30 protein-coding genes and 1 pseudogene are annotated in these 43,666 nt (G+C 55.2%); 11 read left to right on the top strand and 20 right to left on the bottom strand.

The annotated features are described in order from the left end of the window. The 7 genes from CGZ80_RS28725 to CGZ80_RS28720 form a co-directional block, all read right to left on the bottom strand. Positions 1-202 (bottom strand): hypothetical protein (locus tag CGZ80_RS28725; RefSeq protein WP_233148515.1); only part of this gene is annotated, 202 nt, incomplete at its 3' end. A gap of 28 nt (positions 203-230) precedes the next feature. Further along, positions 231-1,133 carry an ABC transporter permease subunit gene (locus CGZ80_RS18545; protein ID WP_094417200.1) on the bottom strand — a complete coding sequence of 301 codons (903 nt, stop codon included), beginning with the start codon at positions 1,131-1,133 and terminating at the stop codon, positions 231-233. Then, the gene (locus tag CGZ80_RS18540; protein WP_094417199.1) at positions 1,130-2,947 is read right to left on the bottom strand and encodes an ABC transporter substrate-binding protein; all 1,818 of its coding nucleotides are present in this window, start codon (positions 2,945-2,947) and stop codon (positions 1,130-1,132) included. Before CGZ80_RS18540 ends, CGZ80_RS18545 begins: the two co-directional genes overlap by 4 nt. Then, positions 2,944-4,137, bottom strand: coding sequence for a deiodinase family protein (locus tag CGZ80_RS27680; protein ID WP_103296291.1), 1,194 nt, complete (start codon positions 4,135-4,137; stop codon positions 2,944-2,946). The genes CGZ80_RS18540 and CGZ80_RS27680 overlap by 4 nt, the downstream gene beginning before the upstream one ends. A 422-nt stretch (positions 4,138-4,559) precedes the next feature. Next, a complete protein-coding gene (locus CGZ80_RS18530) occupies positions 4,560-4,958 on the bottom strand; it encodes a hypothetical protein (RefSeq protein WP_094417198.1) in 399 nt (132 codons plus the stop codon). A gap of 129 nt (positions 4,959-5,087) precedes the next feature. Continuing rightward, a complete protein-coding gene (locus CGZ80_RS18525; RefSeq protein WP_143544026.1) occupies positions 5,088-7,700 on the bottom strand; it encodes a hypothetical protein in 2,613 nt (870 codons plus the stop codon). A 240-nt stretch (positions 7,701-7,940) separates the two neighbouring features. Beyond that, positions 7,941-8,120 (bottom strand): hypothetical protein, encoded by a 180-nt coding sequence (locus CGZ80_RS28720; protein WP_233148514.1) that lies wholly within the window; start codon positions 8,118-8,120, stop codon positions 7,941-7,943. Between the two features lie 227 nt (positions 8,121-8,347). Between CGZ80_RS28720 and CGZ80_RS18510 the strand changes: the two genes are divergently transcribed. From CGZ80_RS18510 to CGZ80_RS18495, 4 genes are all read left to right on the top strand, one after another. Then, complete coding sequence (locus CGZ80_RS18510; protein ID WP_094417192.1) at positions 8,348-9,448, top strand: slipin family protein; 1,101 nt, start codon at positions 8,348-8,350, stop codon at positions 9,446-9,448. A gap of 236 nt (positions 9,449-9,684) precedes the next feature. Further along, the gene (locus CGZ80_RS18505) at positions 9,685-11,511 is read left to right on the top strand and encodes a Xaa-Pro dipeptidyl-peptidase (protein WP_094417190.1); all 1,827 of its coding nucleotides are present in this window, start codon (positions 9,685-9,687) and stop codon (positions 11,509-11,511) included. A 14-nt stretch (positions 11,512-11,525) separates the two neighbouring features. After that, a complete protein-coding gene (locus CGZ80_RS18500; RefSeq protein ID WP_094417188.1) occupies positions 11,526-12,548 on the top strand; it encodes an oxidoreductase family protein in 1,023 nt (340 codons plus the stop codon). Continuing rightward, positions 12,545-12,838: an MTH1187 family thiamine-binding protein gene (locus CGZ80_RS18495; protein ID WP_094417186.1), complete on the top strand. Its 294-nt coding sequence runs from the start codon at positions 12,545-12,547 to the stop codon at positions 12,836-12,838. Before CGZ80_RS18500 ends, CGZ80_RS18495 begins: the two co-directional genes overlap by 4 nt. Before the next feature lie 97 nt (positions 12,839-12,935). Here the strand turns inward: CGZ80_RS18495 and CGZ80_RS18490 are convergent, their stop codons facing one another. From CGZ80_RS18490 to ygiD, 5 genes are all read right to left on the bottom strand, one after another. After that, positions 12,936-16,229 carry a WD40 repeat domain-containing serine/threonine protein kinase gene (locus CGZ80_RS18490; protein ID WP_094417184.1) on the bottom strand — a complete coding sequence of 1,098 codons (3,294 nt, stop codon included), beginning with the start codon at positions 16,227-16,229 and terminating at the stop codon, positions 12,936-12,938. A 153-nt stretch (positions 16,230-16,382) separates the two neighbouring features. After that, on the bottom strand, positions 16,383-17,513 hold the full coding sequence (locus CGZ80_RS18485; protein WP_094417182.1) for a dienelactone hydrolase family protein: 1,131 nt from the start codon (positions 17,511-17,513) through the stop codon (positions 16,383-16,385). A gap of 621 nt (positions 17,514-18,134) precedes the next feature. Next, positions 18,135-19,283, bottom strand: coding sequence for a hypothetical protein (locus CGZ80_RS18475; protein ID WP_094417178.1), 1,149 nt, complete (start codon positions 19,281-19,283; stop codon positions 18,135-18,137). 332 nt (positions 19,284-19,615) lie between these two features. After that, positions 19,616-20,020 (bottom strand): MarR family winged helix-turn-helix transcriptional regulator, encoded by a 405-nt coding sequence (locus tag CGZ80_RS18465; protein ID WP_158222767.1) that lies wholly within the window; start codon positions 20,018-20,020, stop codon positions 19,616-19,618. Between the two features lie 162 nt (positions 20,021-20,182). Then, the gene (gene ygiD / locus CGZ80_RS18460; RefSeq protein WP_233148513.1) at positions 20,183-21,067 is read right to left on the bottom strand and encodes a 4,5-DOPA dioxygenase extradiol; all 885 of its coding nucleotides are present in this window, start codon (positions 21,065-21,067) and stop codon (positions 20,183-20,185) included. Positions 21,068-21,346: 279 nt separating this feature from the next. Between ygiD and CGZ80_RS18455 the strand changes: the two genes are divergently transcribed. Both CGZ80_RS18455 and CGZ80_RS18450 read left to right on the top strand, forming a co-directional pair. Further along, a complete protein-coding gene (locus CGZ80_RS18455) occupies positions 21,347-21,517 on the top strand; it encodes a ferredoxin family protein (protein ID WP_094417172.1) in 171 nt (56 codons plus the stop codon). Positions 21,518-21,769: 252 nt separating this feature from the next. Next, complete coding sequence (locus tag CGZ80_RS18450; RefSeq protein WP_094417170.1) at positions 21,770-22,390, top strand: YdeI/OmpD-associated family protein; 621 nt, start codon at positions 21,770-21,772, stop codon at positions 22,388-22,390. A gap of 200 nt (positions 22,391-22,590) precedes the next feature. Here the strand turns inward: CGZ80_RS18450 and CGZ80_RS18445 are convergent, their stop codons facing one another. Next, a complete protein-coding gene (locus tag CGZ80_RS18445) occupies positions 22,591-23,043 on the bottom strand; it encodes a DUF1569 domain-containing protein (protein ID WP_094417168.1) in 453 nt (150 codons plus the stop codon). Between the two features lie 330 nt (positions 23,044-23,373). On the opposite strand from CGZ80_RS18445, the gene CGZ80_RS18440 reads away from it, so the two are divergent. After that, on the top strand, positions 23,374-23,934 hold the full coding sequence (locus CGZ80_RS18440; protein ID WP_094417166.1) for a hypothetical protein: 561 nt from the start codon (positions 23,374-23,376) through the stop codon (positions 23,932-23,934). 138 nt (positions 23,935-24,072) lie between these two features. Here CGZ80_RS18440 and CGZ80_RS18435 read toward each other — a convergent pair whose 3' ends face one another. The 5 genes from CGZ80_RS18435 to CGZ80_RS18415 are packed head-to-tail and all read right to left on the bottom strand — an operon-like array spanning position 24,073 to position 36,870. Then, positions 24,073-25,908 (bottom strand): hypothetical protein, encoded by a 1,836-nt coding sequence (locus CGZ80_RS18435; protein WP_094417164.1) that lies wholly within the window; start codon positions 25,906-25,908, stop codon positions 24,073-24,075. Next, complete coding sequence (locus tag CGZ80_RS18430) at positions 25,905-29,609, bottom strand: DUF5682 family protein (protein WP_094417162.1); 3,705 nt, start codon at positions 29,607-29,609, stop codon at positions 25,905-25,907. The genes CGZ80_RS18435 and CGZ80_RS18430 overlap by 4 nt, the downstream gene beginning before the upstream one ends. Before the next feature lie 9 nt (positions 29,610-29,618). Further along, positions 29,619-30,812 carry an ATP-binding protein gene (locus CGZ80_RS18425; protein ID WP_094417160.1) on the bottom strand — a complete coding sequence of 398 codons (1,194 nt, stop codon included), beginning with the start codon at positions 30,810-30,812 and terminating at the stop codon, positions 29,619-29,621. 2 nt (positions 30,813-30,814) lie between these two features. Further along, complete coding sequence (locus CGZ80_RS18420; RefSeq protein WP_094417158.1) at positions 30,815-35,977, bottom strand: hypothetical protein; 5,163 nt, start codon at positions 35,975-35,977, stop codon at positions 30,815-30,817. Beyond that, entirely contained in the window at positions 35,974-36,870 is an 897-nt protein-coding gene (locus tag CGZ80_RS18415) for a DUF4132 domain-containing protein (RefSeq protein WP_094417156.1), read from the bottom strand. The genes CGZ80_RS18420 and CGZ80_RS18415 overlap by 4 nt, the downstream gene beginning before the upstream one ends. 184 nt (positions 36,871-37,054) lie before the next feature. On the opposite strand from CGZ80_RS18415, the gene CGZ80_RS28715 reads away from it, so the two are divergent. Beyond that, positions 37,055-37,540, top strand: a complete 486-nt coding sequence (locus CGZ80_RS28715) for a hypothetical protein (protein WP_233148512.1) — start codon at positions 37,055-37,057, stop codon at positions 37,538-37,540. A 393-nt stretch (positions 37,541-37,933) separates the two neighbouring features. Here CGZ80_RS28715 and CGZ80_RS18405 read toward each other — a convergent pair whose 3' ends face one another. Together CGZ80_RS18405 and CGZ80_RS18400 are read right to left on the bottom strand one after the other, a co-directional pair. Beyond that, positions 37,934-38,329 carry a hypothetical protein gene (locus tag CGZ80_RS18405; RefSeq protein WP_143544023.1) on the bottom strand — a complete coding sequence of 132 codons (396 nt, stop codon included), beginning with the start codon at positions 38,327-38,329 and terminating at the stop codon, positions 37,934-37,936. Then, positions 38,317-39,219 (bottom strand): metal-dependent hydrolase, encoded by a 903-nt coding sequence (locus CGZ80_RS18400; RefSeq protein ID WP_094417152.1) that lies wholly within the window; start codon positions 39,217-39,219, stop codon positions 38,317-38,319. The genes CGZ80_RS18405 and CGZ80_RS18400 overlap by 13 nt, the downstream gene beginning before the upstream one ends. Positions 39,220-39,508: 289 nt before the next feature. On the opposite strand from CGZ80_RS18400, the gene CGZ80_RS18395 reads away from it, so the two are divergent. The 3 genes and pseudogenes from CGZ80_RS18395 (at position 39,509) to CGZ80_RS18385 (ending at position 43,323) form a co-directional block, all read left to right on the top strand. Further along, entirely contained in the window at positions 39,509-40,471 is a 963-nt protein-coding gene (locus CGZ80_RS18395; protein WP_094417150.1) for a DNA polymerase beta superfamily protein, read from the top strand. A gap of 69 nt (positions 40,472-40,540) precedes the next feature. Beyond that, positions 40,541-41,298: pseudogene (locus CGZ80_RS18390) on the top strand (DNA polymerase beta superfamily protein). A gap of 300 nt (positions 41,299-41,598) precedes the next feature. Then, positions 41,599-43,323, top strand: coding sequence for a hypothetical protein (locus tag CGZ80_RS18385; protein ID WP_094417148.1), 1,725 nt, complete (start codon positions 41,599-41,601; stop codon positions 43,321-43,323). Positions 43,324-43,666: the final 343 nt, after the last annotated feature.

The following is a 43,666-nucleotide window of genomic DNA, read 5'->3' as shown; positions in this document are numbered from 1 at the left end:
CCCGAGTCGTGGCGCTGATCGCACGGCCAAGCACTGCCGCATACGATCGCCCTAAATAATCAGTTCCCAACACACATTCGTGCTGTACGGTCCGGTCATACCAAGACGGTGGTGCAAAGCTATTGGCTTCGCGCTTCGGCTGAGCGGTGAACGATGAGGGAACGACTACAACCAGGCCGGTGATCAACAACAACGCCCACACTGTATATCGCCCACACCTTTGTCGAACACTACCAGTTGGCATGGCTTTGTGCCCCATCTGGATCCAGATAAACAGTGATGCCTTCCGCGATCAACACACCTGCTGCCAACACCAAAAAATACAGCAGCGTTGCGAAAGCAGCCATCTCAGCCTGTCCGTGTGTCGCAGCCGCAATGAATGCTTCCGCGACACCACCCAAACGAAACACACCTTCGACAAAGGCCGAGCCGACGACCAATCCCGCAAGACTGAATACCGCCTGCGTGAGGACGCCGGACGACACCAGGACGTTGGGAAGAACATGGCGTCGCCAAACCGTGACCGATGAAATACCACGTGCTCGCGCAACACGCACGTACTCCTGTTGCAGCACTCGCTGAATCCCATTGAGCCACAGCGCCGTGGTGCTTGGCACCATCAACACAACCAAGCTGGCAATCCCAACGCCCGTTCGAAGTTGGCGACTTGGGTGTGGATCAAACTGAATCATCACCAGATAAAACAGAATCACGACAACCAGCGAGGGAACCGCATGGGCGATCGGATAGAGTCTCTGTTGATGAAACTGGGCCCAGGGCCGCCAGCGAGTCGTCAGCCCGACAGCTAGCCCCAATCCGCATGTCCACCCGAGCAGCCAGCTCGACATTCCTATCGTCGCCGTGATCGGCAATCGACTCGCGACGATGTTCTTTACCGGCCCTGTACGCGATTGGCCAAAATCACTGAAGCGTGAACTGACAACGGTCTTGATCCAACGTGCATAACGCTCGCTGAAGGCTTCCGGTGGCGGCGGCTTCACATCACTCATTTGCAACCGCTCTTCGGCAAGTTCGTCGGTTCTGCTGACGATATAAAACGCAAACGTAACACTCAGCGTCCCAAACGAAATCAGAATCAACAACGTGGTCGCCAATCGCTTCACCCCTCTCATGGCTCGTCCTTCTCATCGGACGTTGCAGGTGCGACCAGATGTCGGATGCGAATATTCTCGATCACCGTCCGTTCGAAAATCGGGTCGTCCGCTCGGGCCGTCAACGCCATGCCGTTGATTTCATAGTCGCGGCGCACGGCGACCAGTTTGCGATCGTTGACCAAATGGAATGCTGGCTGCGCCGAAGACCACACCTTTTGCAATTCCAACATCGCTTCATCACGTTCCGATGGATCCGGTGAAGTCGCGTAAACTTGAAACAATTCGTCGACCTTCTTTTCCCAGTCCGTCGCGGGTGATTCTTGATAGGGATTCACAAAATGCATCGGACCTGAACTTTCAAAGAAGTGCTTCAGTGTCGTCGCGTTGGGAGCCCCGCCAAGCAGCATGACGGCCGCTTCGTAGTCGTACGTCTTGTCCAAGCGGATCGCGATTTCGCCAAATCGTTCTTCGACGACCTTCACACGGATTCCGATTTGCTCAAGCTGCGACTTCAATTCCTCAGCCGTCTTCCGTCGCCGATCCTCCTCATCGATGGAGGTGCGAATTTCGATTTCCAACGGAATCCGTCCACCAGATTCCTCGTAGGTCAGCCAACGTTTTCCGTCGGCATCCGGTTCGCCCGGAACGACATCCAGCTTTGCCAGTTCACGTAATGCCGCATCCCGATCAAACGCGGGTGTGACGTCTTCGAGCACTTCACTTGGAGCAACCCAACCATAGACCGGCGATGCCGGACCATATAGCGGTTCGGCATATCCTTCGTACACGCTGCGAATGATCGCGTGCCGGTCGATCGCATGTGCGATCGCACGTCGAAAGGCCACATTTTGAAAGAGCTTCAATCGCTCTGGGTAGGTTTCTGCCCATGGAACACGTGGGTTCTGATTGACCCAGAAAAAAGTACACCAACCGCTAACACCCAAATCCAGGATTTCGAAATCCGTGTTCTGGGAAAGCTGCTTTGATTCCAGCGGACCGACCAAGCGATACACGTTTCGGTCGTCATGCAAGAAATCAATATTCGATGTCGTTCCATCCGTTCGCTTCGTCAGCGTGATTCTCGGCAGATGCGGTCTCGGCGCAAGATCATCACCCCGATTCCAAAAATGATCGTTTCGCGACAACCGGATTTCCTGCGTGTCTTGTGACTCCACAAAGTAAGGACCAAACCCTTTGACAAATTGTGGCTCGGGTTCTGGAACACCGACCGCCTGACGCAGTGACTGAGGTGTTTGACAAACCTCTTTGAACACTTCGCGAGGGACAATCGTGACACCAGATACCGACCAATCAAACGTGTGAAACGGTTGTGACAGTCCGAATTGAACCGTCATCGGATCAATCGCAGTCACCTTAACGGGCTCACCACCGACAATCAAATTCGTACGCTGTTTGCAGTCGAACCGCGTATCGAGATGCAAATTAAAAGAAAACACCACGTCGTCGGCGTGCAGCTTCGTTCCGTCAGGCGTTGCCGCATCTCGTAAATGAAAGGTCCACGTCAATCCGTCCGCCGACACCTCGTGCGTCTTCGCCAACCCCGCGACCAAGCGATCTTTGACTGGATCGTACTGCAACAAGCTGTCGTGAATGATCGAAATCAGACGCCGCTCATAGGACTTATTGGTTTCGACAAAGTTGAAACCGCTCGGCGCGAGATAGATTCGATGAAGGTTGTCGACTTCTTCCCAAACGCGTTGTTCGCTGGATGCCGGACGTGCCATCCACCTTCCCGCGACCACGCCAATCGCCAAACAAAGCAGACCCGCGAAAATCACTCGCCCCGGACCGCTATTCTGTTGCTGAATCATTTGCCCGCCCCACTTGTTTGCGTCGACGTGTACTGCTCAAGCAATGCCATCACGAGTGCTTGGGCCATCTGGCCGGTCTTGAATCCGAACGGACCACGTCCGCTTTTAAAGGCGACTTTGCCGTCACGGTCAATGACATACATCCGATCGGGCATCCCACTGTATGCGTGACCGGTGGGGTCATCGATCTCGTCGACCAACATTGGCATCGACGCATTGAGTAATTTCCGACAACGACAGGCGTGCTCGACGCGCTGGTCATACGTCTGTGGTTGCGTCACTTCAATGCCAACAGCATCGTTGGATCCCATTCGCCAGCCATCGACGGGATGAGCCTCACGAACGTAGACACCTACAAACTTGGCTTGCGAATCGAACTGCTTTGCGATCGCATCTGCCACGGTAAACATCGAACGAAACGGCCCACAGGTAAAGTTGCCAAACACCAGCACGACGGGGAGACTGCCAATCATCTCTGACAACCGAATCGTTTGACCGCCGTCATGTGTTTGCAGACAAAAATCTGGTGCTGTGTCGCCGACCTTTGGACCTTCAAACGGTGACCCTAATTCTGCCGCCAACAATCCATCGATCAGCATCTCTCGCGTTGGCATATCGGTGGGCATGGCCATCGCGGGCGAATTACCGAGCACGGAATCACGAAACGCTTCGAATCCAAACGATTCATCGCCTCCGGTCATTCGGTCAAAGAACGCAAGCCAGGCTTCGCGTGTGACTTTGCCAGAACCGGACTTGTCAATTCGCCGAAACAGTCGGTTCGCCTGATAAGTCTGTTGAACCCATAAACTGCTATCGGACCAATCCAAATCTTCGGCGGTGACCTTTCCGTCCCGATCGCGATCCAGAATCTCGAACCAGGACTCATCTCCTTGAAACGCAGCACGCTCAATCGCATCAGATTCTGAAAGACCGTGCAACGATGCCAACCACTGCCAAGAATAGCGTGATTCCTCTGGGCCAAACCAGCCGCCGTTTGGCCCCATTTGTGAACCACGCAAGATGGCAAGTGCCATCCGCACGATTTCGGGCATACGTTGATTTTCATAAGCCGATTCGATCTGCTCGGGCGAGCATTCCAGCAGCTTCGCGATATCACCAACCGTATTGATTGGCGGTATCCCAAGTGGGGTTAAATCGACTGCAGAGATCGGGGAAACGATTGATGACATGAGCGGTTTATTCGGGAAAAATCGAGGTCAGATTGGCTGGGGATGGATGGCAGGCTGTTAATTTTTGTGTGTCGCCTTTCGCTCCCCGGAGGCAGCGTTCTCTACCGCTGTTTTTGCGACGTAGAAGGCGACATTGGGACGGTACAAATTTAAAAATCAACAGGCCGATCGTTCCGGCGCAGCCATTGCCGAGCGGCATGCAGCGTTACAGCAGCCTGTGTCGCGGCGGAACACAATGAGTTTCGTAACGATGTGGTAAACGCAATCGCCAAATGACGACTAACGTTTCGCAGTACAATCGCGGAAGCAAAGTAGAAGCAGCACAGTGGACGTTGCCTCCACGGCGCAGCACTTAGCATGCAGCGAATCACAGGGTTACAGAGTGTGGCGCAACAGCATCTGCGCCATGGAAGAAGACTTGCTTAACCGCGTGGTGGGTGCTCGACCGCGATGGGATAGCCTGCCAATGCCATCGCGTTTTGCCATTCCATCAAACAGCGAGGCTCGGATTCAGGTGTCGCAAGCGATAAACCGGCGATGACGACGTCGGTCCTGAGCTTCCAAACATCGGTTGTCGCGGGAGCGGGCACCGGTTGTCGATCTTGGCTTCGACAAGTTGGCCCGTCACATCGTGGAATTGGTTCGATTGGCGATGCGATGTGAAAATCACCCGCGGGAACTTCGTTTGCTACAGAAGCAGAATGATCGACAGCAAGCCAATCACCACAACTTGCGAACGCATTTTGGGTCGACGCCATCGATACCAAACATGCGATCGCAACCGCATAGAGGTACCTTTTCGATGACGACTCCAAATTCATACTGGCACAAGATCGTGGAACAGAACCGACGGGACTGTGACATTGTCCCTCATTGCCATCCCCCAGTCAACTTAATGCGTCATCATCCTGCGGAATCATTTCCCGCCCGACAATTCAGCCTTCGTTGAATCACACCTGGAAGACGTTCTGTGATTCCAACGGCAACTGAAAACCGTCCGAAATCCGAGTCATATAGAGCCCCCGGCACAGCCACCAAAACAGCGACATCCACTGTTTCGGACCATAGTCGTCTTCCAGTTCTCGATAGTCAGCCGCTGTGATCTCCCATGGTGCCGAAGTCAGCTTCTTGGCAAAAGCGAACGCCCTTTGCTGGGATGGCGGAAACATCGACCAATCCGTGCCGGACAGCAAACGCGTCCGCTTTGCGATCGAATCTTGGTCCAATCCGGCAACGTCGAGCAACATCTCGCAATGGCCCATGCAGTAGTTGCACTCGACCGCGCGCGTCTGCACCCAAAACAAACTCTCCTCCAAAATTCGCTCCCCGGGGCATTCGTCCCAGTGCGTACGTGTTGTGGTCGTCCAAGCTATCGCCAACTCAGGCGCATACCCATAGTTCACCAGACTCCACACGATCCGTGTTGGGTTGGCTTGCATCTCTGCAGGTAACTTTGCTTTGACTTCTTCCCAACTTGGAATCGGCAGTCGTGCCGTACGACTACGTTGTTCGTCCAGCCGGCGTTGTAGTTCGTCATAGCTGACCGCTCCCCAAGCCTCATCAACGGTCACCACCGGCACCCCGTCCGGGTCATAATCATCGTTCCCGTTTTCCTCCGGCATGATCGCTGATTGCCTCAAAGCTCCGGGAACGAACTCGATCTCCAATGGCGGCAACGGACCTGTCTCTTCAACAGGACAGTTCAGGCCATGCAGTATCCGATCTTGAAAATTTCCATACGCGGCCAACAACACCATCGCCGCGACTTGCTGATCGCCATATTCCGCCCGCAACTCTGAAAACAGCGAATCTGGGATCGTCGGTGCTGCCAACGTCAACAAACGCGCAAACTCGAGCGGTCGTTGATCAGATTCGGGCCAACACAACGGATCGCCGACTAGGATTTCGACTGCTTGTTCACTTGCCCCGGCCGCACGCAGGTCTGACAACGCGACTGCCTTGGAATAATCGCAACGATTCGCATTCGCAATCACCCAGCGTTGTTTCGCGAGAAGCGTCGCATCGATCGGACTGTTCAGTCGATGAACGGCGTCAAGCGACAGCATCGCAGCCGCAGTTCTTGGTAGCTGCGTTGCGACCGCCTTGGCCCAGTTGGGCAGTGGCTGCCCTGCCCCTGAAATCGCTTCGGGAAGAAGTCTCCAGGCTTCCTCATCCGATGGCAACTCGACTGTCAAATCATCAGCAGATCTCGCACTTGGTCGAACTTGGTTCCAATAATCGTAAAACACGTTTTCGTTTTCCAACGTCAATTGAAATCCGTTAGAAATCCGAACCATATAGTGGTACCGACTGGTCTGCATACAGATCGCCAATGCGAGCTTGTGCCCAAACTGACGTCGCAATTCCTTTGTGTCGCTTTTATCAACAAGCCACGGTGTATCGGAAAGCTTGCGTCCGAACGCAAACGCATGTTGATATTGCGGCGAAAATGATGACCAGTCCTCGGCTAACCGGCGACTGTGCTCGGCAATCTGCCCACTATCCATTCCGGCAACTTCCCAGTTCATCTCACAATGCCCCATGCAGTAGGGACAGTTCACCGAACGGGTGACGATCCAGAACAAGCTTCCGCCCAGAATCCGGTCGTAGTGCGGCCGAGTCTCGGCCCCCGATGTCCGCATGTAAATTTCGAATGGCACCGCCAGTTCGGGCGCATAGCCGAACACGATTCGATACCAAACAATCTCACTCGGTCGCGGCATCAACCCTTCGGGAAGCTGACTCGCACAAGTCTCCCAATCTGGAATCGGTAGACGTGTCGGACGTTCTCTTTGCTGTTGCAGGCGATCTTGCAAAACCTCATAGCCGACTCCCAACCAGTCCGCACCGACCTCGACCGGTTCGACTTCCAAGCCTCGATCATCGACATCGCTTGCACCATCCAACGACGTTGGCGAATGAACTTGCAAACTTTCCGAATCGAACCTGACCTCGACAGGTTTCAAAGGAGCAGGCTCCACCCGATCCGCGATACCCAGGCAACGCAACATACGATCTTGAAAGTTGGCGTATGCCATCAACAAAACCATTGATGCAGCCTGACGCTCCCCAAAATACCTGACCAATTCACCAAATTGGGCATCGCTCGTCCCAGCACTATCAAGACTCATCTGCCTAGCAAACGAAATCGCGGACCGATCACCAACCGCCCAGCCAGTCAGGTCGCCCGAGCGCAATTCCTCAAGCGTCTGCGGACTGATCCCCGCTTCCAACGCATCATTTTCGGCGACCGTCTTGGCGTAGTGACATTGATTGGCATCTGCCGCCGTCCAACGCATCGCGGCTCGCAAGACCGGATCCACAGGACTCGCCGTTCGCTGCGCAAAATCAAGCTGCAGGAGAGCTGCAGTACTTTTGGGAAGATCGGTTGCCAACATTCGTGCCCAAAGTGGCAACGCTTGGGAAACCCTTGAAACCGGCTCAGGCAATAGCTCCCAAGCTTGCTGGTCTGAAACCGTGACAACATCCAGCCCCATCTTTTGCAACCCCATGATCGCCGCCTTACGACAAAGTGAATGAACCAAACACGGATCATACCGCATCCGGACTCGTGCATCGTTATAGGGGATCACTCAAGCGATCATGGTCAATTGCTTGGCGAAATTTGAACACTCGATGCGAAACCAATGCGAACCGCGTTTCTTCGAAAGTGTCACTACGGTGCGATCGGCCGATGGGGTTCCGGCGGCACGGTTTGCCACGCTTCGCTGCGTTTGGCATTCCTTGTTCCGTGCAACGGGTTCTACACGAACATCGGACGAAGTAGCTCAGTGGATAGAGCATCAGACGAACGTTCTGACGGTCACGGGTTCGAATCCCGTCACGCACCAACGCTTGGCGTCCAATGTTCCAACGAACGGGGCGCCCACATGAAGCTGGCGGGCATTCGGTTGCCTTGCGGCATCAGCCAACGACAACACAGCCGCAATCGTGGCAACCTTGTCGTTGGCGACACCAAACATCGCCTTGCAAGCTCACAAGCCAAACGTTCGAGCAACCCGGGCACAGACGGAACGTTCGTTTCAAGCTACGCCGCTGCCTTCGGGTGACGTGCGTCCTTACGACGAAGCCGGTCGACGCCCGCGATGCAGACAACCTTTGCAGTGTCCTTCCGCGAATGTTCGATGTGATGACTGCGAACGATCGTTTGCCCAAAGGCCAATTTTTCTAAGGATCGACGGAATCAATCATGTTTAAAAAAATCAATGTACGCAGCTATGAAGTCGGCCTGCGATTCCGCGATGGCGAATTCACCGGCCTGATCAAACCAGGGAAGCACTTCATCGTCACGGGATTCGGAAATGTTCGCGTACGCGTCGTCAGCAAACGTGAACCACAACTGATCGATGACCAGTTGGACGTGATCGTCAAATCAGGTGCCTTGCAAGGGCATGCAGAAGTGGTCGACTTGAAAGACCACCAGCGTGCTCTCGTTTGGATCGATGGCCGATTTGATCGCGTCCTGGGACCTGGCTTGTACGTTTACTGGAATGACGTTCGTGATGTCCGTATCGAAACGGTCACGATCGAGAACGCGCGTTTCGAACACAAGAGCCTTGCCGCGATTGCCCGCTCCAACGATGCGGCACGCTTGTTGGACATCTGCACGATCAATCGTGATCACATCGGTGTGCTATTCCTGGACGGACGATTCGCCGGCGAATTGGGTCCAGGCCTGTACGCGTTTTGGCGCGAAGCGGCCGATGCATTGGTCGTGGAACTGGACCTGCGTGAATCGCAAGTCGATATCAGCGGCCAGGAAATCATGACGGCCGACAAGGTGACGCTCCGCATGAACGCGATTATCACGTATGCGATCAAAGACGCGCGTCGTGCGGTAAGCCGTTCGACCGACGTCCGCCAATCGCTTTACCGTGAAGCCCAATTGGCACTTCGCGGTGCCGTTGGTGTACGTGACCTGGACGCATTCTTGGCCGGTAAAGATGACTTGACCGAAGAACTGCAGCAAAGCATCCGCGACGCCGCAGAAGCCCTCGGTCTGGATGTCCGTTCGGTGGGAATTCGCGATGTGATCCTGCCAGGCGACATGAAGGATTTGATGAACAAGGTGACCGAGGCCAAGAAAGCCGCCGAAGCCAACTTGATCGCCCGTTGCGAAGAAACCGCAGCGATCCGCAGCCAAGCGAACACCGCAAAGCTGCTCGCTGATAACCCAACGTTGATGCGTTTGCGAGAATTGGAAGTCCTGCAAACGATCGCAACCAGCGGGAACTTGAACATCGTACTGGGCGAAAAAGGCCTCGCCGATCGAGTCATGAACCTGCTGTAACACGAATCGTCAATTCATGAAACGCCCGCGCCGGATCCCTCCGCCGCGGGCGTTTTTCGTAAAGTGGATGGACTTCCCCGCCAAACAATACTGGCAGGAATAACCGCTCAGTTACAGCCTCACGGAATTCACGTCTCTCGATACAGCCTCCTGATGGGGCGGTCGCTTGAAGTGCGTTTATCGGCGTGACTAAGCTGGGCAGGTCTCGCAACGATTTCACTTTGGTAACCGCAACAATGAATCGACTCGCTTCACCCCTGATCGCGTTCCTAATCTTCGTGCACTCGCCGTTATGGGGAGCTGAAGTCAAGATCCCGGTCATTAAAGACGGCGAAGCACAGGTCATCAAAGAACTGGAAGATTCCGACTACTGGATTCGGCATGACCTGTGGGTGGAAACCGAGTTTGATACAGACGGCGACGGAAAACTCGACCGCATGCACGTCGCGGTCACACGCCCGCGACAAACCGATACCCAGTCGCTGAAACTTCCCGTGGTCTATAACTCCAGCCCCTACTTTGCGGGCACCACCGGAAACGACGACTATTTTTGGGACGTTCGCCAAGAATTGGGTGACCCACCACCCAATCGTTCTGCGGCTCCCGACATCGAACGCGAAGGTACTCGCCCGATCATTTCGAAACGGCACATCAGCGACTGGCTGCCACGCGGCTACGTCGTGGTCCACTCCAGTGCTCCAGGCACCGGCCTTTCACAAGGCTGCCCAACCGTCGGCGGTGACCCCGAAGCCCTCGCACCCAAGGCCGTCATCGACTGGCTCTGCGGACGCGGCAAGGGTTTCACCGAACCCGTCGGTGGCGAACCGGTCGAAGCGTACTGGTGCTCTGGAAAAGTCGGCATGACCGGGACCAGTTACAACGGCACGATTCCGTTGGCCGCGGCCACCACAGGCGTCGAAGGCCTTGAAGTGATCATCCCTGTCGCCCCCAACACGTCGTACTATCACTACTACCGATCCAACGGCTTGGTCCGTCACCCCGGCGGGTACCTCGGCGAAGACATCGACATCCTGTACGACTTCATCCACAGCGGTGGCGACGAAGCCATCCAAGAATACTGCGATTGCAACGTTCGCGACGAACTGATGCACGGCAACCAAGACCGTGCGACCGGTGACTACAACGATTTCTGGTACACCCGAGATTACTTGAACCGAATCGATGGTGTGAAAGCAGCCGTGCTGATGGCCCACGCGTTCAATGACTGGAACGTCGTCCCCGAACACAGCATTCGTATTTACCAAGCGTTGCAAAAGAACGGCATCGAAACGCAATTGTTCATGCACCAAGGCGGCCACGGTGGACCACCGCCGATCGACATGATGAATCGTTGGTTCACGCACTACTTGTTCGACGTCGACAACGGTGTCCCCAACGGTTCGAAAGCATGGATCGTTCGTGAAAACGACGACCGTGGCAAACCGACTGAATACGCAGATTACCCTAACCCCGATGCCGAAGACGTGGTCGTTTATCCCGTCGCCGGCGCACCGCAACAAGGAAAACTGCAAACGACGCCGATCGACCAGCCAAGCACCGAAACGCTTGTCGATAACTTTTCATTCTCTGGTGACGCGTTGGCACAAGCCGAGTTCACCGAACACCGCCTGATTTACACCACACCAAAACTTGCCAAGGATACGCACCTGTCCGGAGCTCCACGCATCAAACTGCGTCTCGCATGCGATCGCCCCGCCGCAAACTTGAGCGTTTGGTTGGTGTCGTTGCCGTGGAATACCGATCGACGTGCTAAGATCACCGACAACATCATCACACGCGGTTGGGCCGACCCCCAAAACATCAAATCCATCCGCGAATCCGAGCCACTCGTGCCCGGCCAGTACTATGACATGGAATTCGACCTGCAACCGGATGACCAAGTCATCGCCAAAGGCCAGCAGATCGGATTGATGATCATGTCCAGCGACCGTGACTTCACCCTGCATCCCACACCAGGTACCGAGTTGACGATCGATCTGCAACAAACTCAGCTCAGCCTGCCCATCGTCGGTGGCGAGCTGGAATTCGAACCCGAGAACTAACTCGCTCGCCATTGATGAACCCGCTCTCCGATCTCGTTTGTAACATCACCGGTGCCAAGTCCGTCGAACTTGGCGAGGTGATCCAAAGTTTGTGGAGCGGGTATGGGGTGATCCAGCGAGCAACGCTGGTCAGCGAAAACGATGCTGCACGCGATGTCGTCATCAAACACATCGACTTGTCGCGTGCACGTTCCAACCGCCGTGGCTGGGGCGGCGATACATCGCATCAACGCAAAGTCCGCTCGTATCACGTCGAGAAGACGTTTTACGAGTGCTTTTCCAATCGATGTGACCGCACGTGCCAAATCCCCGCGTTCATCGCCGCGGAAGAAAAAGCGGACGAAAGCGGCTGGGTGATCGTGCTGCAAGACCTGGACGCGATCGGCTTTGACCGCCGCAAAAGTCACGTCGACCGACAAGACATCCAAGCCTGTTTATCATGGCTGGCAAACTTCCATGCGACGTTTCTCGGTGATCCGGCAAAGGGCCTTTGGCCCGTGGGAACGTATTGGCATCTGGAGACACGTCCGGATGAATATGCCGCGATGCCATCGGGTCCGCTCAAGCAATCGGCAAAGCAGCTGGACGGGCGATTGAACGGTGCCAGATTCCAATCGCTGGTCCATGGCGACGCAAAGCTAGCCAACTTTTGCTTCTCCGATCAGGATCGTGACCAAGTCGCCGCCGTCGACTTCCAATACGTCGGTCGAGGCTGCGGGATGAAGGATGTCGCGTACTTCATCAGCAGCTGCCTAAACGATGACGAAGCTGCCGAACAACAAGACCGGTTGCTGGACCTGTACTTTCGCCAGCTCCGCGATGCCCTATCAATTCGCAGCATCGAGCTCGATTTTGCGGCCTTGGAACGCGAATGGCGTGAGCTTTATCCGCTCGCGTGGGCTGACTTTTGTCGCTTTCTGTCCGGCTGGTCCCCCAGCCACTGGAAATTGAATCACTACACCGACCAAATCACCGAAGCCGCGCTCCAACAACTCGCCGCCGAGCATCACCAACCCAGCAAGTCACAACCAAAATGAACGTCATCGTCGATCTATGTGTCGTGCCAATGGGTGTTGGCGTGTCGGTCAGCAAGTACGTCGCCGAATGCCAAACGGTGCTGGAAGAAGCCGGCTTAAAACATCAGCTTCACGCCTACGGGACCAACATCGAAGGTGACTGGGACGCCGTGTTTGCCGCGATCAAACGCTGCCACGAACGCGTTCACGAAATGGGTGCGCCGCGAATCACCACCAGTATCAAAGTCGGCACCCGCACGGACCGGCAACAAACGATACAAGACAAGATCGATAGCGTGTGCAAGCCGTAGCGAACAGTTGATCTACCAGTGTCACCTTTCGCTTCGCAAAAGACGAGATTGGGCGAGAGCCAATCGGGAAATCAACCTGCTGCTTGCCGCTTCAAACTTATTGAGACTGCGTCAAAGCAATCTCAGGGTTTGACAAATACCAACACGCAACATCCCCGGCGGAATGAAAACTGATCAGTCGATCAAAATTCAAACATGGCATGACGAAGTCGCAAGAGCAAAAGGTGTTTTCGAATCGACCGATTTCTCTCAGCGAAGCGAGATCCAAAAATCGAACAGCCCCGTCGGTGTAAGTCACCAGTAGCTTGGAGTCATCGTCGATGAAATGAATCGACGACCCGCGTTGCATGGAACCGACGATGACGATTTCGCTTGAATCGTTCAAATCACAGATGTCGATCCCTTGCTCACGAAGCAGTGCGATCGACTTGCCATCACCCGAGAACGCGACCTCCAAAAAGCTGTTCCCAGCGGTTTCGGCCTGTTTCCACAATTGCGTCTGACCGTCCTGCCAGCGGAAGATATTCTTCTCAGTTTGAACGATGACTCCTGTTTCGTCAGGAAACACGACCAGATTCCGCGCCGATTCGTCACTTAATTCTTCAATCCCATCAAGTGTCCAACGATCCAAATCGAAGACAGCGAGTTTGTTCCCCCAAGCCCCCACCAGCTTGTTTTTACATCGCACCAAGCCTTTACAAAACTCGTCCTGAACCGAAACATTGAATTGCCGTTTCAGTGTTCCAGTGACCGCATCGATTTCGGCAACACCACGCGAAATCGGGATGTAGAACCGGTTACCCGCGTGAACTCCGGATCCGAAAAAGCCGTCCCGAATTTCACAAACCAATTCGATGCCTAGCGATTCAACATCAAGGCAAAACAGCTTTCCGCTCAAACAGGGCAGGTAAATTTTCGTCGCTTTCGAGCCCTCGCGAAATGGCCTGAGTAACCGCTGCGGATTGGAATCCTTGATATCCAACTTCACCAACGGATTTTTCTGTCGAAGGGTCCAACACTTTACCGCCCCGCTTTCTGAACTCGTCACAAACTCTACGGTACCCGATTCCGAACCATTCTCTTCTGACTCGGGTTCGTCGAACAGTTCGATGTCAGTGATCCGTTCTTTGCATGCGTCGACGACTCTCGGCAATGGAAGCTTGCCGTCTTCTGGCGGTTGGCTGACATCCCAGGTGAGCACGGTACCTTGGTCGGTTCCGATGGCGATTCGGTTTCCATCGCTGGTGATATCAACGCAGCGAATGCGTCCGCCAATCTTCTCGCGTGCCGCGATGACCTCACGCTCAGGCCAAGTCAATAAGGCGACGTGATCTGACGCCGCCGCTAGGATTCGGACGGGAGCTTCCACTCCATTTGGCCGCGCGAGAGCGAAGTACTCGCAATTGTAGTTGGTATTGATGTGCTCCTTCTGATTCGACACGATGTCCCACAGATAGAGATTTCGTGCCCCATCCGCCAAATCAAAAATTCCCAGCATCTGATCGTCGTTTAAAAATGCGAGCGACTCGTTCCGCGATTCGGATTCCCAACGTGCCCTAATTCCGTCGGCATCGAAAACGAAGATTTCACCATAGCGATCGGCCGACGCATACCAACGTCCGCTCGGCGAAACCGCTACGGATTCCACGCTGTTGCGTTGACTGACAGCGGTCGCAATATCGGTGTCCGACTCCAACGACAATTGCCGGACTCGGTTGCCGCCTTCCAAACCGTTGACGCCTGTCAGAAAACTCTCGTCGCTGCACAGTGTGAGCGAATCCAGCTTGCCGCCCAACGGAAAGGTTCGGATTTCACGTCCGTCCAAATCGTGTTGACGCACGACACCATCATGCCCTGCCGAAATCACAAACCGCCCGTCGGATGAAAGCGCCAATTGAGTTGCCGCACCGCGATGTTCGCTAATCGTACGGGACTGATCGCCGCGAACAAACGGTTCCAGAAACCGATAAGGTGTCCCCAAGAGACTGACCGCACCATCCGTTTGGGCGATCGTTTTTAGTTGCTCGTCTGCCGTCTGAACGTCGCGTTCGTTGAATGCCGCGAACGCCGACCTCAAGTCCGCCACATGTAATTCACGCTGCAACCGACGTTGGCTCGCGTCTAGCTTTTCGTACGTAATGATCAGCTCTTCGTTTGCCTCGCTTAACTCAGCATTCAATTGCCCGACCGACCAAGAATGGTACGACTGGACCCCAAACGCCACCACGATGCAAAAGATGATCATCGCCAAAATGGCTGCGGCTTTGGCGTTGTTTCGTTCGCACCATCGCAACGCTTTTTGTAGCGGTGTCGGCAATGTCGCTTGAATCCGCAACCCTTTGGCAAAGTCACGCAGGTCCTGCGCGAATTCGGACGCACTTGCATAGCGTTCATGAGGCTCAAGCGCCATCGCCCTGCAAATGATCGCCTCAAGCTGTTTCGGCAAATCGATTCTGACTTTTGATGGTCGCAAAAATCTACCGTCAAGGATCGCTTGCAGAATTTGCTGACGGTCACCCAAAAACGGTTTTTGAAGCGTTGCCAATTCGTACAGCGTCGCGCCGAGACTATAAACGTCCGACAGGTGTGTGATCTGGTCACCCCGGCCGCTCGCCTGCTCGGGACTCATATAAGCCGGTGTGCCAATCAATTCACCGGTTTGCGTCAGTTCAGTCAGTTCTTCTTCGAACGATGCTAACCCAAAATCTGTCAGCCAAGCCTTCCCGTCGATATCCAACAAGATATTCGATGGCTTCACGTCGCGATGCACGATGCCAGACCCATGCGCGCTGTGCACCGCGTCCGCAATGTCAGCCAACCGTTCGGCGATCAGCTGGAAAAAGTTTTCATGGCGGAAACCCGAGACACACAAACTCGCCGAACTGTCCGTCAGCGGAGTCGTCCCCCAATCCTCGTCTCCGCTCAACGTATCAATTCCATCGGGCTGAGGCAGTTCCTGCGTCGTCTTGCCGCTCGCATCCAACTCACCATCAAGTCGCAGGGCTTCAATCACGCAATCAAGCGCGATTCCATCAATCATTTGCATCGCAAGAAAGACGACACCAGACTCGATACCGAAATCGATGATGGGGACGATATGCGGATGCTTCAACGCCTTGACCGCACGAGACTCCCGCTGAAGTCGCAGTTCACGACGTCGCTGATTTGCGGCCGTTTGTCGGACCAGCTTGAGCGCGATCAACTGCCCCGTGTTCGAATCTCGCGCAACATAGACGACTCCCATGCCGCCGCTCGACAGCACGCGCAACAACTCAAAATGCCGCAATCGCGAAAACGGCAACACCGAGAAGTCACCCGCGTCGTGGCCGGAACTGGAGCTTCCGCCAGAAGACGTTGGTTGGGACGCTTCGCCATCGCGAGTGCGATTCACGTTTAGAACCTTCCAAGAGCTGGTGTTGCTTGACTACCAGAATAATAGTCGGGCAGCAAATCACCTGAAAGGCCTATCCATGCACCGGCCCTCAACTCACCCCCCAGCTGAGCCAAAGACGATGCAGTTCACGTTTTCTGCTCCGCTTTCCGGCTACTGCGGAATCACCACGCGAAGCTCCGCACTGAAAACGCTCTTCAAATCGTGCCGCTCGTTGAACGTCTTTTCAATCACCAATTGCTGTCGTTCGAGCTTTCCGTCGAAGAGAACCTTGTCACGATATGTCACGACGACGTTCTTGTCGAAATCGATCATGTCATCATTCACGCGAATCGCTAGCTCACTGACGTCGCTGTGTTGGATCTCGAACGTTTGACCTTCTCGTCGAACACGGACAATCGCCCCGGCTTTCGCGTGCTCGTCGTCAACGGCAAGCCAGTAGAACCGATTGTGTGTCCGGTCGTCTTGTTTCCAGACCACCAACTCGGGAAACGGCTGACGAGTGAATTTCGACATCCACGGAACAGCTACCGCGTCTTTACGATTGACCCAGTGACCGAGTCCCTCGTGAATCGTAACTTCGTTGACGTAGCCGCCGGGATCCTGAGCATGCAGCGCTGCGAGTTTCGTTTTCCACTCGGCCGCGATCTTGTTGCGGTCATATGCCGCGTCACGCTGCCCCATGTGGATCGTAAACGGCAGATTGCGCAGCCCCTCCGCCGTCGTCTCGTTGGGATGTCCCGCCATCATCGCCGCCGCCGCCCAGCGGTCTGCCATCCGCGGCGCGAGCTGGTACACGCCGTCGCCGCCGGCCGAGTACCCCATGATGTAAACACGATTGGGGTTCACGTCCTCCAGCAACACCATGTTCTCGATGATCCGCTGAAAGAAATCATCGATATGCGATTCGTGCCACAAGTTCCACGTATTGGTGGGCGCTCTCGGGACAAAGTAAACACCCTCGGCAGGCTCGTACAACCGCTTTTGATTCTCGTATTGGCGATCGTTCACCGGCGGTGCCGTCGCGCCACCACCATGCATCGAAATGTACAGACTCCGTCCACCTTCCGGTTTCTGGCCGAACACCTTGTACCAAAATGGCATCGTATGATCGCCAAGCCTTATCTCGCCGCTCTCGATTTCTTCCTGCCGAGAATCGGTTTCCACGTTCGAGTACGATTCCCATAATCCATCGATCACTGCCTCGGCCTGCCGCTTCGTCAGCCCCGCCTGCACTGACCCCACACATCCAATTAGCAATCCAACGAACAACGCAACACGCATCAAAATCTCCTCCAAACACCGATGTACGACAACAAGGCAGATTCTACATCGACCGCAGCAGACGTTGTCAAACACCCCACACTCCAACCCCATCTCCCCGTAGTGATGATGTCAATCGTCCCTCACCTGGTCCCCGGATCTTTAACAAGATCCACTACCGGCAGCAGCCCCTCTTCGTAGTGGATGTTGTTAAACATCCCTCACCATTCCCGCTTCAGACGACTTGCACAATCGGCGAATCAACTTCAACGCGCGACGCCCTGCAAACCAAACCGGTGGATTGCAAATTGCAAAATGAACAATGCAAATTGAAAACTGAAAGACAGAACCGCCTGCCGGATCTTTGACAAGATCCACTACCTGCAGCAGCCCCTCGTCGTAGTGGATGTTGTTAAACATCCCTCACCATTCCCGCTTCAGACGACTTGCACAATCGGCGATTCAACTTCAACGCACGACTCCCTGCAAACCAAACCGGTGGATTGCAAAATGAACAATGCAAATTGAAAATTGAAAGACGGAACCGACTGCCGGATCTTTAACAAGATCCACTACCAATAGCTGCAGTTCCCCGTAGTGGATGTTGTTAAACATCCTCCGCCTCCTCCCATCACATCTCAACTACTCGATCCACTTGATCTGACATTCGGCGTTTTCCACTAGCGCAAGCTTCTTTCTCAAATCCATCGCGATCAAATCGCTCATTGATTTCGGCAAATCACCCTCGACCGTCACCGCGACAGTGTCCACATCGTGAACGTATCGAATGGTCAGGCCGTCGACATTGATCCGAGTCGTTCTCCATTCATCGTCATCGTCGCTTGCCGATTTCTTCATCGCTTGGAAAGGTACCGGCGGACGATAGAGTTCACCGAACGCCTCCATGTTCGGCTCCGCGCCAAGTTCTTCCGCCAACTCATCGAACTGATCGAAACCAACACCAGGATGATTGAACGCGAACGATCGCATTTCGTACTGCCAAAGGTGCAATCCCGCTTGATCCGTCCGACTGACAAGGAATCGAATCCATTTTCGCTGTGTTAAGCGGGTCCAGGAAAAGCTGTCGAGCGAGAGCGACCACTCATCGATGTTTTCCAAGAATCCGTCGTCCGTCATCACCTTGCCACCAGAAACCAGGATCGCGGAACCGCTATCGACCAACGTCGCGTGGTGGCTATTGATCCATCCCGGCGAATCGCCTGTCGCGTCGACCGCTTTGACCGCGAGCGTTTCTGTATCGAGAGCATACAACGGCGTATGCCCAATCTCCCGTTCATCTGAATAACCAATGCTCCCGATCAACAAGACTGTTTTCTCGTCATGGATCAACGTCGCGGTATGAAAATCGGTCGGGCAAAAAACAGATACTGGATACCCATAGATTCGCACCGTCCCGTCTGCGTGCTCAACAATCAGATCGTTATAGATGAAGAAATCTGGGTCGTAAAAATCTTCGTGCTCACCTGCAATCCAGAACACTCGGCCATCGGAAAGCTCGGTCCTTGTTCTCCCGAGCCGGCAACCTGCCCATCGTGGCTCGCTCGGATAGTCGACTTGGCCGAAACGCTTTTTGAGCCACGACTTGTATCGCTCGTTCGCGTGATAAGGATCGATACGACCGCGGAACAACCAGGCCCAAACCGGATTGGTCATTTCTTCGGCCATCCGCGAACCCCGTCGCGCCGCTTGCCATTGGCGAAATAATCGAGGAGTGACTTCGGGCCCAGGCTCGCAATCGTTGTCGCGGATTGTATCGTCATCAAATGTCATGGCAGTTCCTAGTGAGCGGATTCAAATCGGAACGACACAAAACGAAACCACAATGTTCACCAACCACCCGTAGTGGATGTTGTTAAACATCCTTCGTGCAAGACTTCAGTAGTGGATGTTGTTAAACATCCCTGTCTTGGCCCATCCGCCGCAGAACACAAACGGTGGATTGCAAATTGCAAAATGAACAGTGCAAATTGAAAATTGAAAGACGGAACCGACTGCCGGATCTTTAACAAGATCCACTACCAATAGCTGCAGTTCCCCGTAGTGGATGTTGTTAAACATCCTTCGTCTTAACCACCGGATCTTTAACAAGATCCACTACCGCTTCACCCTTCCGGCCGACGAGCCTTCACCAGCAATTGACTTAGCGTCTTCATCTGCTTCTCACTCAGGTGTTGCAACTGATCGCGGTGCAGCTCATCCAACGGCGCATCGATCTGCTTCAGCACCGACTTGCCCTTCTTCGTCAGCGAAACCCAAACGACTCGCCGGTCTGTTTCGCAACGTTCCCGTGACGCGAACCCTTGTTTCTCCAGCCGTTCGATCAACCTTGGCATGTCCGGCTGCCGCGTCACCATCTGCTCGCCGATTTGGTATATCGAGACCGGCTTCCCATGTCCCCGCAGGATCCGCAGGGCGTTGTACTGCGGCGCCGAAAGACCATGCTGCTTGATCAGCGCATGCACCTGATCGCTCAACACCGAATAAGTTCGAGCCAGATTCAAAAACACTTCGCGTTCCGGCAAATCAATCGGATTGGCCATCCCGATCTCGCCAGCAATCCCGTCGACCGCCGAAGTCTGCTTCACTCTACGCGTCATCACCGCCTGTCCGCTCTCAAAAGTTTCGCCCAATGTCGTCTTTCACGCCGTGAAAGGAGCGTCCTTCCCGCATCAACCGATCCGTAACGAAGTCATACTCAAGCTGCCTGCCAGCAGCTCGTCGTTAAACAGATGATGTTTTGCGGGATCATGCTCCAGCCCCAACACATACAACAGCGGCAGAAAGTGTTCGGGCGTCGGCACGGCCAGCTGCATCGCACGCCCTTGTTTGGCGTATTCGAACAGCGGCCGGTAGTCACCGCGTTTCAGGCATCCGTTGACGAACTCACGAGCTTCCACCGCCCAGTCGAAGCCATAATTCTTCCGTTGAAGCCCCTGGAAATCGACCAGTCGAAGATTGTGAACGATGTTCCCGCTGCCGAGGATCAAGACGCCGCGATCACGTAACCCATTCAGTCGCCGCCCAAGTTCAAAGTGCTTCTCTGGAGGCAAGTCGCGATTGACGCTCAGTTGGACGATTGGGATGTCGGCTTTTGGGAACAAGTGCATCGCCACGGTCCAGGCCCCGTGATCCAGTCCCCAGGACTGATCAAATTCAGCCTGCTGCGGCTTGACCATTTCGGCGGTCAGTCGCGCGAGTTCAGGGCTACCGGGTGCCGGGTATTGGACATCGAACAGTTCCTGTGGAAAGCCTCCAAAGTCGTGAATGGTTCGCGGGGTCTGCATGGCGGTGACTTTCGTGCCTCTGACGAACCAGTGGGCCGATACACACAAGATCGCTTTCGGACGCGGGATCGTTTTGGCGATCTCGCGAAAGCCTTGAACGAACGAATTCTCGTCGATCGCATTCATCGGACTGCCATGTCCAATAAACAAAGCCGGCATCCGCTCTGAAACAGGCAGCGATTCCGCCAACGCTTCCAAAGCCGACAATCCACCACGACCACCCGCAAACGACCCCATGACCATCCCAGCAAGTACCCCACGTCGAAACATCACGAACCTCCCAAGTCCAACAACACTCCATCTCCCACCCGTCAATCCAGAATCATCCTAGCAACCACAAATGCCTGTTGCAACAGATATTAGTCAACGTGACGAACCACCTGGATTTCCAATCCACTGCCTGACTCCAACCTAACTTACTGGGATTGGAGAATTGACGACCGCTACATTTGTCTGAAGTTTGACAGACTGTGAAAACACTGAGAGGGATTCGTCGCCTCATCCACTACGGTTGGGGGTCCTTTTGAGTGCTTCCACGAGGACGAAGCCATGCTGTACATCAACCCGAAACACTGCATCGATTGCTACGCCTGCGTTCCCGAATGCCCCGTCGATGCGATCTTCCACGAAGAGGATGTCCCCAAAGAATGGCAGCGATTCATTCGACTGAACGCCGAAAAAGCGGAAAGCTGCCCACCGGTACGCGAAGAAACCGCGTGAGCAGTCCCACTAGAGGATTTCGTCAAAGATCCTTCTGCTCGCAATGCTTCCGATTACAGCTAGCGACGGATCTTTAACAAGATCCACTACCTGCCGTATCTCCCCTTCGATGTTCCTTTTGAAATGATCAATTTGTGCACTCACCTCGCACCGCTCCCAAACGCAGTAGGGGCTGTGGATTGATTAGTCTTACCTCTATCATACGCGGCAGACTTTCCTGACTCGAATTGGCATGCGTTCCGTTTGGACTCGATGGCTAAAAAAACTTCACAACGTACGGTTTCGCCAGCTGAGATTCCGTCGCCGGATGGTAAGCCCGTGATCGCGTTTTCGACGCCGACCGTCTTCCAACAGTGGCTGAACAAGCATCATGCCGAGCATGGCGGTGTGTGGATGCAGTTCTTTAAAAAGGATAGCGGACTGAAAGGCGTCACCTACGCGGAAGCACTCGAAGTCGCGCTCTGTTTTGGCTGGATCGATGGTCCGGTTCGCAAAGGCGACGAGGTGTCGTGGATCCACAAGTTCACACCACGCGGGAAACGCAGCGTTTGGTCGCAAGTCAACAAGCAGCACATCGAACGACTAACCCGCGAGGGTCGCATGCAACCCGCCGGGATCGCGGCGGTGGAGCTGGCGAAAGCCGACGGACGCTGGGACGCCGCCTACGCCTCGAGTTCGACCTTTGTCGAATCGCCAGAGTTCTTGGCCGCGCTCAAGAAGTCCAAGAAAGCTCGTGAGTTCTACGCGACGCTGACGAAATCAAAGAAGTACGCGTTCTACTATCGAATCCACAACGCCAAAAAACCCGAAACGAAAACACGCAAAGTCGCCGAGTTCATCGCAATGCTGGAACGCGGCGAGACATTCGGCTAAAGCTTGCCGGGTGATGGGAAAGGTAGTGGATCTTGTTAAAGATCCGGCTTCGCAAAACTTCTCCGCACGAGTCTCGATGCCGTAAGACGGCGAGACATTCGGCTATAGCTTGCCGGATAATGGGAAAGGTAGTGGATCTTGTTAAAGATCCGACTTCGCTGAAAATCCCAACGCAAGGAAGGGACTCGTCGCCTCGTCCACTACGTTTGTAGGTGACGAAGATGATGGGCGGCGTGCGCGGCATGGATTTCCAGGATCTTCTCGCGCGGCAATCGGCCGAAGCCTGGGTGAGGCGCATACGCCCCCGGATGCGCTAACAATCGTTCGACGCTCGCGGCAAACGCGTCGACTTCAGCTGCATCGTCGAGATTGTCGGATGGGACAAACATCGGCGCCGTACGGATACCGCGCGGCGAATCATCACTGAGCACTTTGGGCAGCAGCAGTCGTCGCACCAACGGCCGCAGCGGAGCAAAGAGCGACATCCAAATCGGATAGCCATCGACACTGGGATCTTGCACCAACACCAAGTGCCGGCAGATCTGGCCGAGCGACCAATTGCCGTGTCGAACATAGCCGCAGGCAAGCAATTGCCGAGCTTCTTCGACGGCATCGGAAAGGTCGTTGAACTTTAAAGGACGGAGCTCACTCATCGGACTTCGGTTTCTTCGTGAAACGTGTTGCTGCTTCGCCAAAGTATCAACGATCAACTCAATAAAGGACACCGGTTTTGGAAGCTGTGCGACGGAAGGCCGCTCTCTTCAAGTAGTGGATCTTGTCAAAGATCCGGCCTGTCGGGAAACGGTGCCTGTCTTCACGTAGTGGATCTTGTTAAAGATCCGGCTTTTCGGGTCACGATGACCGAAGGATCTTTGACAAGATCCACGGCCCTCGGTTAGCGATGCTGGAGATCTTTGGCAAAATCCACTACCGTGGGCATTGTTGGCTCTTTTCGTTTCGCTCGTCCTGCGGAGGCCAATTGAATGACGCGACGTAATCACTTGAAACGTCTTGATCCAGAATACTATCGCGGCGACGCGATTGTTCATTGGTCGACGACAATCTCCGGTCGTCAGACCGGTTGGCTGAACGGCATTTCGTACTATCGATTCCGTGAATTGCTTGCACACACCGCATTCCGTTACGGGATCGCTTCTCCGATCTTTTGCTTGATGCCGGACCATTTCCACATGGTGTGGATGGGGTTGTTCACAGAATCGAATCAACTGCTTGCGATGAAGCATTTTCGCAAGACTGTGAACGAATCGCTGCATCGCATAGGATTCGACCTTCAGGACCAAGCGTATGATCACGTGCTTCAAAACGACGAGCGGCGTGAGGAAGGTCTTCTTGCGATTTGTGATTACGTGGCGCGGAATCCAGAACGCAAGAGGCTGGTGGAACCGGACGGGTATCGAACGTATCAATACACGGGATGTTTAGTCCCTGGTTATCCGCAGTTGCGGCCGTTTGAAGACGGCTTTTGGGACGAGTTAAATCGCGTGATGGCGTATTTGAAGAAGAACGGTTTGTTTCGCAGGTGAGGGCGGGTAGCGAGCAAGGATGTTGGGACGATGTATTTCGAGAAGCCGGATGTTTAACAACATCCACTACGTAATGCTTGCCGGATGTTTAACAACATCCACTACGCAATGCTTGATTGGGATTGGTAGTGGATCTTGTCAAAGATCCTCCGTCTCACTCGAGGCCTCGGAAACAAACCGCTTCCTCCACCCATCATGCTGAAAACTCTTCAACGCACTGGCGAGATAGGTCTCGGCGGCCGCTAGGGTCAATGACCTGAAATGCGTTTCGTGAGTTTCACTCGACGAAGAGATCGCTAGCAGGTCCAACAACTCGGCGGCGGTGGGTTGGGCTTGCTGAATCAGTCGCCGTTTGTCGCGGCGGTGCGAGTCGGACGTGAAGGGGGGAACCGCTCGGCGGCCTCCCAAGACCATCGCCAAGGTACGTCTGCTAAGTGGCTGCGCCACGACCGGCTGGTTCGCGGCCGAAGTCGATTCGCCGAACTCGACTTCGCTTGCGAAACGTTCGGTACGAGTAATGTGATGTCGCTGTAACGTATCCAGTCCTAGATGACAACGTTCATGCCACTCGTCTGGCAACACCAGTCGCGGTGAATCACTGTCATCATTCACCGGCTCAATCGTCAACGCGTCGATCAATCCCGCCGAGTCGTGTCGCAATCGGCCATAGACGCGCAGCCTCATCCCCGGTGCCCGCGCCAACAATTGCAGATTCTTCCGAAAGGCAACGTGCTGGTCATCGATCGCGATCCCCAGACGCAACGTTTCCGAAGTCGTCTCTTCTGTCATCAACAGCGTTCCGCCTTGCGGACCAGCGATCCGCCCGACGAAACAGACCAAGTCATCACCGGGACGCTGTGAATCGGAAAACGCGCGGTCGACCTGCGCCGAAAGAGGGCTGTTTAAACGCTCGCAGCGATCAAGCGGCTTCCCGGACCTTTCGGGGCTGCCGTTGTTGGACCTCACGGCCCAGCGAGTTTTCGTCCCCTTTCCCAAGCGTCCGTCTTCGGAAGCCGTCAAGTTTTGAACGTCCAAGCTCGCACGGCTGAGTTTCTCTGCCGAAAGCGTCAAGGCTCCCAAGTCGATACCGCCGCGATAGGCTCGAACGATCAATGCTGCGTCACCGGGTTGCAACTGATTGACTTGAAACCAGCGGCCATCGGGGGCAATCAAATGCACGCACACGCCGGCGTAACCGCTGAGTGTCAGGATCGGTTCGGCAATGACGCCGGTCAGCCGAGACAGCTTCACGGGCTGAAACGAACGCCGAACTTGCCCGACGACTTGGACAGAGAGTTGCTCGTGCCGCAAGACGTCGCGTGCGTTCAAGATCGCGGTCACGATGTCGCGGCGGAGGGCGCCGGAATCCGTATCATCGTCATCCGCTCGCAACCTGCGAATGCCTTCGGAAATTCGAATGACGGTATTCGACAAATCGATCAAGCCACGGGCCCGGCATTGATGCGCAGCTCGTAACAACGATGACTGAATCACCAACCCGGAAGCTCGCCCCCCCGTGGTCAGCACGTTTTCGATAGCGTGAATGGTTTGGTGGGCGGCCGAACGCATCTCCGCAGTGATCGCCACTTGATCTTCGATGTCAGCGGCGTCAGTATTCGCTTGTTCTGCGTAAGCTAGCTCTTCCGTGGCAACACTTTCGGTGCCGGCTACTGAAGCGCTGCCGGTCCCTGAAACGCAAACCAATGATGAGACGCATGCCAGCACATGGAAACAGTTTGGCGACAACAAACACGTGCAGGTCACGTCCGCTGCCGCCGCGATTCGGTTGGTTGCATCGACCGTCAAGGCAACCGTTTCTTCGCCCGCCCGGATCAGCCACTGCGAATCCGATTTCTGCCAGGACCAATCCTGTGCGGCAGTCGGTTGTCGGTCGAGCCGTTTACGAACGCGTGCCGGTGCGGCGGCGATGATTGCGGCAACCGCTTCGGCGACAATGCAAGGACGATCGCTCATCTGGACGCCCCGCTAAGCGTCGCATGCGCGCCGGCGCCACCACTCTGTTTGACTTGATCACCGACCCAGCGAGCCAATCGTTCGGGACTGACCGCCGCGACTGGCATCCCCGCTGCGGCGACCATTTGTGCGTAGCCTTGGTGATAGCGAGCGGTGCCGGAGTCATCCAACGCCGCCAAGCCCACGCACTTCACACCCGCATCGACCAACGCACGAACCTCGCTCAACATCCCGCCCACCGAAACGCCTTCTTCAAAGTCAGACACCAACACGACAAGACTGCGCGACGGAACGGTAATGCCAGCGCGAGCGGCACGCAGCCCCAGCCCAATGTCGGTTCCGCCACCGACTTGAACTTCCAAAAGCAACGAGAGCGGATCAGCAACTTCGTCGCTGAAGTCGATCACTTCGGTGCTGAAGGCCAAAAAGCGGACCGACAAGGCTGGCAAGCCGTCCAAGATCGCGGCGACCAAGGCACTGTAAACGACCGACGCATCCATCGATCCCGAAACGTCGACGACAAACGTTAAATGCCAATCCATCTCGCGACGTGCGGGAGCGTTGAAGATCAAACGCTCGGCGATAATCGAAGCTCGTCCATCAGGCATCCGATACGCGTTGGAAAGGTTCTCGCGAATCGTCCGTGGCAAGTTCAACCGGCGACTGCGACGACGAGTCGGACGTGGTGTGGACAGCCCATTGGTCGCCGGACGCAACCGAACGGCAAGTTCTTCGGCGAGTGCATCGGTGATGCGTTTGGCCAATCGTCGAAGTCGCTCCGTCTTGGACTCCGGCATCGCGCCGGCAAGCGAGAGCACTTGTTGCAGCAGGTCGATGGACGGCGTCACGGTGTCTGGATCTAGCATCGTTAACGCGGCGACGTTGCCTGAGGCTGCAGCTTCGCCAAGGACTTCTTCGCAAACGTCGCTTCCAAACAACGCTTCGAGGTCTTCCGCCCACTCGGTTGTCGAAGGCGTTGGCTGGCCGGTGCCGCCTCCTGCACCACGTTTTCCCAATCCGCCGCGTGAGCCCTCGCCACGACCGCGTCCATAAAGTTGATCGAGTGAAGACGCACAGCCCGAGTAGACGGGCGGCGGATCGTCGGGAGGCAAACCGAAGACCAACCGCCAGCGATCGGCGAGCGACAAGTCGCCTTTTGATTCGAACTTAACCGAAGCGGTCTTGTCGGAAGCTGGGTTTGTCGACGGAGCGTTGTGCAGCTCCTTAAGCGACTTGGTGATTTCAGGAAAGACAGCAAGTACGGCTTCACGGCCGGCCAAGTCCGCTTGCCGCAATTGGGTGATCACGTCAGCGTTTGCTTCGCCATCCTCGTCGACCACGGCGTTCAGCTGTGATCCGCGTTCCGTGATTGTCGCGAGTTGACAATCCAGCAATCGCCGTCGATCCGCAGGCGAAAACGAATGAAACGCGGCTCGCAGTGAAGGCAGTCGCTTTAAAAAGTCTGCGTCTTGTCGAATCGCGATGCCACGCCCTAGACCACTCAGCCAAACGGAATCGCTTTGCATGAGAGGCAACATCACTTGTGTCGCGCCAGAGATCGCCGCCGTTAATCGTGTTCGTCCGTCACGATGGACGGCGGCATCCAGCCAACCCTCGGTCAGCGAAGTGAACTTGGAACTCGGCCAAGCGTTCAGTTGGCACAACACGCCGGCCGCCGCACCACGCATCCGATCACTTCCCCGTTCCAGCGTCAGCCGACACCAATGGACAAGACGTGCTTGTTGATTTGCAACGGATAGACTTGATGTGTCGGAAGCCGGTTGCCCAGACGCTTCGACTGTCTTTTCGGCTTCAGCAAGATTCACTGCCAAATCGCTTCCGAACCAGTCCACCAAGTCGACGATCGCTTGTACGTCGCTCGGGTCTCGTGACCCTTCCAAGCCGTCAAGCCGATCCAAACAAGTACACAACAACTCGTTGACCGAAGCGAGCGAGTGTGGCGGATGAAACACAGCGACCACGGCGGGGTACGTGTCTTCTGGACGCGTTGGCAAACCTGGGAAATGCCCTGCGGCGACGCGAGCGACGATCGTGATCGCACCAACCAATTCGCTTAAGCTGGCGACGCTGCGGAAATGCCCATCAATCTCGGCAAGCGACTGACCGGCCAGCCTGACCAGTCCGCATTGCGTTGCGATTCGTAACCGCCGCAAGATTGTCGTGGGTAGATCGCCAGACGCTTCCCCATCGGATTGACCGGCCAAGCGTACGATCGATTCAACGACTTGGGGCAACGTGACGCCCAAGCGTGATTGTGATTCGATCGTTGCCGCGGTGCCTTGTTGCCACTGGACCTGCCAGCGTTCGATCAAATTCTCACGCAGCTCCGTTTCAACGGTGTCGACTCGGGTCGCGTAAGGAATCGATGCGGCACACAGTCGCCGCAGCACGACCGCACGGGCTCGATCACGCGGTTTGCGCAGGACGTCTAGCTTGATCTCTTTGGGATCCTTTGCCGTTTTAGAAGTTGTCAACGACTCCGGGCCAGGAAGGTTCAACTCCTTGAACAGCTTATCGATGTGCACCGCAAGTCCACATCTCGGTGCGGTCGACGTCACCTGTCCGCGACAATCGCCGATCAGGACATCCGCCGCGGCGCTTGCGACCGCGCGACCGCGGCCCATCAAGTCGCCTTGAACCAAACAGCTTTGAATGGCTTCGACGAATTCACCGCGTCCGGCCGAAGCAAGATTCCTCATCCGAGCGAGATCGCGCATCATCCGGATGGTTTCGGTCGCGTCGGGAGTCCCGGCGACATGACCTGCTTGGCGAAGTCGCCGACAAATCGATGTGGCAAATTCGAGTGCCGCCGCATCCATCGCGTCATGGTCCTTCGCTTCGACCATCCGCTGGTGCCAGACCGGATCACGAATGCCCGCCGGATAGCCACTCCGTTCGTCAAGTTGCTCGAACGAATACGCGATCAACGAAACGCCCATCTCACGATCCGTTTGAGACTTTGTCGTGCTATTCGATTGTTCCGATCGGAGCCCAGCCAATCTCTGGGCATCTGGTTCGCGATTGTTGTGGACTTCTTCGGGAGTCAACGCCGGTGCGTGGAACGAACCCACGACGGCCACACTGTGATCGGGTGCTTCACGGATCGCTTGACGCATCACCGATTCACGCAGGACATCGTATGACGAAACGTTCGGCGTGCTTTGACGCACCAGCCAGCCAAACGTCAACGCCGCCGCACGCAAGTTTTCCGCCGCCGCATCACAACCGGGACTTTCGACCAACCGTTGCCAAAGCTCACCGGTGTCCGCGTCGCCGGTTTGCTGAAGCAGCCGATCCAGGGCGGTCGGTACCGCGTTCTCAGCTGCATTGGATTCAACAGCTTGGCCTTTGCTCGCAATCGACAAGTCACATGCTTTGACGGGAACACCGTTTTCAAACGCCCAACGGATCGCGACCCACTCGGGCGAAAAGTCGGCGAGTGGGTAAAGAAACAAACCACCTTGCGGATCCACGGCCGAGATCGCGACAGGGGCACGCGTATCGGGGTGCGCGAGATACGGCACCCAATCTTGCAGGTCCTCGGGCAGCTCAACCAACAGACACTCGGGCCGGAAGTCTTGCAAAATTTGCGGCATCGCCCGCGCGAGCATCGCCGAATGATGTCGCACGCCAATTAGCAGTGGCGAGCGAGATTGAATGATCGGCTCGAGAGCTTTCATCACCTTCGATCAAGCCCCCGGCTCTTCGCCTTCCAGTACGACACGCAATTCCAACAATCGTTTCCAGAGCGGACTGCCATCTTCGGCGCGTCGCCGCACCGGGCCGTCCCAATACCCCAGCAAACGTTCGCGGTCTTTCGCTTCGTCTTTCATCACCACGCCCAACAAGTGGCCGGGCAGTCGCGAAATCGGATCGAATCCCGACGGAAAGAAAACGGCTTCACGTGTGATCGCCGTTGCCACTGCGACCGCTTCGGCGGTACTCATCACGGTGCTGGGGCGATTGACTTGCCATCCTTCGTTACTGCGGCCACTGCGTAGGTCACGGAAAATCGTGACCAGCAGTTTCACCAGTGCTTCGTCGATCTCGACGCGGTCGCCAGACGGATTGCCAGTTTGCAGCATCGCGGTGGCTCGGCTGTTGACCAATTCACGTTCGCGGGCTTCATCGGCGATCGGTGCGATGGTTTCAAAATTGAAACGACGCTTCAGTGCCGCCGACATCTCCGAAACGCCACGGTCACGAAGGTTCGCGGTTGCGATCACCGAAAAGCCCGGTGTCGCAAACACACTGGCATCTTCATCACCCAGTTCGGGGATCATCATCCGTCGTTCGCTCAAGATCGAAATCAACGCGTCTTGCACCTCTGGCAAACAACGTGTGATCTCTTCGAAACGCACGACCTTGCCGGTTTGCATCGCCTGCATCACCGGCGACGGAACGAGTGCTTCCGGCGACGGTCCACGATCCAACAGCATCGCATAGTTCCAACCGTAACGGATCTGGTCTTCGGTGGTCCCTGCCGTCCCTTGCACGGCGAACGCCCCGGTGCCACTGATCCCAACGGCCAACAATTCACCCAGCATCGATTTCGCGGTTCCCGGTTCACCAACCAGCATCAAGCCTCGTTCGCCAGCAAGCGTGACGACGCAGCGCTGGATCAGATTGCGAGACCCGACGAACTTTTCGGTGATGACACGTGAGGACGCTTTCGTTTTGCCGACCTTGACGCCGTCGGTCCCACAAATGAAATCGACCACCGCCCCGGGCGACAAGGACCAGTTCTCCGGCCGTGGCGCAGTGTCGGATTCGGCGAGTGCACGCAGCTCTTCGGCATAACGCATCTCGGCGGGTTGCAACTGCATCCGCGGGGCGGGCTTGATGGAATGATCCGTTTTGGCTGATGTCTTTTTCTTTGCCATCGTCAAACCTTCGCTTCTTCGTAACTGGGAACGTCGCCGGAACAAACCCGTTCCCAAGCCACTTCGAATTGACGATGGACCGCGCGCGGGCAAACGATCACGTCGCCGTAACTGCCGCGTAAGGCGTCAGTGTTTTCGTAACCAAACAGCGGCAATTTCCACGTTTCGATCGGAGGGTTAGGCGCTTTCAACGCTTCCCAACCGCCAGGCAAGAAAAACTCGCGACCGGCACGACTTCGTTTAGCCGTGACCAGCAATTCCGCCGTCACCAGCTCAGCCGCTGCCGCTTTGATCTGTTTCGTCGTCCAGCCGTTCCATTTCTTGAGGTTGTTGTTATTGGGGTCATGCAATGCCAACACTTGCAAGTACAACACCGCGGCATCTTCGCTGACCTTGCGTTTCTTGCTGACTTCTTTGACCAATTTGGGGACGGAGTTTCGCGGATCTTGGTCCCACTGTCCAGCTTCGACAGAGCTATCGCGGTTGTTCGCGATGATGGCATCCATTTCACCACTCAGAATGCTGGCGACAAAGCGAGCCTGATTGATGGAATCGGATCCGTCGGATTCATAGCCAAACGTTTGACCAGCCGCCGCGATCAACGCATCGTAGTCGGCATCCGTTTTCAGTTTGGCAGTACGGAATCGCAGTTCGACTGCTGGGGGAAGCATCGCACCAAAGATCAATCCGTTGTCGAACCGATAGAGATTGTCTTTGCCAAGCTTGCATTTACCGACCACCGCAGTGAACCGCTCCACCGTTCCCTCGATATCAACCTCCTCATCGGGATACCCCATGACGGTACGAGATTCTCCGAACGGCAGCGAAGTGCCTTTGCGGGCGACGTAATCTCGCAAGCACTCAATCGCTCTGGGAAGCAACTGGCGCAGTTCGCTTGCGGCCGGGCATTCGTAGTTCAACACCCAGATGACTCTGCACAACACCGGGTAGGTGGCGTCTTCGTCAAGCTTGCTAGGCGGGTCTAACGTTTCGGCAATCGCTTTTGAATAGCGAGCTTGCTTTTTTAATTCGAACGTGACGGTTCGATCTGCCAAAAGCCAGAAATTCTCCGGTTCGCCAAGGAAATCGGCGAGATGCTTTTGGTTCAGACTTCGATAGCTCGGAAGCACTTTTTGCAGCACTGTCGCGACGTCACTGGGAATCGTGACGGACTGTTTCGAGGACTCCGCCCAAGCGTTGACCATCGCCCGAAAGTTGCGGGCGACCTTGGTGGTCATCGCCCCCGTCGCATCAAAACGGGCGGCTTCGGATAGAACCGATGCGGCAGGCGGATCGGCATCCAATGCCGTGACCGCGGTCTTGATGTCTGCCACCTTCCATCCATAGTGCGAGCGAAGTTCCTTGGTCAGTTTTTCTTGTCCGTAACGGACACTGCGGTAATTACCCATCCACGCCAAGGCGACTTCGATGGTTGACCGGCCTAGCTTTTCGGCAGCCGCGTCGAGGTCGTCTTGTTCGACCAGCGGAAGCATTTCAACCTTCGGCACCGTTTCCGCAAATGTCTTGAGCGATGTTGCCATCCACCGTTTTCGAATCGGTATCGTCGTCGCGAAGTTAAAACCGGACGGCGGTTTCAATGTGCCGGACGACGCATAGCCCAGGATAACGAAGTAACTGTCGAGGTAGCTGCTGATCGAATAGACGACATAGCACTGTTTGCCAACAACCCAGGCAACGGGCGCATCGTTTTCAGGAAGACCATGCTTCTTTTTCAGCTCGTTGTACGTGTCGCGGTTCAAATCTTCCGTTAGGTAAAGCGCCATCGTCCCTTGCAGCTGTAACAGGCCGCTGTCGGCGAAGAATTCAAACGCTTTCAACCAATTGCCAGCCAAACGTTTCGGAACGGCAACCCCATCGTCCGCACCGGTATGAATCCTCTTCCAAAATGCTTGCCATGCAGCCGACGGCGGGTCATCGAGCATCCCGACGTAGTTCACGCTGCTTTTCGTCAACTGAACTCCTTTGCCCTGTTTGGATTCAGCCGGCGAATGTTCAAGGTACGTTTTTCCTTGTTTAAAGAATGCGGCGACTTCCAGCAGGTGCTTTGCCGAGATTGATCTTTGTCCGTAGTGACCATCGAGGTTTCGCTCGAGGCCTTCCAGCGGAATCGCAAGACTTGTCAATTCGGTTCCAAGGTCATCCCATTGTTCATCGGTGAAGGCAGACGTGTCGACGCGTCCCTTTGCCTTGGTGGTCGCTTTGGCAGCTTCGCCGCTGACCACAGAGATCAACTTGTCCAAGCTGATTTGCTCGGTGCTGGCAAGCCTCGCGACACGGCTGATTCCTTTGACCAGTCGGTCCGGTGCTTTGCCAAGTACCTTTCGCACTGCCGTTGATGCGGCTTCGCGATTGGGATCGGGCTTTTTCGGGTCCTCTTTGACCTTCAATGCCTCGTGTTCGATTTTTCCGGCGTCAAAGAACGCTTTGGCGTCGGCCAGTTTCAACTTACGCAGTTGCTTTGACGATTCCACACAGCGTATGCGGAAGTAATTCCAAAATTGAATCGGCAGTGTGATCGGCTGGCCGAAATGGTACCGGTCTTTCGGTCCCGCGAATCCGATTCCGGTTTCGGAATCGACGACCGAGTTGTTCTGTAAAACCAACCAATGTCCTTTGCCAGCCGGCTTGTCGACCATCGCAAGGCAGGGCATTCCATAGTGCAAATCGCCGATGTCCGTGGGGCTCGTGTATGTTCGACCGTCAATGCCTTGGCTCTTGAACGTTCCATCGCGTTGACGTGTGATGCACCATCCGATCAAGCCGTCTTTCACTCCAAGCGGCGAGGATTCGCAACCTGCCGGTACCGGCATCAGCGAGCTGGTCGCCCAAGCGATCCGTGACCCCGCAGTAGCGAATTGCTCGAACCAAGCCGGCACACTGGCTCGTCCTTTTTGTCCATTCGCAGGATCAATTTCGATCAACGATTTTTGAACCGGTTGCGAATCATCTTGATTCGCAAGCGTGTCAAATTCATTCCAGTGCGAATAGGTTTCGCTCAGTGCCCAGTACCGCTGACCATCGCTGTACCAATGCCGCGATGCCGGGATCGATTGGTCGCCGGATTGAAGGATACGCGAGCCATAGAACACGCCGCTATCAACCTCCATCAATCCGTTCGCGTCCAGCTGATAGTAGGAAATGCTTGGCTCAAAGGATTCGTTTGGATCACTCAACCATACGGCAGAATCCCTGTAGTGGTCATCGCGATACAGCAAGACGGCATCGTCTCGAACAGGAATGATGGCGACCGGCGATTCGTTTTTGCCGAGTTTGAATTCCCCCAAGACACGACTTTCCTTGCCGACACAGTTCGCTTTGCCTTCGCGAAGAACGGTTACGTAAGGGAACATCAACAACGTTTGTGATTGTGAACGGTTCGCAAATCGTGGTAGCCGTTCTTCGTCGTCAACCGCATCCAGAGCATCCCAGCCGTACTCGTCGATGACGCCTGCTTGCAGAGTCCGCTGCAGCGTTTTGATGAGGTCTACCTTACGCAGACGTTTGACGAACTCCGGAAACTGCTTCCCGGTCGTCTCGCGGGCGCAATCGACAAGCAAATTGAGCGAGTTCTCTGCATCTGGAAGCCCACCGCATTCGAGCGCTTGCAGATTCTTGTCCAGGAAATTCCACCAGACGTCATGAATTGCTGGCTTGTCAGCCGCCGCCGCTTCGAACGACCGCGTCGGTGGCAGTTTGCGCCCATAAGCGGGGGACTTGGAGTTGCCACGATGCTTGACGAGGTCAGCGATTTGGTCCAGCAGTTTGCGATAAAACCGATCATCGGCGGCAAGGTTTTTCAGCGAGCTATTGCGTCGTATGTGATCGACGGTTTCCAACAGCCAACCGGAAAAATCGAGTGATCGCCGGTCCGGGGGATCCGCAATTTCAAGCCCCAAATCCAGCAGGTGCTCAATCACATCGACATCCAGATTGCTGCGGTAGTAGCTGCCTTCGCCCAACCGCAACGGTTCGCCTTCTTCACGAATCGCGTCTGCTGCCAAGTCAATCAAGTCGAACAGCCGTGGTTTGGGACACGACTCCACCGCGATCAAGCGACTGATCCAGCCGGCCCGCCCGCCGGGAATCATCACGTCCTTGGGAAGCTCTTCGGCCGGTTTTCCCAGCAGCGGCAGGACATTCCACTCGTCAAGTAAATCCAACCAATCCCAAACGGCACTGTCCTTGTAATAGGATGGTTCGCAATTGGTGTGCACCAGCAACCACATTGCGAATGATTCGTCCGACGCTGCCAACCGGGCCACGTTCTTTGTCACCGACTTCCAAAACTGTTTCGGTGCGCGAGCCATCGACGGCGATGCGATGATGTGTTGAAGCACCGCATCGACTTCGGCATCGGGATCTCGCCCCGCTGCCTTCGCGAACCTCGCCAAGTCTTTGCCGGCAGTCGCCAACGGCGGCATGCCGCCCATCGTTCGCCGCACCAGCAAATCACGAAGCGTCTCGAACGCTTCCTCCGGTTCGAACTGACGTTCGAGGTCTTTGGTGTATTCGGTGAGCGCTTTGCCGGACAAACATCCGCTGAGTGTGAACTCCAGCACCGCGTCGCGACGACGTTCTTTGTCGACGTCCAGCGAGTGAACGCGTTCGGCTTCCAATGCTTTGCCGATCGCACGGCCGGCATAACTCGTGTTGCCGTATTCCTTGTACGTTCGCCCGGTCTCCTCCCAAAACGGTGGCAAGAACTCCTTGACCGAACGATTCAATTCGTCCGCCATTTCGGCGTATTGGTCCCAGGCATGCCCCGGTTTGGACTTCGCTTTGCGCCCCGCCGCTTTCATCCGTTTGACCAAGCTCAGTGCGTACTTGGCATTCTCGGGATGCGTGATCAATGCCCAACTGGCAAACCCGAGTGCCCGCCGACTTTGTTTGGCCAGCGGTTTGCTTTCGCCGGCTGAAGCAAGCCCCAGAAATTCCATGGCCAAGTCTTCGGCCGGGCCAAGTCGGTCGGCACCCAGTCGCACCACGACGCGATCACCAATCGCCGGGCCGACGTATTTCCGTGCGACAACGTGCTCGGTCGCAGCCTCGTCGACTTTGGCATCGACATGGACCATTCCACCCGCGATTAACTGGGCGTCCAACAGTTTCGTGCCTGTCGCCGTTTTCTTCTTTGTCTTGCTCACGATGCCGCCTCCGAATCGTCCTCAACCTTTCGTTTCGCATAGATCGCCGAAGCCATTCGAACGCCTTCGCTGAATGTCACCGCGCCGAGGTCGCCAATCGCGATGGCGTGTTCCGATTCGTCAACAAAGACAAGTGCGCCGGTCCAGGTTTCTGACTCGGGATATTCATCGCCCACGTAATAGCGTGCTTGGACCGATTGGCCATTTTCAAACACACGACATGTCGCGTATCCACCACGCACGGGATAGCCCAGTCGCCGACAGACAGATAACGCGAAGTTCAACTGCTCGAACTTGCCACCCGCATAATCGTTGATTTGCTTGAGCACCTTTTGCTCGGCGGTTGGCTGTGCCACAGGGCGATACAGTTGGTCAACGACTTGTCGGATACTCAGGTCACCGGCGAGTTCACGCAGTTCGTCGAGGTCGGCGATCAAGATCGGGTGCGGCACGGTGAAACTGGCCGCACGATGCCACTGCGTTTCGCCATCAAGATCGATCACGCCCATGCCGCGTTTCGCGTCGACGTCTCGAAGCAGCCCCGTTTTTTCGTAGTCGACTTTTCCCGCGGCATTAGCAGGTGCGATCACCATGTCACGCAGTGCAAGTTGCCACGCGGGATCCGGCCAGACTTCGCTTAACACATCACGCGGGATCACCAACGAACCGAGCATCCACCGTTCGACCGTGTGTTGGCACTCCAGCTCATGGTCGCTCAGCCATTCGGCGAGTGCTTTTAGTGATTCGCCCGTTTCGCTTTCTTTCAGCCACTTTGGTACCGAAGCAAGCGTTTTACCTTTGGGGTTACGGCAAACCAGTTTTCCGTCTGCCAAACCGACCGCATAGTCTTTTTCCGCTTCCACCCAGGCAACGTCATCTTCCTTCACCGCCATCGATTTCTCCTGAAATCCTGTTGAGACTGCAACTGCCGTTCAACGATTATTAACGATTCAAAAGCACCCGGGGGCAAACCAAACAAGCCTCCATCCCAAAGTAGTGGATCTTGTCAAAGATCCCTCAGCGACAACGAGTAGTGGATCTTGTCAAAGATCCCTCGGCGACAACGAGTAGTGGAACTTGTCAAAGATCCTTCCGCAGGCAATCTCTTTCACAGCCAGGATTTTTAACAAAATCCACTACGGAGTCATCTGCGATCGCGAGGTCGCCCACCGAGTCGCGTTCGCTTGCGTTGAATCGCGGCATGACGACAATGAAGCCTTCTTAAACCGATTAACGAACGGAGAAGTCGTGCAAGAGATAGATCAGAAAGCGGCGATCATGATCGTCATCGAACATTTCGGTGACATTAAGCCGGGAACAAAATGCTCGGCCGTCTTCTTTGACGCCGAGCGAATTCGCCGCGAGCGTGAATTTCACGCCAAGCTTTACAGCGAAAACGGCGTGTACGATCCAGCGATCCGTCGTGACATGGTCGCCGCGAACGTTCCCGACGAGCCCTACTGGTTGGTCTCGCTAAAAACCGGCAACAGCGAAACCGGCGAGCGCACCAGACTCCACCGCGTCGACGCCCGCACCGGCAAAGTCCTCCCCGAGCATTTCTAACCGTAAAAACCTCAAAACGTAGTGGATCTTGTCAAAGATCCCTATGCCTACACCCACGTCTAAATTTTCAATTCGCAATGTTCATTTTGCAATTTGCAATCCACCTGCTCCGAGATCCGAAAACGCTACTCCGAACAAAAACCGTCACCAGCGCGTGCCAACTCCCAGCAAGCGAAACGTAGTGGATCTTGTCAAAGATCCCTGTACTCACACCCCCATCTAAATTTTCAATTTGCAATCCACCCGCTCCGAGATCCGAAAACGCTACTCCGAACAAAAACCGCCACAAGCGCATGCCAACTCCCAGCAAGCAACAGGTAGTGGATCTTGTCAAAGATCCTTCCACCCCGATTCACAACACCCAAGCCGGATCGTTAACGAGATCCACGACCATCACGAGGCCGGATCTTCATCGCGCTCAACCGAACGAATCGCCCCGATACCGTGATAGCTTGGCAAGCGAATCGCGTAGACCAGAATTCCTGCGGTAATCGGTAGCACCATCCACAACGCATAAAGAATCGAAGCCTCCGCGATCAGGCACCCCGTCGCGATGACCAAGAAGCATCCTGCCCAAACCAACTCGGGCTTCCGCGGGACTCGGAAGACATTGCAGAATAGAAAGAAATGCCCGAGCACAAACGGGAACAACCAAGCGAGATCGCCGATCGTTCGCCGGCCCCAGATCGTTGCGATCAAGCAAACGACGATCGCAAAGGCGTCCGTGCTCGAAAAACGAAATCCGTGTGTCGGGTGATGTTTCCAATTCAAGTTCATCAAACGTCCCATCGCTTCTTCTCAAGTTCCCCTTCCGCACCCAACTGGCATTCTAGCCTGCCAAAATGGGTTCCAAAATTTCGGATCCGAAGGTCTTCACCGACGTAGGTGTTGCCGTCGATTTCTACGCAAAAATAGAAATCGGACAGAGACCGCATCACAGTCCACTCGCGGCAGCCAATGATCGCGGCCGGAACATCCTCGTCCAAGATGGGAACCACTCGTCGTTCCGTTTCGGTACCAGATCGAGCGTCGAACGTAAACGTTTCGGCGAAGCCGTCTGTTTTACGGCACACCAAGAATCGGAAAAGTGCCCCCGTCGTCGGGATGACGGATGTCGAAGCTGATAGGGCATTTGCCGAGCCCAATCGGCGTTTCGCACCTGCCGCAATCCCACGTCGCAAACCGACATAGAAAAGCAGCATCGCGACGAACGCGATCGACAACCCGGTCACCACGTCTTCCTTGGATCGGAAAACAAATTGCAACGCCAACATCATGGCACAAAGGGCAATCACGTAAGCATCAATAAAGAAAATCCAGTCCATCGCGAAGCGTCGCTGGGACAGCGGCCACAAACATTTCACGCCATACGAGTTGGTGAGGTCGAGTCCGACATGCATCATCATTCCGATTGCCAACCCGATCGCGAGTTGTGCCCAGATCGCGAGTCCCGCGATCAGCAATCCGCCCGAGACAGCCAGCACGACGGCGATCGCACCGGCCGAGTGGGTGTAAGTTTGATGGAATCGAAGGAACGCGTGCTTGCCGGCAATTCGCGACAAGGCGTCCAAGTCTGGGGCCACGTTTCCCAACACGAGGCCGACGGCAAGTGCCGGTTGAGAAGAAAAAAGGCCCGCGGCACTCGCCGTTCCGATCAAAGCATGCGTCACGATATCCATCCATCAATTGTAGTCGACTGACATAGCGAGACGACGCCTTTGCAAGACCCGCCGCGTGGAAAGTTTGCCGGGAAGGATCTTTAACAAAACCCACGACCCCAATCTGGATCTCACTGGTCCTCTCTCCGTAGTGGATCTTGTCAAAGATCCTTCCACCCCGTTTCACAACACCCACGCCGGATCTTTAACAAGATCCACTACCAACCCTTAATCGGTTTACGTACCGAACGTCACCGGTTACTGTCGTGTCACGCAAGCTTCTGATGTCCTTCACGTCCAGTCGCATGAAATGTCTGACACACCACTAATCTATTCACCCGGCACCCAAGTTGTCGCTCGGAAAGATGTCATGACGGTCAATGATCGCATCGCACATCCAGCCGGCGCAGTCGGTGTGATCGTCCGTTCGCCAGTCGATCGCTCGCATGCCTACCGCGTGAAATTCAGCGACGGATTCGAAGCCCCAATCCGCCACGACCAACTCAATCGACTAGCAGAATTCAAACGCCTCCCCAGCGTAGTGGATCCTTCCACACCAGCTTCACTCACGGGAACGACTGCATTGATGAGCTCGGGTCTTTACGATCGTGTCATCTTTCGCTGCGTGATCGGATCGCGAGCCTATGGTCTCGATGACGAAGCCTCTGACACCGACCGCCGCGGCATCTACTTGCCACCAGCAGAGCTGCATTGGTCGCTGTACGGTGTTCCGGAACAGTTGGAGAACGATGAAACACAAGAGGTCTACTGGGAACTGCAAAAGTTCCTTGTGCTCGCGCTCAAGGCGAACCCCAACGTGCTCGAGTGCCTCTATTCCCCACTCGTTGAGTTCACGACTCCGCTGGGCGACGAACTGATTGCGATGCGATCGGCGTTCTTATCGAAGCTGATCTTTCAAACGTTTTCCGGATACGTTGCCTCGCAGTTCAAGAAGATGCAAACCGACATCCGTAATCAAGGCCGTGTGAAATGGAAGCACGTGATGCACCTGATTCGGTTGCTGCTTTCGGGAACCCACGTGCTCCGCGAAGGTGAGATGATGGTGGAAGTCGGCCAGTATCGTGATCGGTTGCTAACGATCAAACGAGGCGAAATGCCATTCGACGAAGCCGATGTTTGGCGAAAGCAACTGCAACGGGATTTCGAATCTGCATTCCAAACCACCAACCTTCCCGATCGCCCCCACTACGAACAAGCAAACGCATTTCTAATCAACGCCCGCCAGCGAGCGTCGGAGAAGTCTCTTCCGTAGTGGATCTTGTCAAAGATCCCTCGGCTCATTCGCGACTCTGAACAAGGATCTTTAACAAGATCCACTACCATGCAACTTGATTACCAAAAGATGATGCGGCACGTTGAGTCGCACCCTTACCCGCTGCTCTTCGCGACGATCAGTGGCGCGCACCTTTACGGTTTCCCCTCTCCCGATTCCGACTTCGATCTTCGCGGCGTTCACCTGCTGCCACTGGAAACCGTCGTGGGGCTCGAAGAGGGCGATCAAACCGTTGAAAAAGAAGGCATCTACGACGGACTTGAGATCGACTTGGTCACACACGATGCCGAAAAGTTCTTTCGGCTAATGCTGAAACGGAACGGCTACGTGCTGGAGCAAATCTTCTCGCCGCTCGTTGTGCACAGCACGCCCGAGCACGAAGAACTAAAATCGATCGCAACGAACTGCATCACGCGCCACCACGCGCATCACTACCTCGGGTTTGCCGCGACCCAGTGGAAGCTCTTTGCAAAAGAGTCGCCTCCGCGCGTCAAGCCACTGTTGTACGTCTACCGCGTGCTACTGACCGGGATCCATTTGATGCAGACCGGCGAAGTCGAAGCCAACCTCGCAACGCTCAACGAATCCGCAAAGCTTTCGTACATCGACGAGCTGATCGACTGCAAGCGAACCGGGCCTGAAAAAGGACCGCTCCCGTCGCTGACCTGGAATTCTATTCCCGCGAGTACGAGCGACTGACAAACGAGCTCGAGACAGCTTGCGAGGAATCAGAACTTCCCGAGACGCCATCGGCCCGTCGCGAACTGAACGATTTACTCGTTCGACGACGACTTCAGAATCGCTGACCGTCACATTCGGAACCAGTTCCCAACGTAGTGGATCTTGTCAAAGATCCCTCGGCTCATCCCAAACCCTGCCGAGCAAGATCTTTAACAAGATCCACTACGAAGAGTTCAACAGCGGCGATGGCCCCCAAGAATCACGGACACAATCAAAACCGCTGAGCTAAGCTTCGCTAACAGCGTACCGATGCCCAGTGAGACGAATGGTGCTCACTAACGAAGGGCGACGATTGCAGAGGTTACGCGAATCAATCGACCTGATTTGCCTTTGCGCGTTCAGGCCAACGCGATGCGGAGCCTCCCTTGAAGTACTTTCTAATCGCTACCGGACTGCTTGCCGCCATCGCGATCACCTGTCCGATGCTCGTTGCGGTGGGATATCTGTTCCTGATCATCCCAGGGCTTGTCCTGACCTGTGCTCCCACGGTCTTTGTTTACTCACTCGCGACGGCGGCGATTCGCCGCGTGCTGCCGATTGAATCGCCATGGGCAGCCACAACGCTTTCGCTTGCCATCGCGCTGTCGATCGGCTGGCTCGTGATGCAGCCTCCGCGGATGAAGTGGCTGGCACAATTTAATTCTCAAGCAACACCCGACATCGAGTTAGGCAATCCGCTCAAGCTCGATGGGCACGTACGAATCGAATTGCCCCACCGAAACAGCGACCCGCAGTGCGACTACCTGTGTTTGGCACTCTTGGACTGCCCAAACGTTGACTCCGTCACCGTGGTGACATCGAGCGCGAGTCAACAGCGACTGGCGACGTACAAGCTGGTCTCTGCCGCCGAGAACACTCCATTGGGACTTGTGCCAGTTCAACCAGGCGAAATCATCCGAAAGGACCCAGGATTGGCTCGCAAGTACTCGGGGCGACAATTTCGATCCGCCACCATGGCCGTCGAAGCAGATTGGGCGATGCGTTTGGCTGGCGATGAACGATTGAAGGAAGTTGATCCGAAATTCGCAAAGCCAACCGACTGGACCATTCGATTGGAGGAGCGACGGCACTACCCAACATCGTCACTTCGACGCGTTTCCATCGTTGACTCCGAAGGCGTGACACGATTCAGAAAGACGTTTTATGAGCAAACCGTTCCTTCGCGATTCTTTTACTTCGGCTACCGAATCCATCCCGGCGCAGGAACGATTTCGGGCGCCTCATTCCACATCGGGCGACAAAACCTAACGTTCGGTGACATCGAGTTTCGTCCTGAATCAACCTTACTCAGCACACTCGATCGACCTCAAGTCAGATGCGATCAAGACGCAATCGTTGAACTGCGCGAAGCTGTCGCCGAGGCGCTGGACGATCCCAATGCCACTGACATGCAATTGAGCCTAGCGAATCGATACCTCGACCTCTTCCATTTCGACACCACCGAAACCGACGACCGACTGATTTCACGAATCGTCGTGGATGATCGAATCAGCCAACTCGACGAGGTGATTGCAAACGTTTATTCGACGAAGAAAACTCCCTTGCGAATGCGAGATGCCTTCGCCGAGCGGATCGCGATGAACCACTCTTCACCAAAGCTTCGTCAATGGTTGGCGGAGTGTTTGGCCGGGATGCCTCGCGGCACGTTTGCCGATCCGTCCGCGACACATTGGCTGATTTGGAAAACACCCGAACTCTATCGTGATGCACCAGCCTTCATCGAGTCACTGGCGGATGTGGAATCAGCGGAAGCGGTGGCGGTCCTTGCGGTGATTCTTGATGACTCCGTCGATATCGAAGAAACACGTCAGCGGCGCGAGGTGATGCGTGCCGTCTGTCAGGCATACACTCGATTTGGTCCCCGAGCGTCTTCGGCAATCGATCGAATTCGTGAACTGTTTCTGCGGCGCCCATCGCCCATTATGAGTCTGTCGAAGGAAGCCGACATGTGGCGAGTAGCTTTGGCTCGCATGGGCGTACCTTTAGCTGACTTGCCAATGTTCTCAAACCAAACCGGCCCAACCGCAGAACGCATCCTTCGCCGAGTCGCAGACCAACTCAAAAAGCAAAACCACGAAACAAAAAAGTAGTGGATCTTGTCAAAGATCCCTGTGCCAGCACCACCTTCTAAATTCCAAATTTGCAAGGTTCATTTTGCAATTTGCAACCCACCGGTCTTCATCACAAAACGTGCAACACCAAAGCAAAACCGCCATCACCACAAACCGGCCCACAAAAGCCCCAGGTAGTGGATCTTGTCAAAGATCCCTGTCCCCCAGCACCAACATCAAAATCCAAATTTGCAAGGTTCATTTTGCAATTTGCAATCCACCGGTCTTCATCACAAAACGTGCAACACCAAAGCAAAACCGCCACCCCGCGGGACTCGGAAGACATTGCAGAATAGAAAGAAATGCCCGAGCACAAACGGGA

This window comes from Rhodopirellula sp. MGV (assembly GCF_002251265.1).
GTDB lineage: Bacteria > Planctomycetota > Planctomycetia > Pirellulales > Pirellulaceae > Stieleria > Stieleria baltica_A.
The sequence above is the reverse complement of the archived record's forward strand: the minus strand, read 5'-3'. Positions and strand labels throughout refer to the sequence as shown.

Bases quoted from the DNA above. Each gene is read 5' to 3' on its own strand.
- CGZ80_RS18405 (WP_143544023.1), bottom strand. From the start codon at position 38,329: ATGGGACGTTTGATGAACTTGAATTGGAAACATCACCCGACACACGGA.
- CGZ80_RS18395 (WP_094417150.1), top strand. From the start codon at position 39,509: ATGTCTGACACACCACTAATCTATTCACCCGGCACCCAAGTTGTCGCT.
- CGZ80_RS18415 (WP_094417156.1), bottom strand. From the start codon at position 36,870: ATGGCGGTGAAGGAAGATGACGTTGCCTGGGTGGAAGCGGAAAAAGAC.
- CGZ80_RS18505 (WP_094417190.1), top strand. From the start codon at position 9,685: ATGAATCGACTCGCTTCACCCCTGATCGCGTTCCTAATCTTCGTGCAC.
- CGZ80_RS18430 (WP_094417162.1), bottom strand. From the start codon at position 29,609: ATGAAAGCTCTCGAGCCGATCATTCAATCTCGCTCGCCACTGCTAATT.
- CGZ80_RS18435 (WP_094417164.1), bottom strand. From the start codon at position 25,908: ATGAGCGATCGTCCTTGCATTGTCGCCGAAGCGGTTGCCGCAATCATC.
- CGZ80_RS18525 (WP_143544026.1), bottom strand. From the start codon at position 7,700: ATGCGGTATGATCCGTGTTTGGTTCATTCACTTTGTCGTAAGGCGGCG.
- CGZ80_RS18545 (WP_094417200.1), bottom strand. From the start codon at position 1,133: ATGAGAGGGGTGAAGCGATTGGCGACCACGTTGTTGATTCTGATTTCG.
- CGZ80_RS18445 (WP_094417168.1), bottom strand. From the start codon at position 23,043: ATGAGTGAGCTCCGTCCTTTAAAGTTCAACGACCTTTCCGATGCCGTC.
- CGZ80_RS18475 (WP_094417178.1), bottom strand. From the start codon at position 19,283: ATGACATTTGATGACGATACAATCCGCGACAACGATTGCGAGCCTGGG.
- CGZ80_RS18530 (WP_094417198.1), bottom strand. From the start codon at position 4,958: ATGAATTTGGAGTCGTCATCGAAAAGGTACCTCTATGCGGTTGCGATC.
- CGZ80_RS18495 (WP_094417186.1), top strand. From the start codon at position 12,545: ATGAACGTCATCGTCGATCTATGTGTCGTGCCAATGGGTGTTGGCGTG.
- ygiD (WP_233148513.1), bottom strand. From the start codon at position 21,067: ATGTTTCGACGTGGGGTACTTGCTGGGATGGTCATGGGGTCGTTTGCG.
- CGZ80_RS28720 (WP_233148514.1), bottom strand. From the start codon at position 8,120: ATGTTTGGTGTCGCCAACGACAAGGTTGCCACGATTGCGGCTGTGTTG.
- CGZ80_RS18440 (WP_094417166.1), top strand. From the start codon at position 23,374: ATGACGCGACGTAATCACTTGAAACGTCTTGATCCAGAATACTATCGC.
- CGZ80_RS18485 (WP_094417182.1), bottom strand. From the start codon at position 17,513: ATGCGTGTTGCGTTGTTCGTTGGATTGCTAATTGGATGTGTGGGGTCA.
- CGZ80_RS18425 (WP_094417160.1), bottom strand. From the start codon at position 30,812: ATGGCAAAGAAAAAGACATCAGCCAAAACGGATCATTCCATCAAGCCC.
- CGZ80_RS27680 (WP_103296291.1), bottom strand. From the start codon at position 4,137: ATGTCATCAATCGTTTCCCCGATCTCTGCAGTCGATTTAACCCCACTT.
- CGZ80_RS18540 (WP_094417199.1), bottom strand. From the start codon at position 2,947: ATGATTCAGCAACAGAATAGCGGTCCGGGGCGAGTGATTTTCGCGGGT.
- CGZ80_RS18500 (WP_094417188.1), top strand. From the start codon at position 11,526: ATGAACCCGCTCTCCGATCTCGTTTGTAACATCACCGGTGCCAAGTCC.
- CGZ80_RS18510 (WP_094417192.1), top strand. From the start codon at position 8,348: ATGTTTAAAAAAATCAATGTACGCAGCTATGAAGTCGGCCTGCGATTC.
- CGZ80_RS18450 (WP_094417170.1), top strand. From the start codon at position 21,770: ATGGCTAAAAAAACTTCACAACGTACGGTTTCGCCAGCTGAGATTCCG.
- CGZ80_RS18400 (WP_094417152.1), bottom strand. From the start codon at position 39,219: ATGGATATCGTGACGCATGCTTTGATCGGAACGGCGAGTGCCGCGGGC.
- CGZ80_RS18455 (WP_094417172.1), top strand. From the start codon at position 21,347: ATGCTGTACATCAACCCGAAACACTGCATCGATTGCTACGCCTGCGTT.